The organism is Patescibacteria group bacterium, from assembly GCA_028692545.1.
Taxonomy (GTDB): domain Bacteria; phylum Patescibacteriota; class Patescibacteriia; order UBA1558; family S5-K13; genus STD2-204.
In genome coordinates this window covers 57,672-115,342 of sequence record JAQUXC010000002.1, presented here as the reverse complement: position 1 = coordinate 115,342, position 57,671 = coordinate 57,672, and the positions used below count along the sequence as shown (strand labels likewise).

The following is a 57,671-nucleotide window of genomic DNA, read 5'->3' as shown; positions in this document are numbered from 1 at the left end:
TGAAAACAACCCAAGATTGCCACAAATAGAGCAAAAAAAGCCTACAAAGGTCGTAAAAATGACTCTTACTGCTTATAATTCAGATTCTGCTCAAACTGATGATAGTCCTTGTATTACAGCTTCTGGACTTGATGTTTGCAAAAGAAATGTAGAAGATATAGTTGCTACAAATTACATGAATCTGCCATTTGGTACAATAATAAGAATTCCCGAACTTTTTGGTGATAGGCAGTTTATAATTGAAGATAGAATGAATGCTAGATATACAAATACTTTGGATATTTGGATGAAGGATTATGGTAATGCAAGAAAATTTGGGGTAAAACGTAATATAACCGTAGAAATATACTAGAATAATAATTTTTAAAAAAGCCCTATTTTAATTAGGGATTTTTTTACACTATAAAATTTTAATTTTATTGATATTACAGTAATTTCAACACCTGTAAGTTAAAAAATTAAGAATTATTTATTCATAAATAAAAAACCTCAATCCTATGGAGGCCACGGCCGGAATCGAACCGGCGATAAAGGTTTTGCAGACCTCTGCCTTACCACTTGGCTACGTGGCCCTGATAGGATTGGGGTTTTAAAAGACCATGTTTTATCTATTATCTTTTTCAACTTTATATCTTATAACATATTTACTAGCTGGACTTTGAGTTTGTTTATATTATCAAAAAATACTTATTAATTCAAGGTTTTAATTATTGATCTATTTGATCTTTATAACCTTTATTTGAAAGTTTATCTTCTAGTGCCTTTGCTATTTTTTTTGTTTTTTCTAGTATATATTTGTTTGCTATATATGTACCAAGTGCAACACCAATGCCAGTGAATATACCACTTATTGCCATTCCTATATATAAAGATAATGGGCTTATTCCAATATTTTGAGCAGGCATATTATTTTTTTGTTTATTATTTATATTAGTTGTATGTATTTTAACAAAAATATAGGGAAGTTAAAAGCATTTGTATCACAATTATAGTTCGACTAGAATCATAGATGTGGTAAAATATTATATATGGAAGAACATAAGGAAAAATTAGTCAAATTTAGTCCATTTTATTATATTTTTAAAGTTATAATAAGCATTTTTGGTGTATTTTCAGGAATAATTTTTGTTCTTACAATATTTTATCCACTTATATTGAGTTTTCCAAGTAATGTGATAATAATTTTTTTAGAAATATATTTACTTATAGTTTTTTCCATAGTTTTTAAGAAAATTTTTTTATCATGTTTCAATAATTATATAAATTACAAGCCCATATTTTTTAATGTAATTTTGAAAAATATATTTCCAAAAGGTATTTTTATGTTGAGTTTTTATATTTTTGGATTAATTATATTTTTCTTTTTTATCGCAGGAATGTTTTAAATTACTTATATGAAAAAATTTATAATAATAGATGGAAATGCATTGCTTCATAGAGCATGGCACGCGATTCCGCTACTTACTACAAAGAGTGGTATTTTAATAAATGCTGCATATGGCTTTACATCTATTTTTTTGAAAATTATAAGTGAACAGAAGCCAGATTATATTTGTGCTACCTTTGATATGAGAGCACCAACTTTTCGTCATGAAAAATATAAAGAATACAAAGCACAACGTGTAAAACAACCAGATGAACTTTATAGTCAAATTTCTATTATCAAAGAAATGTTAGAGGCTTTTGATGTGCCAATATATGAAAAATCTGGATTTGAAGCAGACGATGTAATTGGTACAATATCTCATAGTTTGAAAGACAAAAAAGATTTAGAAATTTTTATTCTCACTGGAGATTTAGATACCTTACAACTTGTAAACAAAAACACAAAAATTTTGACTTTCAGAAAAGGAATAAATGATATAGTAATTTATGATATAGAAGCTGTAAAAGAAAGATTTTCCTTATCTCCAGAGCAAATGATTGATTACAAAGCTTTAAGAGGGGATCCATCTGACAATATTCCGGGAGTTTCAGGAATTGGAGAAAAGACTGCAATACTTCTCATAACAAAATTTCGTGATATAGATAATATGTACAAAAATCTTGATAAATCTGATTTGAAAGACAACTTGAAAAACAAATTAAAAGATGAAAAAGAAAAAGCATATCTTAGCAAAGAACTTTCTATAATAGATAAAAATGTAAATATTGATTTTGATTTTGATAAAAATAGTTGGGATTATGACTCCAAAAATGACATAGAAAAAAAAGTTTTTGATGTTTTTCAAAAGTATGAATTTAGAAGTTTGCTTTCAAAAATTCCAAAAAAAAGCAAAGGAGTAGAAAATAATTTTTTAAATATTGAATTTGTAAAAGATAATAAAAATTTAAAAAATTATAAATTAATAAATAATATTCCAGATTTTAATATTTTTTATAAAGAATTAATAAAATATGACAAATTTTGTATTGATACCGAAACGACATCTATAAACGTATATGATGCAAAATTATTGGGAATAAGTTTTTGTTTTAAAGAAGGACATGCGTATTATGTAAATGCCAAAAAAGAATTTTTGGAAAAATTGAAACCTATTCTAAAAAAATCAAAATTAATAGGACATAATATTAAATATGATTACAAAATTTTGAAACTTCATGGATTTGAAATAGAAGATTTGTATTTTGATACACTTGTATCAGCATATTTACTTTCAACTACAGAGCGAAGTTTGAAATTGGATGATTTGGTTTTTTCAGAGCTTGGCTACAGGATGCAACCGATACAAGATTTGATTGGAAAAAAGGGAAAAGATCAGTTGAATATGGGTAGTGTTGATATAGAAAAAGTTTCATATTATTCATGTGAAGATGTTGACTATACATTTAGATTGTACAAAAAATATGAAAAAGAATTAGAAAAACAAAAATTTACAGATCTTTTTGAAAAATTGGAGATGCCACTTACAAAAATTCTCTCAGATATGGAACTAGAAGGAATAGAAATAGATGTAAAATTTTTGAGAGAATTTGGGGTTATTTTGAAAAAAAGAATCATTCAACTTACAAAAAAAATATATAAGTGTTGTGGCGAAGAATTCAATATCGCTTCACCACTTCAACTCAAAGAAATTCTTTTTGAAAAATTACAGATATCTTCAAAGGGTTTGAAAAAAGGAAAAACTGGAATATCTACCGCAGCATCTGAACTTGAAAAAATGCGTGGACTTCATCCTGTGATAGATCTTATTTTTGAATATAGAGAATTATCAAAATTACAATCTACTTATGTAGAGTCTCTCATAAAACAAGTGGACCTTAAAAATAGAATTCATACAAATTTCAATCAAGCAGTAACTGCTACTGGAAGGCTTTCCTCATCTGATCCAAATTTACAAAATATTCCAATAAGAACAGAACTTGGAAAAGAAATAAGACGAGCCTTTGTTGCAAAGAAGGGTTATAAATTGCTTTGTGCTGATTATTCTCAAATTGAGCTTCGTGTAATTGCGTCTCTATCAAATGATGAAAAAATGATAAAATCTTTTAATAATAATGAAGACATCCACGCTAGAACAGCGGCAGAAATTTTTGGAAAACCAATTGATAATGTAAGTAGTCAAGACAGAAGAAAAGCAAAAGAAGTAAACTTTGGAGTTATATACGGACTTGGAGCTCGTGGACTTGCACAGAGAACAGAAATGAATTTCCAGGAGGCAAAAGATTTTATAACAAAATATTTTGAACTTTATAAAAATGTAAAAAAATATTTGGATAAAACAAAGGAATACGCACATGACAAAGGTTATGTTCAAACGCTTTTTGGAAGACGAAGATATATTTCGGAGATAAATTCTAGTGTTCCTATGATTCGTGCCGCATCTGAGCGTGTGGCGATAAATATGCCTGTTCAGGGCACAGCAGCCGATCTTATGAAAATGGCATTAATTAGAATATATGCAGAATTGCCAAAAATATCCAAAAAATCTAAAATGCTTTTACAGGTTCATGATGAAGTTGTAATAGAAGTGCCAAATGATGATATAGAAAAAGTAGCAAAAAAGGTGGAATATATAATGGAAGACATTTTCAAATTAAAAGTTCCTATAAGGGTTGATGTTTCATTAGGAAAAAATTGGGGAGAATGTAAATAAAATTTATAAATAGAAATTTAAAATATATGTTGTTTTTTTTGTATGGAGATGATAGCTATCGCTCTAGTGAAAAATTGAATCAAATAAAAGATAAGTTTATAAGGGAAGTAGACTCTCATGGTTATAATATTGTAACACTTGATGATGGAATTACAGTAGAAAATTTTACAAAGGAATTTTCTCAGGCAGGTTTTTTTGTGAGCAAAAAACTTATTATAATAAAATATTTGTTAAAACAAAATATTACAAAACAATTATCAGAAGTCGTGCAGGAATATATTGATAAATCATATAATGATGAAGGTAATATAATAATTTTTTATGAAGATAATTTGCCACACTCTATAAAACAATCTTTAAGTGGGGAAAAATTAAAAATTTGGAAAAAACTTACGCAATCAGAATTTAGTATAGAATTTAAAAAATTGCCAGATCAAAAGGTAATAGAATGGATTAGAAATAAATTTTTGGAAAATGGAAAACATATTGACAAAAATCTGGCAAATAAAATTTTATCACTTGTTGGAAATGATTTATGGCTTATTAGCTCAGAGATAGAAAAAATTTCAAACCATAGTAAGTCAGACTCTGTGGTAGAAGATGATATAACAGATATAATTTGTGCTTCTATAGATGACAATATATTTCTTCTTTGTGAAAAGCTTGCAAACAAAAAAACAAAAGAAGCAATTGATCTTTTGGGAGGACAAATGGAACTCGGTATAAATCCATATTATTTACTTACGATGATTGTAAGACAATACAGAATTTTGATTCAAGTGAGATCGGCAATAGATGAAAAGGTTTCTATAAATAATTTGCCAAAATATTTGTCACTTCATCCATTTGTAATAAAAAAGAGTATTGATCTTGTGAATAAATACTCTTTTGAAGAATTAAAAAATATATATAATAAACTTTTAAATCTTGATAGGCAAATGAAGTCTTCTAAATTGAAACAGGAGACACTACTAAACTTATTTTTTATCAGTATCTGATTTTTCAATTTTGTTTATTCTTTTTGCTATACGAGATTTAATTCTATCGGCTTTTCCAGTTTTAAATGGATTATCTCTTTTTGAGGCTTTATCTACTATTTTTTGAATTTTGTCATACAATTTTGTAGCTTCTTCTTTTTGACTAGTATCTACTAATTTATCTACTTTTTTTATCAACTCTTTGAGTCTTCTTTTGATTTGTTGGTTTCTTGCTGTTTTTTTTGTTGCTTTTCGCAAATCTTTGATTGCGGATTTTTTATTTGGCATAAATATAATTGTTAATTGCTTAACGGTTTAGTTGATTAATAGTTTTTAATCTAATTTTTGTGTATTTTTTAGGTTATAAGTTTAGAGCGATTATAACCTTGTTTTTGCAAACGTGAACATAATATAACATAATAGTCTTATTATTTCAAGCGCTTATTTGCATTTATAGAGCTTTATTTATATTATCTAAAATTTCTAAAATATTAATTTTGACTTTATCTATATTATCTTTATGTAATATTTTTTGTTTTGTTGAATTTTTTAAATCAAAATTTCCAATTTTTGTTCTTTGTAATTTTACCAGTATTGCACCAGTTTTTAATATTTTTCCTAAATCATTTGCAATTGATCTAATATAAGTTCCTTTTGAACAATCTATAATGAGTTCCAAAAATGGATATTTATATTTTGATATTTTTATATTATTTATAGTTATTTTTTCTTTTTTTATGTCTAAATTTTTTCCAGCTCTTGCAAATTCGTACATTTTTTTGCCATTTACTTTTTTTGCACTAAATATCGGTGGAGCCTGAAGTATTTCTCCGCTAAATTTTTTATCTATAATATTTTTTATTTCATTTATAGTTGGAATTTTTTTTACATTTATTTTAGTAATAATTCCCTTTGCATCATATGAGTCAGAGATTTTTCCAAATTCTATTTTTGCTTTGTAAACTTTGTTTAATATATGAAAAGCATCTAAAAATTTTGTAGCATGACTAGAGGCTACAATCATAAGGCCACTAGCCATAGGATCAAGAGTTCCAGAAAATCCTACTTTTTTTAGGTTTAATATTTTTCTAAGTTGAGAAATTATAGAAAAAGAAGTTTTATCCTTGTCTTTGTCTATAAGGAAAAAATTTGCATTTTGATCACTCAAAATATTTCTTATTTTTTGAGATTTGAATAATTCTTCCCTGTAGCTAGGAGCTCTTTTGGTTGTGATTTTTATATTTTTTAGTAATTCTACATTTTTGTATTGATCGTAGCCCAAAATTATTAAGTCAGGATTTAGTTTTTTGTAAAATTCTAATGGATTGTCTAAACTTCCTAAATATGCACAGTCAACAACTTTGTATTTTGAAATATTTTTTAATCTTTGTTCTTCATTAAAAAATGTTTCTTTTTCTAAGTTTTTATCTCTTGCAATTATAACGAATAATTTTTCTGCTAAATTTTTTGCATAATTAAATAAATATATATGTCCAGGATGAACTATATCAAAAGTGCCAAATACTACAGCTTTTTTATATTTCTTTTGCATATAAATAGATTAGCAGATAGATAAAAAATAGCAAAGATGACTAATATTAGTTTTGTGTTTTATTTATGATTATTAATCATTTTTTGTCAATTGATACTAGCTCATTTTTCCTGTATTATTAAGTATATAAACAATTCCGCAAATCGAGTTAAGCTCGAAAAAACGGGACAAGAAAATTAATATGATAGCTTATTTAAAAGGAAAGGTTATAAAAAGAACCGAAAAATTTGTAATTTTGGAGGTAAATAATGTTGGTTATGAAATATTTTTGCCAGAAAAAATATTGACCAAAACAAGTCAAGACCAGGATTTGGAACTATATATTTATCATAAGCAAAGAGAGGATGCACAAGAACTTTATGGATTTGAAGCATTTATAGAAAGAGATTTTTTTATTTCTCTTATTTCTGTATCAGGTGTTGGTCCAAAATCTGCTCTTTCAGTAATGTCTATTGCAAATGTAGATGATTTGAAACATTCTATATCAAGAGGAGATGCTGAAATGTTTAAAAAAGTATCTGGCATTGGATCAAAAACCGCTGAGAGAATTGTAGTCGAATTAAAAAATAAATTAAGTATTTTGGATTTTGTAAACACAAGTCCTGACAATGGACAATTTGATGAAGTCTTTGAAGCATTAAATGCTTTGGGATTTACAGATTCTCAAATAAGAGATGTATACAAAAAGATACCAGAAAACTTGGAAAAAAGTTCTGATAGAATAAAATCAGCACTTCAATTGCTAAAAAAATGATTAGAGATATATCAAAATTAGAATTGGATAAATTTGTTTCTTCTTGTGAGTATTCACAGTTTTTACAAAGTTCATCCTGGGGAGATTTTCAAAAAGAAATAGGAAACAAAGTTTGGTACATAGGACTTGAAGAAAATGGAGAAATTTTGTCAGTCGCACTTATTGTAGAGAAAAAATTGTTTTTTGATTTTACTTATTTATATTCCCCAAGAGGTCCAATAGTTTCCAAAAAAGTACAAAATAGTGATGAATGTATAAAATTGATATTCAAAGGAGTACGAGACATATGTGTTTGTAGAAAAAAGAAAGGATCTGTGTTTTTTAGATTTGAACCAGAATATTTGAATATAAAAAGCTTTGAAAGAATAAAAAAAGTAAAAGATTATCAACCATCAAAGACTCAGATTATAGATTTGTCATGGCCAGAAGAAAAACTGTTATCACAAATGCATCAGAAGACAAGATATAACATAAGATTGGCAGAAAAAAAAGGCGTAGAAGTATTTCAACCAGTTGATTACAAAGAATATTTTGAAGATTTTTGGCGTCTTATGAGTGAGACATCTGGTAGAGATAAATTTTTGTCACATCCAAGGGAATATTATGAAAATATTTTGAAAACGAAGGCTGGTGGAGCAAATTTGTGGATTGCAAAACATGGAAATGATGTACTTGCTACAAATATAGTAATGTCATATGGTGACACTGTTACATATACTCATGGTGCATCTTCAAATTTACATAAAAATTTTATGGCTCCACATTTACTACAATGGAAACAAATAAAATGGGCAAAAGATAAAGAGTATAAATATTATGACTTTTGGGGAGTGTCTAAAACGGACAAAAAAAATGATAAGTGGGCTGGATTTACAAGATTCAAGAAAGGTTTTGGTGGATTTGAAAAAGAATATGATGGTACCTATGATTTAATTTTCAAGTCAAAATATTATAAAATATATAATATATTAAAGAGATTAAAAAAATGGTAAATATAAATAATAAAAGACAAGGCTTTACTCTCATAGAGCTATTAGTAGTGATAACTATTATTGGGCTACTTTCAACTCTTGCTATTTTTGCACTTAATTCTGCAAGAATGAAGGCAAGAGATGCAAAAAGAATGAGTGATTTGAAAATCGTATCGCAGGCATTAGAAATGTATCATATAGATAATAATGGATATCCTATTGGGTCAATAAATACATGGAGTTATTATCAAAGTGATTGTGGAAATGACGGAGTTTTAGATTATATAGATGAAGAGAGTTATAATGGTTATTTGTGTTCTGGATATTCTTTAAAAAAAGGAGATAATATATATATATGAATTCTATACCAGAAGATCCAGAATATCCTAACGATTGGTATACTTATGATGATACTTCTACTTATCAAGACATACCTAGACCGCCATGTATTTGGGGATATTTAGAAGATGTTGGTAGTGAGAATTGGGTTATGTTTTATTGCCAAAATGGAAATTGTAAAAAAACTAGTAATTGGAATGAATATTCTAATTCGTGTTATTATGGTTTATAATTTGTTGTTTTTATATAATGTTAAAAAAAATAATAAAAAAAGTTTTGCCAAAAAGTATATTAAATAGTTATCACAAAACTATGTCTCTTTTGGGTGCAAATTTATTTTTTTGTCCCTCAAATAAAATGATAGTAATAGGAGTAACAGGTACAAATGGAAAGTCCACGGTTACGGATATGATTTCTTATTTTTTGGAAAATTTGGGATATAAAGTTGGATCCACTTCTACAGTTGGATTTAAAATAGGAAACAAAACATGGCTCAATGACAAAAAAATGACTATGATTGGTAGGTTTGGTTTGCAAAAAATGTTGCATCAAATGGTAAAAACTGGATGTCAATATGCTGTAATAGAAACATCATCAGAAGGTATAAAACAATTTCGTCACTCGGGAATAAATTATGATGTAGTAGTTTTCACAAATCTTACTCCAGAACATTTGGAGTCTCACGGAGGTTTTGATAATTACAAGAATTGCAAATTGGAATTATTTAAACACCTCACAAAATACGGAAAGAAAATTATAAATGGAAAAACAATAGAAAAAGTTGTAATAGCAAATAGAGACGATAATTATTCTAGTGAATTTATGGCATTTGATGCTGATAAAAAAATAGATTTTTCTATAAATAAAGAAAGCGCTATTCAAGCCGAGGATATAGAATTAAAACCAATTACAAAGTTTAGTGTAAATGGAATTGAATTTGAAGACAAATTAATAGGAGAATTTAATATATATAATGTTCTTGCGGCAATGTCTGTAATATATTCACAGGAAATTGATATTTCAAAACTTGTAGAGCCTCTAAAAGATTTTATTGGTACACCAGGAAGGATGGAGTTTATAAATGAAGGACAAAATTTCAAAGTGATGATAGACTATGCTCCTGAAATAGAGAGTTTGAAGCAGTTATATAAAACAATAGATTTATTTTATTATCAAAGATTAATTCATATTCTTGGATCGTGCGGAGGTGGTAGAGACAAAGACAGACAGCCAATAATGGGTGCCATGGCTGGAGAAAAGGCTGATATTGTAATTGTGACAAATGAAGATCCATATGATGATGATCCAATAGGTATTATAGATAATGTGGCAAGTGGGGCAATAGAAAAGGGAAAAATATTGAATGAAAATTTGTTTAAAATAGAGGACAGAAAAAAAGCTATTGAATATGCAATAAATATTGCTGGCGAAGATGATCTAATTCTTATCACAGGAAAAGGAGCAGAGCAATTTATATGCATAAAAGATAATAAAAAAATAAGATGGGATGATAGAAAGGTTGTAAGAGAAATATTGACCAATTTAAAAAATGAGTAAAAAAATAAAAATTTTGTTAATAATTTTTGTCCTAATATTTTTAGGATTTATTTTTTATAGTAATAGAATAAAGATAAAAGAACTATTTTTTGAAAAAAAAGTAGAATTGCCAAATGAAATGTCACTGAATGAAATAAATTCTTCGGGCGCAGATTTGGGAGAAAATAGTAAAAATATTTTAAATGAAAACGTAGAGATGATTCATGAATCATCTCTACGTGATGATATAAATACCACAAATAATAATAATGAAATTGTCCCAAATCCGCGCCCACAAACAAAGTTAGAAATAAATTTAAAAATTCCTTTTACAATTCAATCACCAGATCAAAAATGGGATGAAGATTACAAAGAGGGTTGTGAAGAGGCAAGTATTTTAATGGTTTATTCGTTTTTGGAAAATAAGGATATTACAGTTGAATCAGCTATGAAAGATATTGGAGATATGATAAGTTGGCAAAAAGAAAGTTTTGGTAGTCAATTTGATTTGTCAGCAACTACTACAATAGAGCTTGCAGAGAATTTTTTTAATGTGAGTGGAGAGATAATAGAATTTAATTCTATAGAAGATATGAAAGATATTTTAAGTAGTGGCGTCCCACTTATACTTCCAACTGCAGGGAGAGAACTAAAAAATCCAAACTTCAAGGGAGTTGGACCACTCTACCACATGCTTGTTGTAAAGGGTTTTACAAAGGAAGGTATGATGATTACAAATGATCCAGGTACAAGAAAGGGGAAAGATTATATTTATGATGAAAATATTTTATGGAATGCAATTGCTGATTGGGATAGTGGATTAAAAAATTTAAATGTAAATAAAAAAATTGGAATTATATTAAAATAAATTTTAGAAGCATATAATAAAAAATACGATAATATTTCCGTATTTTTTATTTTTGAATCTTTATAATAATATTGCCAAAGTTTGAATTTATTTTTTTAAGGCATCTTTGAACGATTTTCCTGCACGGAATTTTGGTACAGTTGTAGTAGGAATAACAATTTTTGCGCCAGTTTGTGGGTTTACACCAGTTCTTGATTTCATTATTCTAGCTTCAAATCCACCAAAACCGGTAAGTGTTACTTTGTCGCCTTTTTGTAAAACATTTATTACTATTTCTTCAAAAGAGTTTATTACATTTTCAATGTCTTTTTTTGTTAGATTAATTTTTGAAGCTATAGTATTTATTAATTCTACTTTGTTCATATATTTATTTTATTTCTATAAATTCATTTATAAGTTGTATGGAATTATTTTTTTTATTTTTATTTAATTCTAGATAGACACCATTTACTATCGCTTCACCATTTTTTGGTAAGTCAAATATAATTTTAGAATTTTTTATGAATTTTTCTATTATTATTTCTTTTTCTATTCCTATTACAGATTCTTTTGCTCCAGCCATACCAATATCTGTAACATATAATGTTCCATTTGGTAACACCCTAGCATCATTTGTTTGAATATGTGTGTGTGTTCCAATTTGTACATCAATTTTTCCATCTACATAATGTCCCATTGCAACTTTTTCACTAGTTGCTTCAGCATGAAAATCTAGAATTGTGAAATCAGGTTTGAGTTCCTTGATTTTTTTATATATTTTATCAAAAGTTTTGAATGGACATTCAATATTTTTTTCATTTATAAATGTTCTACCCAATAAATTGAATATGAATATTTTTTTCCCACTTACATCTATAATTTTATATCCATTGTTTTTTGGAGTTCTTGGATCGTTGGCTGGTGCTATAATATTATATTCATTTGAATCAACTATTTTTTTGTAGTTTCCTTTTGAATATACATGATTTCCAGATGTAAAAAAATCTACTCCAATATTTTTTAACTGGTCTAGTGTTTTTGTAGTTACTCCTTTGCCATGAGCAAGATTTTCAGCATTTGTTATCACAAAATCTATCTTGTATTTGTTTTTTAGTATTGGCAAAGTAGAAGTTATAGCTTTTCTACCAATAGAGCCCATTACGTCTCCAAAGAATAATACTTTTAGCATAGATTTTATATTAATTATCTAGCGTATTCAGTAATTCTAGTTTCTCTTATAACAGTTACTCTTATTTCTCCAGGATATTTTAATTCTTCCTCTATTTTTCCAGCTATACTTTGAGCTAGTTTTATAGCTTTTAGATCATCTATTTCTTCAGGGCGAACAAATATTCTAATTTCACGGCCAGCTTGAATAGCGTATGATTTATCTACACCTTCAAATGAATTTGTAATTTTTTCAAGTTCATCTAATCTTTGTAAGAAGTTTTCATAATTGTCTTTTCTTGCTCCTGGTCTTGCGCCAGATATTGCATCAGCGACTTTTACTATTGTTGCTTCAAGTGTTGCTGGTTTGTCATCATGATGAGTTTTTGCACAGAGTGCCACATCTTCGCTTATTTCAAATTTTTTAAGTATATCATAACCTATTTCTGGATGAGTTCCTTTTATTTCGTGATCAAGTGCCTTGCCTATATCATGAAATAGACCACCCTTTTTTGCTATTGCTACATCTGCACCTAAATCTTCTGCGATAAGTCCAGATAAAAGAGATACTTCTACAGAATGTTTTAATTGGTTTTGACCATAAGAAGTTCTATATTTAAGTCTTCCAAGTATTTGAACGAGTTTTGGGTCAACAGAAGGGATTCCAGCTTCATATATTGATTCTTCTCCGGCTTTTTTTATGTCTAATGCTATTTCTTTTTTTGCTTCTTCTATTGTTTGTTCAATTCTCCCTGGGTGTATTCTTCCATCTAATACAAGTTTGTCTATAACTTTTTTTGCCAAATGACGTCTAATTGGATTAAAACCAGATATTACTATTACATCAGGTGTATCATCTATTATAATTTCCACTCCTGTAAGTTTTTCTATTGTTCTTATATTTCTACCTTCTCTTCCAATGATTCTGCCCTTCATTTCATCTGAACTAATATTTACAGTTGTTGTAGTAGTTTCTGTGGCATGATTTATAGCACATCTTTGTATTGCATTTGATAATAAATCCTTTGCTCTTTTGTCTATTTCTTCTGTTGATTCTTGTTCTATTTTTTTTATTTTTGCAACAAGCTCATCTTTCATTATATTTTCCGTTTTTTCTAAGAGCAAAGTCTTTGCATCATCTTGAGACATTTTAGAAATATTTTCTAATCTTTCAAGTTGCATGAGTTGAATTTGTTTTATTTCTTCCTTGAGTTTTTCTGTTTTTTCTTCTTTGTCTTTTATTTCTTGATTTCTATTTTCTAAATCAAGTAATTTTTTGTCGAAAAGAGATTCTCTTTGTTCTAATCTTTGTTGAGTGTGATGTATTTCTTTTCTTCTTTCTTGCTCATCTTTTTTTGCTTCATCAATTATAGTTATTGATTTTTCTTTTGCTTGAATTAATATGTCTTGTTGTTTTTCTTTTGCTTTTTCAAGTATTTCTTCTGCTTTTTTTTCAGCACTATTTACGGCATTTTTTGCTACTGTTTGTCTTAATTTGTAACCTAGAAATATTCCCAAACCTAAAAGCAACATAGACGCTAGCGCATAGGATAGTGTTTCTATCATTTTGATTTATCTTTCGAATTTTGAACAAAGAATTTGTATAACAAAAATTAGAACTTTTCTAAAATTCGTATTTTCAGTAATTTTAGTTCTATATTATTTAATAGAGTTAATTTGAGCATTTCTATATTTCGTAATTTTTGGCTTGTTTACTGATATTTTTGACTTTAATATCCTAGAATTCTTTATCCAAAACTTAGTTATTAATTAACAATAAACTCATATTATCACATTAGTCTATTTTTTTCAAGTATTAGATGTAAATGCTTACCTGCCGGTAGGCAGGCGCCTCTGGCGGAAATAATACTAATTTTAAGGTAATTATTTTAATATAATTTTGTTGAAGTTCTTTGGTTTTTGTGTGTTGACAAGAAGTTTCCAAAGTGTAAGATAAAGAAAAAATATATAAGTGGAGGATATTGTAATGGAACAAAAAAGATCCAGACTTTTCCTGTTAGTTGCGCAACTTAGTATTGCTCTTGATGAAGCTAATACCATGCTTCGTTTAAATAATTTGGATAAGGTTGTAAGATCCAACATGGACTTAATTTGTCCAGCAGACGTTTTTGGGTACTTATCTGAATTACTCAGAGAGGCTAATGCTAGGTTAAAGGATTCTAAATTTGAAGTTGTTTATATTCCCGCCAGCATCTATTATGAAAGTCTTATAAAAGAAGATACTCCGGAAGGAAAATTTTGGAAGACATGGTATTTAACTAAGACAGAAAAGATAAATGGTAGATCGGATATTTATGAAATTCTTTGTGCATATCTTCTACCAAGAAATATTCACTTCGATGACGACGAACTTGAGAAATTTAGGCCAACATGTATTGAGGATATACATACCTATATTACTAAAGACGATAGTGATATAAAAGTGATTGTTTGGTCTGATGTTGAGTATTCTTGGTCTTCAGTTATTACTACTATTTATGATATTGAGTGGAGTAAAATGTTATGTCAATGTCCTCACTTTGAAGGGTGTGGACTTCTTCAAGGTCAGGACAGTAGCATTGCTGAATTTTGGAAATGAATTTAAATTATATCAATAAGGAGGTAAAAAATGAAATATTTTATTTCAGGATTTGTAACAGGCATTATATTTATTTTCATCGCCTTTATACTTATAGTTAAAGAAGATTAGAGGTGTCGAAAAATAAAGATGTCATACCAAAAAAAGGAGAATGGAATGAAGAATTTTATTTTTGGATTTATCGGTGGTAGTATTGTCACCATGGCTGCATCATTTATGGTATTAATTATACTTGTTTTCATGGATAAGTAGTGTGGAAGATGAAAAACATAATTATCTTCATTCTACTATCAATACTTGCTTGGTTGTTGTTTGATAAGCTTTTACTCCATTGCCCATGTGACAATTGTAAAAGTGATTATTGCCCCTGCGAGCGCTGCTTTCGTGAGTGGTAATTAAAAAAGGAGAGAATATGAAGAAGATAATCATGTTGGTTATCGTTGCATTCTGTTTTGGATGTGTCTTTGGTTGGTTTGATGACCTACCATCATATGGATAAAAATAAAACTAAACATTTTAATCAAAAAAATCGCCCCGCTAAGCGTGGTGATTTTTGTTTTTGTGTAATTTTATTTTAATTTTTTAAAATCCATTTTTATTTTTTGTTTATCATTGAGTTTTTTTGTTTGTCGTTTCGAGCGAAGTCCCGCTAAGCGGGGCGAGTCGAGAAACCTCGCATTCAGCATTTTTTATATAATATAAAAATTTCGAGACTTCTCCGCTCCGTCAACTTTCGCTAAAGCTTCAGTTTGACTTCAGTCGAAGTGACTAAGTATTATTTTATAATTTTATCAATAAGTCCATATTTCATTGCGTCTTGTGTGTTTAAATAATAATCTCTGTCAGAATCTCTTTCTATTTTTTTGATATCTTGTCCTGTATGCTTTGCTAAAATTTTATTTAATTTTTCTTTTATTTTTAGAATTTGTTCGGCCTTTATTTTTATATCAGTTGCTTGTCCCTCAGCCCCACCCATTACTTGGTGGAGTAATATTTCTGCATTTGGAAGCGCAAGTCTTTTATTTGGAGCTCCAGCACAAAGCAAAACTGCAGCCATTGAAGCTGCCATGCCAACTGCTATTGTTGAGACATCACATTTTATATATTGCATTGTGTCATAAATTGCTAGACCATCTGTTACACTTCCGCCAGGAGAATTTATATATAGTTTGATATCTTTTTTTGGATTTTCTGATTCTAGAAATAATAACTGAGCTATTATTGTATTTGCTACTGCGTCATTTATAGGAGAGCCAAGAAATATTATTCTTTCTTTTAGAAGGCGAGAATAAATATCATAAGCTCTTTCACCCTGATTTGATTTTTCTATAACCGTTGGTATTAAAAACATATTATTATTGTTCCTTCTATCCTACCAAATTTGTGGTGGATTTTTAGTTTATATTATTAACTTTATTTATATATAATACTAATATACGAATTTTACTAATTATACAAATGAAATTAGTATGATTGGTATTACTTTACTATTTGCCAAATATTATTTTTGAGTTCTACATGGCCACTAGTTTCAAAACCAGCTGCTTTTTTATGTCCACCACCACCAAATGTTTTTGCTATTTTTGATACATCAATATCGTCTCTTGTTGTTCTAAAACTTCCTCTTACAGTGCCACGATTATCATCTTTTAGTAATAAACTAAATTTTATATCTTTTGATAAATTGTTTAAATAATTTGATACACCCTCTGCTGCATCTTTTTCTAAATTTAGATTTTCTAAATCTGTATCAAATAGTACCGTATTTACCATTGATAGTTTTTCTGAAAATATCATTCTCTTTAATATTATACCCCATAATTTTAGAATATTTATAGTTTTATTGTAAACATGGGCTTTCAAAACGTCTCCTATATTTGCGCCTATGCTAAGCAATCTAGAAGATATTTCTATTGATTGTTTTGTCGTTCCTCCATTTGTAAAATTATTAGTATCTGTAATTATTCCGGTTATAAGATTTGTTGCTATTTTAGGGTCTATATTTATCTTCCATGAGTTTAGTAATAAATATATAATTTCTGAAGTAGAGGACGCATTTTTTATTACTATATTTATTTTCCCATATTCTGGATTTGTTTCGTGATGATCTATATTTGCTATACCAAATTCAAAATTTTTATTTTCTAAAATATCATTTATTTTGGTCATGCTCAAATCTCCACAATCCACAATTAAACAAAGTTCATATTTTTCGTTTAGTATTGAAATATCACTTTGTATTTGTTCTATATTTTCTAGATAATTAAAATTTTCTGTTGAAGTATCTTTACAAAAACATTTCACGTTTTTATTTATAGATTTTAAGAAATTATAAAAAGCGAGACTGCTTCCTATTGCGTCTCCATCTGGATTCCTGTGTGTAACTATAAGTATACTTTGTGATTGCGAAATTGCTGTATACAATTCTTTCGCTTCCTGGACCAACATTTTATTTATTTATTGAATCTAATGCATCATTTATTTCTCTTCTTTTTTTATCGCCCTCGTCTATATTAAAAGTTATTTTTGGTATTGTATAAAATCTTATTTTGGATTTTAAGTGTTTCTGTATAAGTCCATAACTTTTTTTTAATTGATTTAGCGCGCTACCACTTTTATTTTCAGGAATTATAGTAATAAATGCTTTTGCATATTTTAAATCAGGACTTATTTCTACATTTGTAATGGTTATGAGGTAATCAACTGTTTCAACATATTTTATTATTATTTCTGATAATAAATGTTTAATTTCATTTGATACCTGCTCACATCTTATACTCATTTAATTTATTATTCTTTCATTATATATTTCTAAAATATCACCTTCTTTTATTGTTGTTTCTCCTGAAAATTCTAATCCACATTCTTGTCCTTCTACCACTTCATTTACATTTTGTTTACCACTTTGGAGACTTTTTATTTTACCAGTAGTTATAAAGTTATTATTTCTTATAACTTTTGCAATTGAGTCTTTTGTTATTTTTCCTTTTTGTATTTTTCCACCTATAATTATTCCATTTGGCATTACTCTAAATATTGCTAGGATTAATAGTTCACCAATTTGTTCTCTTATTGTTTCTTCTGATTTCATTGATTTTATTTTTTCTTCCAAGTCTTCTAACATTTTATATATTATTTTGTAATTTTTTATTTCTACGCATTTTTCTTTTGCAATAAGTTCGGCATTTTGATCTATTTTTATATGAAATCCTAGTATGATAGATTTTGTAGCATCAGCATCAAAAATATCTTTATCATTTATATTTCCAAGACCAGTTTTTACAATTTTTACTTTTGTTTCAATATTTCCAAGTTTATTTATTGCCTCCATTATAGCTTCTTGAGATCCTATAAAATCTGATTTTAATATTATATTTAAAGAACTTTTATTTTCTGATTCTTCACCACACTTACCTTTTTCAGAAGACATTTGTGTTTTGTTGATTTGATATGTATTTTGTTTTCTTATATCTTTTAATTCATTTTGAGACATATCTGCATTAAAAACATCTCCTACTTCAGGTGCATTTTTAAATCCTAAAATTTGAACAGGTGTTGATGGGGTAGCATGTTCAATTTTTTGTCCTAAATGATCAACCATTGCCCTTACTTTTCCATGTGTATTTCCAGCTACGAATTCATCACCAAGATTTAGCGTGCCTGTTTGTACTAATACAGAAGCTATCGGTCCCTGATTTCTATCTATATGAGATTCTATTATTGTTCCAATTGCTTTTCTAGACGAGTCTGCTTGTAAATTTTCCATATCAGCTACAAGATTAATCATTTCTAATAATTCTTTTATATTTTTGCCTTCTTTTGCAGATATTGGAACACATATTGTCTTTCCACCCCAATCTTCAGGTATGACATTTATTTCAGATAGTTCTTTTTTCACTCTATCTAAATCTGCTTCAGGTTTATCTATTTTGTTTATTGCTATTATAAATGGTACACCTTCTTTTTGAACTAATTCTATTGATTCTATTGTTTGTGGTTTTAATCCTTCATCTGCGGCAATTACTATTATTGCTACATCTGCTATTTTTGTACCACGAGATCTCATTGCACGAAAAGCCTCATGTCCAGGAGTATCTAAAAATGTTATTTCACGATCATCTAATTTTACTTTGTATGCACCTATGTGTTGAGTAATATTTCCAGATTCATTGTCTATAACATTTGTTTTTCTAATTGTATCCAATAGTTTAGTTTTTCCATGATCTACATGCCCCATAACCACTACAACTGGTGGTTTTTTAGTTTGAGATTTATCTTTTGATAATAGAGCTTCTAGTTCTTTTATATTTTTTTCTTCCATTTCTCTATCTTTTTGTTCTTCTTCTCCTTTTTCTACAGAGAATCCTAAATCTTCAGCTATTATACTTGCAGTTTCAAAATCAATTGTGGAGTTTAATGATACCATGACCCCATTTTTTATAAGTTCAGTCATTACCTTATTTATAGGGAGTTCCATTTTATCAGCCAAATCTCTTACTATTATATTATTTGAAACTATAATATTTTTATTACGTTTAACCTCTACTTTATCATCTTTATTTTCTATTTTTATTTCAGTTATTTTTGCTTCTTCCTCTATAAGTTTTAGTTTTCTTTGATAAGCTTTATATGCATATTTTATTTTATCTACCAAAGAATCGTCCACTTTTATAGCTTTTGCCCCAATATCAAAGCCAATTTTAGGTAGTATTTCTAAAAGTTCAGAGGTTGTTGTTTTTAATTGTCTTGCTAATTCTGTTATATTCATTGAATTTTTTAGGGTTAGTTTCTAATATTAGTTGTTTTATAGTTTTTAGTCAAGGTAGATATTATTATATATCTATTGACTAATTATGAAATATTTCATATATTGCTATAATACCTATTTTTTAAATGATTAAAATAAAATAATGAGTTTAGATATTGATCAGCAAATTTTTGAGTCAATAAGAAATGCTAAAAGTATTTTGTTAACGGTTCCAGATAATTATTCTGGAGATTGTTTGTCAGGAATGCTTGGTTTTTATAATTATTTGATAAGCAAAAAAAATGAAAGTAATATTGATTTTATTTTACCCCAAAAACCTAAAAAAATACATAACTTTTTGCCAAATATAGAAAATGCAAAGTTTGAAGATAGACATTTAAGAAGATTAGTTTTTTCTGTAGATACCACAAAGACAAAAATAAAAGAAATTAATTATACTGAAGAAGGTAATAAATTAAAGATTTTTTTGGATTCTAATCCATTTGAGATTGATCCAAAAGATGTACTTGTGTATTTTGCAAATTACTATGATTTGATTTTGGTTTTTAATTCTCCAGACTTAAAGTCTATTGGTAAAACATTTTTAAATCACGTAGACTTTTTTCAGCAAGTACCAGTTATAAATATAGATAATGAGGCTTCTAATGAAAGATATGGTCAAATAAATTTTATAGATATTGGTTCAAGCTGTATTTCAGAACAAATATTTAATTTATTGTATTTGAATAAAAAACAAATTAGTAAAGAGATTGCAGAATGTTTATTTACTGGGTTGGTTTTAGCCACAAAGGGTTTTAGTAATCAAAAAGTTACTCCAAGAATATTAGACATAGCAGGGAAGTTGATAGAACAAGGCGCCGATAGAGAAAAAATTATTTCAAATATTTATAGAACAAAATCGATATCTCTTTTGAAAGTTTGGGGTCAAATTTTATCTGAATTGAATTATGACCAGAATTATAAAATAGCTTGGTCTACTTTAGAGCTAGAAGATACAGAAGAAAACAAAATTGAGATTGATGATCTTGTAGAAGAAATAGTATCAAAAGCATCTCAAGCAGAAGTAGTCGCTCTTTTTCAAGTTTTAAAAGAAGATTTATCAAGAATTTATATTTATTCAAATTATAAACATGATTCTATAGGTCTTGTTAGTGGTCTTGTTGGTAATAATGATTTTCTTGGAAATTGTGATTTATTAAGCTTTGAAGTAAGAGGTGATGTAAGTGAAGTAAGGCAAAAGGTATTAGATATTTTGAAAGTAAATATATCAAAAAATATTTAACAAAACTTTACTTATTAGATATACTAAATATTGCTTAATAAGATAAATAAAATTTTTTGTGGGTTCGTAGCTCAGCTGGTTAGAGCGCTACGTTGACATCGTAGAGGTCAGAGGTTCGAGTCCCCTCGGACCCACCATAATATGTTTATATTAGAGTGTGGAGTTTGTCCCGCTTAATAGATTGTTTTTTATATTTTAAATTACAACTTTGCGAATTATACTTTACAATTTGTGATTTATAATTTAAAATTTAGAATTATATTATGGGTGTATAGCTTCCGCCTTTATTGCATTTCGGCGGACAGGCAGCTGAATTGTTATTTCAGTAAATGTAAATTAAAATAAAAATACTATGGGTGTATAGCTCAGCTGGTTAGAGCGCGACTCTTATAAAGTCGAGGTCGATGGTTCAAGTCCATCTACACCCACCAAAATAATTTTGTTTTAAATTAATCTAACTTATTTACTGTGACTATTATTATATCAGCTATTATAGCTGTTTTTTTTATGCTATAATCAATGTAAATAATAATTTAAAATCAAAAATATGGAAAATAATTATTACGGAGAACAGAATAATCAAGAAAATGAAAATCAATCTATAGATTTGAGTGATTCTTTTGACGAAGTAGTGCAGAGAAGACAACAGAATGCGTATATCAAATCTTCAATTATAGATGTTAAAAAAGCCAAGAAAAAAAAGATATATATGGCGATAATTATTGTAGGATGGATTATAATAATATCTTTTGCATTATCAGCATGGAATAGTAGTCAAAAGAGAAAACAACAGATAGAAAAAACAAGACAAGAAATGCAAAGTAAGATAAAGGCAAATGCAAATATACAAAAAAGATAAAAAACAAGGTTTTACTCTTATTGAGTTATTGGTAGTAATAACTATTATTGGGCTACTATCAACTCTTGCTATTTTTGCACTTAATTCTGCAAGAAAAAAGCAAGAGATGCAAAAAGAATTAATGATATAAAAATAATATCTGATACATTGGAAATATATAATATTGATCATAATGAATATCCAATGGATGAAGAAGTCTATGCTTGGAACTGTGGTTCTGATAACGGTATTATATCTAGTAATTTTGGGGCCACTATTTGTAAAGGTAATGTACCTTTAAAGTATGAAGATGAGTTATATTTAAATCCAATCCCAATACCACCAACAGATGATGAAAGTTATATAATATATTATGAAAATCCTATTTGTATATGTTCTTATAGTCTTGAAGCTGTAAATGTACTTTCTGATGATATATATTTTTGTTGTACACGTGAAAAATGTAAACAAGGAGATCCAACTTGGTGTATACATTAATTAGAATATTTGTTAAGAATTATTTTATGAATAAGGATTATATAGATGATATAAAAAATAGTATTGAATCCAAAAAGTATAGGAATTATTTTATTACGAGAGATAATGATAAAATTGATGTTTTAAAAGATGGGCGATTATCATGTGCTTTTTTTCTTTCTTCAGTATTATTTAAATTTAGAATGATAAAAAATATTCATGCAACTGTTAGAAATACTATAAAAGATATGGATGATTTTGGTTGGAAAAAAATAGATCTAGAAGATATTAGGAGAGGTGATGTGATAGTATGGGAGAAAAAAAGACAAGATGATGAAAAGTCCCGTTTTCATATAGGTTTTTATATTGGAAATAAAAAAGCAATAAGCAATTCTTGGTATAAAAAATCTCCATGGAAACATTCATATAATTACAATGGGAAAAGGAAGATATTAGATGTATTTACTTTTTTTAACTAAAGTATTAAGGTTATTTTAAGAAATGTATTTTTTAAAAAAAGGAGGAAATAATGCAAGGAATATATTATTTTTTTGAAGGTAATTTGTGTATTTTGAAATTTGATTTTTTGTCAAATTTTGATAATACATCTTCACAAATTGAAGTTAGAAGAGAAAATTTGAGTCGTGTTTTTTCTCTCTGCTTGGAAAAATCTAAATTTTTTGACCTTTGTCAGATATATCTTCTATCTGTGCCGTGTCAAACGCTTATTTCGAGAATATTAGTGTTTTATAAGTATTTTTGCCAAGAGAATTGTGGCGAATTACAAATCTTTTGTAAAACAGAACAAATACTTAACAGTTTGTTAGAAAACAGGTTTGATTGTCTTTTAGGAGAAGACGCAATCAAGCTTATGTAACCAAGTTTCTATCTTTAGTGCAACTCTGGGCCGTTTTAATGCTCAGAGTTGATTTTTTTTGTGCTTTGTGATTAAATGCAATATTCACAAAAATATTAATCATGGAGGAAGTCATGATAAATCATGTAAGAATCGCTTTTATATTCATTTGGACCTTTATTATGTCACTTGTTGCGGGACTTTGTCTTGTATTTGGTGGCAAAAATAGAGGACCGAGATGGTATAATTTCTGTGGCAAAGTTTGGTCCTGGGTTATAATACATTTTTGTTGTATAAAACTCAGAGTTTATGGGATTGAAAAGATAAAAGATTTGAAAAATGTGATTTTTACTCCGAATCATATGTCGCATTTTGATATTCTTTTTTTGTATCTTGCGATCTCAGGGCAAATTAGATTTGTATTCAAACAAGAACTAGGAGAAATTCCAGTTTTTGGTTGGGTACTTCGAAGAAGTGGAAATATTACTGTAGATAGAGAGCATTTAAAATCATCTACCATAAAGAATGTGGTTGCTACATTGGAATTGGGAAATAACATTGTTATGTTCCCAGAAGGAACTAGATCGTTCGATGGTAATTTGCGTGAATTTAAAGAAGGCCCTTTTGTTTTGGGTTATATGTCTAAGGCACAAATAGTACCCGTTACTATCAATGGATCTTTTTGTATTCATAATAAGATAAATCCTAATATTGTGAATTCAGGATTTGTAAACGTAATAATTCATGATCCAATTTCATGTGCTTCAAGTAAACAAAACCCTAGCAAAGATGAGAGAAAGCTGGCCATAGAACTTCTTAGAAAAGATGCTTTTGGGGCAATAAAAAAGGACTATATAGTCCAAAAGGTATAGAATATTATTTTATAAGAAAGGGTTGTCATTTTTGGCAACCCTTGTTATTTTAATAAAATGATAATTATTGAAAATATGGTATATTAGGTCTGTTGGAATAAGGTCTTGATTTTTTTATATTTTTGTGTTTAAATAGTAAATTATAAAAAATGGAGGAATCAATGAGAAATTATCCAGAAGATTTTCTGAGCTATATTATTTCTGAAGTTGGTTCAGAGAAATATAGAAATTTCTTTGTATATGGAGTTGATGTATTAGTAGATGGAAAACGTTCCTGTGCAAAATTTATTTCAGAAGTTCTGAAGTACTTTGATTTGATATCTTTTCCGCATGCGACAATTAAGTCAACAATCAAGGATATGGAAAACTTTGGATGGGTGGAAGTTTCACTGGAAAATATTGAACCAGGTGATATAGTGATTTACGAAGAAAATGAAAATGGTCGTAATCATTTAGGGTTCTATATTGGCAATGGAATAGTGGTAAGTAATTCCACAAAAGAACGCGTAATAAAGAAACACCATTACGAGTTTGACGGTAATAGAAAAATTATAAAGGTATTGGCTTATAGCTAGTAACTTTATGTATAGGAATTGTAAGGGTTGTCATTTACTGATGACCTTTATTTTTTTTCGAATTATAGAATTTTTTTCAAATTTTTTGTCACAAGAAATTTTTATATAATATCCATTGTGAGCACTTTTTATAAATTCTTTTTTGTTTAAATCAAATACTTTGTTTGTTTTTATTTTTTCTATATTTCCTTGTCTCCAATTAAGTATTTCTATAGTACTATTTTCTTTTATTTCATTTCTACAATTTATATATAATTCTTTTTTATTTGTATCGTATTTTTCTACGATTCCTATCATCGTATAATTTTTTATATATCCAGAATTTTTAAAATTCATAGTATTATCATTATATCCATCAAAAAAGTTTATTGTATAGTCTCGGTGAGAAATATTTTTTAATTCTTTTTTGTAATATTTTAAATTTTTTAAAAATATTTTTGGAGATTTGAAATAATCATCAATTGCATTTTTATAAATCATAGAGACAATTGCTACATAATATGAACTTTTCATTCGACCCTCTACCTTTAGAGATGAAAAATTGAGTTTGAATATTTCTGGAAATTTTTCTATCAAGCATAAGTCTTTTGAATTTAGAATATAATTTGTATTATCAATTTGTTCGAAATTTAGGACTCTATCTGACTTTATTGTTTCATGTGCTTGCCACTGCCATCTACAAGGCTGAGTACATTCTCCACGGTTTGAATCTTTGTCTACTAAATATTTACTCAAATAGCATCTGCCGGAATATGATACACAGAGTGCACCATGAACAAATATTTCAAGCTCTATATTTGAAACATTTTTTTTAATTTGTATTAATTGTTTGTGTGATAATTCTCGAGCCAAAACTATTCTTTTTACCCCATTTTTTTTCCAGAACTTTATACTTTCAGAATTTAGCGTATTTACCTGAGTAGATAAGTGAATTGGAATTTTGTTTTTCAATCTTGTAGCAATATTTATTATTCCGGGATCTGCAATTATAAGTGCATCTGGTTTTATTATATTTAATTCTTTTATAATTTTTTCAATTTGTTTTATCTCATTATCATATATAAAAGAATTGAGAGCTAAAAAAATTTTCTTTTTGTAATGCCTTGCAATACTTATTGCTTGTTTTATTTCATCAAAATCTATTTCAGATTTTTTTGTTCTAAGTGAAAAACCTTTTACTCCCATATAGCAAATATCAGCACCATAAAGATAAGCTGTTTCTAATTTTTCCAAGTCTCCTGCTGGAATTAAAAGTTCTGGTTTTTTTAATTTTGTCATAGTTTTTTGATAATATTGCTATTATAGCAAATTATAACAAAAATGAAATTAGTTTACTTCTTTATAAAAAAATGGAATAATTTATATAAAGTATATGATTATTTTGAAATTAATTTGGTTATTTTTACCAGCATCAATTGCAAATATAACTGCTTCTATATTTAGATCAGTTAATTTTTTGAATTATCCTATTGATTTTGGGTTCAAATTTAGAGAAAAACCATTATTAGGTAAAAATAAAACATTTAGAGGTTTCTTGTTTGGAGTATTAATAGCAATATTTTGTGTTTTTCTGCAAAAGTTTTTTTATGCAAGTACAATTTCTATTTCAATGATAGATTATTCAAATATTAATATTGTTTTATTGGGTTTTCTGTTAGGATTTGGTGCACTTTTTGGAGATTCTTTTAAGAGTTTTTTTAAGAGACAAAAAAATATTGATTCAGGAAAGTCATGGATTCCATTTGATCAAATTGATTGGATAGTTGGTGCTGTAATTTTTGTAAGTTTTTATGTAAATTTATCTTTTAAAGACTGTGCTATTGCAATAATATTTTTTGGTGCAATTCATCCAATATTTAATTTAATAGGCTATGTTTTAGGTTTTCAAAAAAATAAATTTTGATATTTTAGTATACTTGAAAAAATGTTAAAATTATGTTATTATAAAAAATAAAATAATTTTTTATATGAATAGAGAAAAATTTAATTTTGATAAAAATGAAATAGTTTCAGAAGGAAATGTAGATACTATTTTTTATAATGAAGATGAAATAAATAATGATAGAATAATTGATTTAAGAAATCCAGTAGATTATAAAACAGAAATAGAAGATAAAGATAGAATAATGGAAAGACGTGATATTTATTTTGAACAAGTAAGGGCTATACATATTTTGCGAAAGACATTTAAAGATATTTATGAAAATGAAGAAAGTTTTGAAATGTTTTGTTCTGTGTATGAAGTAAATGATGGTTTAAAAGAAGATTTTAAAAGTGCTTTGTTGTCTATAATTTTAACATTAGAAAGATCTGCGGATGATATTTTGAAATCAAAAGCACCACTTGAAGATTATTCAAAATTTTTATTTAATATTTTAACAGAAGGAACTGGTACGGCTATTACAAAAAAAGATTATGGAGATTTTTTAAATGGACTTATGGAAAAAGAGATTGGTCTTGTAATGAAAACTTTGAAAGATAGTAGAGAAAATCCAGTATTATCTCATCGTGAAAGAGGTTTTGGCAAAGACGAGGCTTCTAAAGAAGGACTTCTAAATGCTATAAAGGAAAATATAAGTGAATTAGAATTTGATGTAAGACTTAGTAAGGATGGCAGAATTATTATTCATCATAATGTGACACTTGGTTCATCTGCAAATAGATTGGAAGCTATCAATGATTTAACTTGGGGGGAATTACAAAAAATTGAACTTATACATGGGGAGCATCTAACTACTTTAGATGATTTTTTTGAAATGGTAAAAAAGTTGGATAATCAGGTCACAAAAATAAATATTGATATAAAAGATTTTGATACAAAAATGGCTGATGATATTTTAAATTTAATTAGAAAAAATCATTTTGAACATAGAGTAAATATTGTTTCTTGGTTTCCACAAACACTTCAATATTTATATGAAAAAGAACCAAATTTGCATTATAGTATGAGCTACTTCCCTGGTTTGAGAGTAATTCCTAAATTAATTATGGGTGCTATTGAACATTGCCCAGGATTTTTAGATGCTATAGGATCATTTGTTTCACGACAACGTCAAAAAGCTTTAGCAAATGGCAATGCTAAGCCACAATCAGAGTTTGGTGAATTTACATCACATTCTATATTATTAGATCAAAATAAATATTGGTTAAAACTTTTAGAAGAATTTGAAAAAAATAAAAAAAAGACTGTTGGTGTCCATGAAACAGCAATTGGAGATTTGCCAGTTGATGATAAATTTATAAAAATAATGGCAAGAGTTTTACATGGTGGAAGTCTTAACATAAAAGTTTGGGGAACTGAAATGTCCAAGTTATTTGATGGAACATTTGGTAAAATATCAGCATTAAGAAAATTTAAATCAGAGGTATTATCATATTTGAGTGGAGAAGATGTTTTTAAAGAATTAATTTTAAAATGTTCAGAAAATAATATAAAAATTAATGTATATGATGTAGGAAAAGAAGACGATAGAACTCTTTACAAAAATGCATACGATAGACCTAAGGCAAGAGAACTTACAACACTTACAGAGCGTAAGAAATTTATGAAATCATACAAAACACTAGAGGCACGTAAAAAAAATAAAATAAGAGATAAAAAATTAGAAGAACTCAAAAAGAATCCAGGTGTTATGTATTCTAGTAATCCAGATATGGTAACAAAATTAGACACAAGAATTTCTAAACGTTCAAGAAAATAAATTCGAAATTATTTTTATTATAAAAACTATCCAGCTGAGTCGGATAGTTTTGTTTATGTGGAAATTATTTTGAAAATCAACATTTTTGGTGATTATTATTTTTTTTTATAAAAACAAAGAAGTGAAATGTAGCGTGAATAGTTGCAAGTATATTTGCAAAAAATAATATATAATTAAAATATAAAATCGGTAGTTTGAATAATAAATAACATAAAGCAGATATTTCTATGATTATTCTATGAAATGTTGCTTTTGCTTCAGGATGTATTATCCAATCTGTTTTTTTATTTTCATTCTTATTCAATATTATAAGTAAATATAATATAGGCATTATTATTATATTATAAGATAATAATTTTACATCTCCTGAATTTATAATTATCAAACCAAATACAAAACACGCATAAATTATATAGTCAGACAACATGTCTATAAATTTTCCACGATCACTTACTGTATTTGCATATCTTGCGAGTGGTCCATCAAAAAAATCTAGCACTACTCCAAAAAATATTATCAAAAAAGCAATTATTGGATTTGTTTGTATTAAAAATATATAAAATATTGCAGGAACGATTTTAAATATACTTATTGTATTGGCTTTTATCCCAATTTTTGATAAAAATGCAATAATAGGTAAAAATAGTTTTTGCCTGACTTTTTGTGATTTTAGATTTATTGTGTCTATTATTAAATCCAGTTTATTCATAGCTACATTTTATCATATATTTAAGAGCTTGCAATTATATAGATTTTATAGTAAAATTTCATATGACTTGGATTAATAAGACCGATTAATGCAAGGATATAATAATTAAAGGTCAGTTTTTTTATTTATCCATCTTTTGGGTAAATGAATAACTCGAAAGAGTGTAATAATTTTATGAGTACAAAAGAAACAAAAGAGAAAAATAATAGTGCTTTTGCGAATATATTAGAAGCACATGATGATATTAGATTGCCACAAGTAGGAGATCTTATTGATTGTAAGGTAGTTGCTGTTGGTAAAAATGAAGTAGTCTTAGATTACAATGGAATATTGTCTGGTGTTGTAAGAGGAAAAGAAGTGCAAGATGAGGGCGGTGTAAATGTAGATTATAAATTAGATGATTTAGTTTCAGCCACAGTTTTGGATTTGGATAATGAAAAGGGCTATATGGAGCTTTCTTTTAGATATGCAAGTCATCAAAAAGCATGGGAAGATCTTGAAAAAATAATGAAAGAAGAATCTATCGTTGAAGCAAAAGTTATTGATGCAAATAAAGGTGGTCTTATGGTAAAAGTTGGCAATATTGTAGGATTTTTACCAGTTTCACAACTTACTACAAAATATTATCCAAGAGTAGAAGGTGGTGATAAATCAAAAATATTAAGTCATTTGAAAAGTTTTATAGGAAAAGCTTTTAAGACAGTAGTAATAGATGTAGATGAAAAAGAATCAAAACTTATAGTATCTCAAAAATCTGCATGGGCAGAAGAACAAAAGAAGACATTAGAAGAATATGGAATGGGAAAAGTAATAGAAGGAAAAATTACTGGAGTTGCAGATTTTGGAGCTTTTGTAGAATTTGGAGATAATTTAGAAGGTCTCGTTCATATATCAGAATTGGCTTGGCAGAGAATAGATAATCCAAATGATGTAATAAAGGTAGGTGATAAAGTAAAAGCAGAAATAATATCAGTTGATGATGGTAGAATCTCCTTGAGTATGAAAAAACTTATAAGTGATCCATGGAAAGATATAGAGAAAAAATATAAAATTGGTGGAAAAGTAAAAGGCAAGGTTTTGAAAATAAATCCTTTTGGAGCATTTATAGAGCTTGATAAAGATATTCATGGTTTGGCTCATATTTCAGAACTTAGCGATCATATAATAAATAGCCCAGAAGATGTTGTTGTAATAGGTGAGACATATGATTTTACTATTATTAATCTAGAATCAAAAGATCATAGATTGGGATTATCACTCAAAGCTTCAAAAATAAAGAAAGAAAAGTCTGAAAAAGAAGTTGAAGCACATGAAGAATCTACAAAAGAAGACATCAAAGACTCTGCTTTGGAAGAAGTAGAAAATGATGATAAAAAAGAACAAAAAAAGAAGTCTTCAAAAAATAAAGAATAAAAGTCTACTTTGAAATTTGTATATAATTATATATACTTAAAGTACTAAATAATAAGCACTAAACAATGAAAAATGCTTTCAAAAATTTTTTTATATTTGTTGTTGCTATATTACTAATTGCTATTGTCTTTAGTTTCTACAATATAGAACAACCAAAAAAACCAGAAAATATATCTTTGGCTAATTTGAGTTCCAAAATTCAAAATGAAGAAGTGAAAAAAATAGAAATTGTAGGAGATTCATTGGATATAGAGTTAAATAATGGTGAACTTAATAAAGCACAAAAAGAAAAAGATGAAAGTTTGACTCAAACGCTTATAAATTTAGGATCTGATAAAGATAAATTAAATAAAGTAGATATATCTGTAAAGGATGAGTCTGGACTACTTTTTTGGGCTACAACAATTTTACCTTTTTTATTGCCATTTTTGTTTGTTGGAATTTTTATTTGGTTTATGTTTAGAAGAGTTCAGGGTGCAAATTCAAAGGCACTTAGTTTTGGAGAATCAGGAGCAAAATTAGCAGATAAAAAGAAAAAATTTACTTTCAAAGATGTTGCTGGGGCTATTGAGGCAAAAGAAGAACTTAGAGAGGTCGTAGAGTTTCTTAGAGATCCTCAAAAATTTATAAAACTTGGAGCAGAAATACCAAAGGGTGTATTACTTCTTGGTGCTCCTGGAATAGGAAAAACATTATTAGCAAGAGCTGTTGCTGGAGAGGCTGATGTTCCATTTTTTCATATTTCTGGTTCTGAATTTGTAGAGATGTTTGTAGGTGTTGGTGCATCTCGTGTTAGAGATTTATTTAAAAAAGCCAAGAAAGCTTCTCCATGTATAGTTTTCATAGATGAAATAGATGCTGTAGGAAGACATCGTGGTGCGGGACTTGGTGGAGGTCATGATGAAAGAGAACAGACTCTAAATCAAATATTAGTAGAAATGGATGGATTTGATAATGAAACAAATATTATAGTTCTCGCTGCTACGAATAGGCCAGATGTTTTAGATCCTGCACTTCTTCGTCCTGGTCGTTTTGATAGACAAGTTATAATAGATCTTCCAGATATGAATGATAGGTATTCAATTTTAAAACTTCATGCTGCAAACAAGCCACTTGAAGAAAATGTAGATTTAGAAATGATATCAAAAAGAACTCCTGGATTTTCTGGAGCGGATTTAAGAAATGTTTTAAATGAATCTGCAATATTAGCAGCAAAACAAAACAAAAAAAGAATTTCACAATTAGACATATTAAATAGTATAGAAAAAGTAATGCTTGGACCTGAGAGAAAAAGTCACATTTTATCTGAAAAAGAAAAAAGTATTACAGCATATCATGAAGCAGGGCATGCTTTGGTTGGCCACTTATTGTCAGGCTGTGATCCTATACATAAGATTTCTATCATATCTCGTGGAAGAGCGGCTGGATATACAATGAAATTGCCAGATATAGATAAGCATCTTCATACAAAAACAGAATTTATAGATGATATAGCTATGACCTTGGGAGGTTTGGTGTCAGAAAAGATTATTTTTGGAGAGATTACAAATGGTGCAAGTTCTGATTTACAACAGGTTTCAGACATAGCAAAAAAAATGATTACAAAGTATGCAATGAATGAAGACTTAGGTTATAGGTCTTTTGGTCAAAATACGGAGATGGTTTTCTTGGGTAGAGAAATTCATGAAAATAAAGATTATAGTGAAGATGTAGCAAAGAAGATTGATTTAGAGATAAAAGATTTGGTAGATATGTGCTATAAAAAAGCAGAAGATATTATTATAAAAAATAGAGAAAAATTAGATCAAATAGCAAATAAATTATTAGAAAAAGAAACAATTGAGAAAGAAGAATTTGAAAATATGTTTTAATATTTGTACTAAAAAAATGTCAGATTGTCTAATCTGGCATTTTTTATTTTGTTATATTTTCATTTTTTTACTATAATATATGAGAGGGATATTTCTTGCTATTTTATATTTTAAAATAAATAATTAAAAAAATAAAAACTAAAATTATGGAACCTTTATATCGATCTATTTTAAAAAAGGCATGGCAGATAACTTGGAAGTATAAATTTTTATGGTTCTTTGGTGTATTTGCTCTTTGGCTTGGAAATGGTGGAGAAATGCAAATATTTTTCAATACCATGTATAGTGTAGAAGATATGACATCTTCTATAATTCCACAAGGTGTGAGAGATTTCTTTTTACTAGATGCACTTCATAACGCTCAAGGATTTTTAGGTATTTTGAATTGGGCAACTATGGTACTTATAATGATTATTATTGCAATTATAGTGATATGGATTATTATAATTTCCCAGACGGCTATTATAAAAGCTACAAATGATATAGCAGAAAATAAACCCGTAAAATTCAAAGATATTTTCAATAAATCCAAAGATTATTTTATAGAAGTTTTAGGTTTGAATTTTGTATCAAAATTTTTGATAACTCTTATTGTACTTGTTATAGCAATACCACTACTTCTTTTTGTTATTCAGGCTGGTGGAGAAAAATTTAAATTTGTTATAGGTATAATAGTTTGGTTATTCTTTCTACCTGTTGCTACAATTATTTCTTTTGTTATTAAATATGCTATAAATTTTGTTATTATTAAAGGTGAAAAATTTGTCCCATCCATATCAAAAGCATGGAATTTATTCAAAACAAATTGGCTTATTAGTATAGAGATGATGGCGACTCTTTTGATTATAAATACTTTTATAGGTCTTATAGTGATATATTTAACATTAGTAATACTTGGTCCTTACAATATGGATTTGCTTGTAATATATGCATTTACAAATGGGGATATAACAATGGTTTTGTTTAAGATAATTCCACTTGTTGTATTATATTTATTTGTTGGAATGTTTATATCAGTATTTCAAACATCTGCATGGGCACTTCTTTTCAATGAACTTACATCTGGTAAAAAATATAGTAAGGTGATTAGAGTGGTAGCGTCTTTATCAAATTATATGAAAACGAAAAATCAAATTGTAAAAGTTTCTGATATAAATAAAATCCCAGCTGATGCTAAATTAAAAAGAAGAAGAGGTAGACCAAAGGCTAGGGATTAATAAATTTTAATACTTATGACACAAAATATTGGTGATTTACTCAAAGAAAATCAGGATAATGAGGATTCTATAAAATTAAAAGAGAAGCTTCATGATATAAAAATAGACAACCTTGAAGAAGAAGCAAAAGCTTCTGCTGTATCTTGTGATGTTCCATATATAAATTTAAAAGGTTTTCCTATAGCTCCAGATGCTTTGAGTTTTATACCAATTGAAAAGTCAAAGAATTTTCAAATTGTTTGTTTTGCAATTTTGGATGATAGTGTTAAAGTGGGGACTACAAACCCATCCAATCCACAAGTCAAAAAATTAATAGATGAAATTATAGCAAATCAAAAAAGTGTTGAATTATTTTTGATATCAGATAATAGTCTAGAGTATGCAATTAGTATTTATGAAAAATTACCAAAATTGATCATTACAAAAAAAGGGGTTGAAATTACAGAAGATGATATAAATAAATATAGGCAAGAAAATTTTACTTTTGATAAAATAGATTCTTTACTTAAAAGAGCTGGAGTGTCAGAAATAATGACTGCTATAGTGGCGGTGTCAGTACAGGTTGAAAGTTCGGATATTCATATAGAGGCACAGGAGGATGGAATAAAAGTAAGAATGAGAATAGATGGAGTACTCCATATTGTAGCATCACTTGATTCGGAAATATGGTCTAAAATTATTTCTAGAATAAAGCTTATTTCAGGGCTCAAAATAAATATTACAGAAAAACCACAAGATGGAAGATTTACGATACATTTAAGTAAAGAGGATATAGATGTTAGAGTTTCAACAATACCTACAAATTTTGGAGAGAGTGTTGTTATGAGATTACTCAGGTCTTCTACAAATAGCTTGGGATTTGAAAGTTTGGGTATTCGTGGTAAATCATTTGTAGACTTGGATCAACAAATAAAAAGACCAAACGGGATGATAATAACCACTGGCCCTACAGGATCTGGTAAAACTACTACATTATATGGAATACTCAAAAAATTAAATTCACCAGAGAATAAAATTATAACTTTAGAAGATCCAATTGAATATAGATTACAAGGTGTCAATCAATCACAAATTCAAAAAGACAAAGATTATAGCTTTGCGTCAGGACTCAAATCTATTTTAAGACAAGATCCTGATATTGTAATGGTAGGAGAAATAAGAGATTTAGAAACAGCTGATACTGCTATAAATGCAGCTCTAACTGGACATCTCGTAATATCTACACTTCATACAAACTCTAGTTCTGCTGCTATACCAAGATTACTTGCAATGGGAGTAAAACCATTTTTATTATCTCCCGCAATAAACTCTATTATAGGTCAGAGACTTGTAAGAAAAATATGTCCAGATTGTAAAGAGGAAGAAAAAATAGATAATGAAAAAATGACACAGATATTAAATATTTTATCTTCTATTCCAGTAAATTCTGGTTCTCAATTAGATCAAGAAGAACTTAATAATATAAAATTTTATAAAAGTCGTGGATGTGAAAAATGTCATGGTTTGGGGTATAAAGGCAGAGTAGGTATATATGAAGTTCTTACAATGTCTCCGGAAATAGAAAATGTAATACTTGAAAACAAAGTTTCAGAATATGTAATTCAAGAATTAGCTCAGAAAAATGGAATGATAACAATGGTTCAAGACGGACTTTTAAAAGCAAAAGATGGAATAACTTCTATCGAAGAAGTATTCAAAGTAGCGGATTAATTTTTATTTTAATTATATAACCAAAAAACCCTTTAAATAAAGGGTTTTTTGGTTTTGAAGAATATTATTACTATTTATTTTTTCTATAAATTATATAAGAACCAACAAGTGTTCCAAATAAGATAATAACAATTGCAAAAATAAACACAGGAAGTCTTAAAATTTCTGGCAAGAATCCATTAATTGCAATAAGAAATCCTGATAACATAAATATTTTTCCGCTCAATCTATGAGATTTATTCCAGGTTTCTTCAGAAGAAAGTGTCCATGGAGTTCTTATTCCTACGAACCAATTTGGTTTTATTTTTCCCATATAATTTCCAAGTATTATAAACAATATTCCAACAGCAATAGGAATATATAGTGCTACATTAATAGGATAACCAATTGCACTAAGATTTGTCATAAACAATATACCAGTCAAAAATATCATAAGTACATTTTTTATTATATGATATATTTTTTCAAATTGTTCATATCTTTCTTTTTTGGGATCAAGATATGGCATAAATATAAACATTAGGTAAATTCCTATTATCATTGCATTTATAGCAATTACATGCGAAAAGCTATTTCCCCAATTATCTATTTCACCTCTAAAATTCCAATGTATAGGAATTTTTTCAGGCATTTTTGGATACAGCATGATAGATGAGACTCCACTAAATATTACACATAATATTGGTAATATTTCTGTTTTTAAATTCATTTTTATTGGGTTCTTCATAATTTTTTCTTTAGTTTTGTTATTTATTGAAAAATTTTATAAGTAATTCTGCCACTTCATCAAATATGCTCAAATTAAGAGAATAAATTATTTGTTGGCCACTTCTCTGAAATGTTACAAGATTTGTTTGCTTTAAAATATTTAAGTGATGAGAAATAGAGGGTAGGGTTATATCAAAATATTTACTAATCTCTCCTGCCGACATATCTTTTTTTTTCAAAAGGTCTAGTATTTTTCTTCTTGAAGGATCTGATAATGCATTTAGTGTTTCGTTTAATCCCATATAATTATTTTTAAATTGTATTTAGATATTTAGATAACTATCTAAATATTATCATATCAAAAACGATATGTCAATATTGGTTTTTTAATATAATTTTTATGTTATAATTAAATTAAACAAATTAATATTTATAATAAAATGAAGGATAAAAAATCTTTAAAAAACAGCAAAATGTATGTAGTAGCTGTAGATATGGGATATGGTCATCAGCGCGCTGCTTATCCATTTGTTTCTGTTTCTGAAGGTGGAATAATAAATGCAAATAGTTATCAAGGGATTAGTAAAAAAGAAAAAAAATCTTGGCAAGGTGGAAGAAAATGGTATGAAATAATATCAATGTATAAGAATTTTCCAATTTTAGGAAATTTGGCTTTTGGCATAATGGATGATATGCAAAAAATAGATCCATATTACCCAAAAAGAGATTTGTCAAATAATTCTTATCAACAAAAATATTTTTTCAATCAAGTTAAACACGGTCTTGGCAAAAAATTAATAGATGAATTAAATAAAAATCCGCTTCCCTTTGTAACTACTTTTTTTGTACCAGCATATTTTGCAGAATATTATGGATATAAAGGTGAAATATATTGTATAGTTTGTGATGCAGATATTGCTCGTGCTTGGGCTCCGTATCACCCAAAAACAAGTAGAATAAAATATTTAGTCCCAAATAAAAGAGTAAAAGAAAGGCTGATGCTTTATGGAGTAAATTCAAAAAATATATTCTTGACAGGTTTTCCTTTGCCAAAAGAAAATATTGGTGGAGTGAATATGAATATATTAAAGAATAGTTTGAAATCAAGAATATATAATTTGGATCCAAAGGGAATATATAGAAAAAAGTATGCAAAATTTATAGAAGGATATCTGTGTCCAGTTTCTCAAATAAAGAAAAATGCACATCCACTTACAATAATGTTTGCTGTTGGTGGTGCTGGTGCTCAGCGTGATTTAGGAGTTACAATTTTGGAAAGCCTAAGAGATCATATCAAAAAAGGAAAGCTTAGACTTATATTAGTTGCTGGTAATAGAAATGATGTTTATTTGTACTATGAAAAATATTTGAAGAATAATAAGATAGATAATTCCAAAAATGTAAAAATTTTATATTCAGAGGACAAGATGACATATTTCAAAATGTTTAATGAACAATTGAAAACCACAGATATATTATGGACAAAACCATCTGAGCTTAGTTTTTATGCGGGACTTGGAATTCCAATTATAATGTCTGAACCACTTGGATCCCAAGAAAATTATAATAGAAGATGGTTACTTTCTATTGGTGCAGGGGTTGATAGTAAAAATCCAAAATATGTAAATGAGTGGCTTTTTGATTGGATTGATTCTGGTTGGATGGCTGAGGCAGCTATGGAGGGATTTATGAATGCACCAAAGCTGGGTACGTATCATATAGAAAATATTGTGTTAAACAATAAAATAGATGAGATTGATGATGTAAATTTGTTATAAATATGTTTTTAGATAAAATAAAAATTAATCTTTATAAAAGTATAAAAAATCCTATAGATTTGGATTTGAATTTGATGAATACTTTTATTGGACAAAATAACTCTGGTAAATCAAATATTTTAGATGCAATAGAGCTTTGTATTGACCCAACAAAAGATAATACATCTCTATTTTATGATAAATCAAATATTATTTTAAATATTGAATTTACAGAATTTGAGGTGAAAGAATTTTTATTTCCAAGTGATAGGGCAAATCTGATTTTAAAAAATCAAAAAAGAATATTGTCATTTAAAAAAAAAGACATTGAATATGATGAAAAAATATCTAATTATCTATCTTCAAAAATAAAAAGATTAAATGAAAATGTATTTTTGGATCTTGATTGTATAAATGAAGATTTTAAAAATATTTTTAAATACAAACAAAATTTTTATGAGTTTCAGTATAATTTAAAAAAGCACTTTCCAAAAATATCTACTACAAAAAATGCATTGGATATAAATTATGAACACAAAGGTATAAAAGAAGGGGATAGAGATGCTACCATTGATTGGCTTGGAAGTGGTTTTAGTAGGGTATTTACTATACTTTTATATATTTATCATCCAGAATATAATATTATAATGATAGATGAACCAGAAAATCATTTGCATCCTGCTATGATAAGAAAATTGTTGTGGGCAATGCAAAATAGCAATTCTGGTCAAATTTTATTTACTACACATTCTCCTTTATTTATAACTCCAGTTTCCTTACCTCAACTTATAAAAGTTGTGAAAAAAGAAAATATTACAAGTGTTCTTACAATAAAAAACAAAAATTATAATTTAGATAGACTAATAAAAGAATTAAATGCGGATAATTTAGAAATGTTTTTCTCTGATGAAGTTGTACTTGTAGAAGGTGTATCAGACAAGTTGTTGTTTACATCTTTGATAAATAATTTTTATATGGGTGAAAAAGATATAAAAGTAATTCAAACATATGGAAAAGGAAATGCTGTTGTGTATGCTGAAGTTTTGAATATTTTTGATATTCCTTATGTTATGATTTTTGATAGAGATATGTTACAAGGTAATTATTTGAGAGACTTACTAAATCGTATTGATTTGAAATTGAAAAATGTATCAGGTGATAATTTTATAAAAGAATTAAAAAAATATAGAATTTTTGTATTGCCAAATGGTGACTTGGAAGCAAATTATCCAAGAAAATATCAGAAATATGATAGTAAATCAGAAAATGCTTTGTATGCATCGTCTTCTATTACAGAAGAAGATTTTAATTCTCTAAAAATGAAAAATTTAAAAGAAATAATTAATAGTTTGTAATAATTTTAATAAATAATAAGAAAAAATATGTCTTGGTTTTTAATAGCAATTATAGCTTATTTGATAATGGCTTTTGTAAACATTGGAGATAAGTTTATTTTAGGAAATGTAGTTCCTAATAGTAAAGCTTATACGTTTTTTGTGGGATGTCTTGGAATGATTGTTTTTGTCCTTGCTCCTTTTTATCTTATTTGGCCTGGAATTGTGACATTTCTTTTAAATATTATTATTGGAGCCATGTTTCCTTTGGCATTACTTTTGATGTATAAGGCATTAAAAGATGGTGATACTTCAAAAGTTATTACTCTTATTGGTGGTTCTATTCCAATATTTACAATATTTTTTTCAATTTCATTTTTTAATGAAAAATTTAGTGTTCGCGAATGGATTGGTATAATATTACTTCTTATTGGTACTTTGATTATTTCTTGGATTCCAAATAAAAAAACTATATGGCATAAATTTGCAATGTGGTTTGGTGATACAGATGATGATGATACAAAAGGAATAATTGTTGCAATTCTGGCAGCATTATTTTTTTCTTTGTTTTTTATTGGTACAAAATATATGTACAATATTCAGCCATTTATGAGTGGTTTTATTTGGATAAGATTGGGAAGTTTTATTATGGTACTATTTTTACTTGTTGATAAAAAAGATAGAGAAGGAATATTTAAGAGCATAAAATTATTAAAGAAAACAAAAAATAAGTTTTTGTTTTTTGGAAATCAAGGTCTCGCAGCTGTAGGCTCTTTTTTACAAAATTATGCAATTGCACTCGGGTCTGTGGTTTTTGTAAATGCATTACAGGGTGTACAGTATGCATTTCTTTTAATTCTTGGAGCTGTAATTACAATGTTAAGGCCAAAAGCTATAAAAGAAGATATATCAAAATCAATAATTATTCAAAAAGCAATATCAATATTTATAATTGCTATTGGTTTATATCTTATATCATAATTTTTTATTATTAATATGAAATTAAACAAAAAAATGATTATATATATTCTATTAATATTTTTAATAATATTTCTTTTGTGGTATTTAAAATTTGCAAAGCATTATCCTGGCAAAATTAATCTTCATAATACAAAAGAAAATTATTGGGCAGTAACGTTTTCCAAAAAACTTTGTGGTGAAATAGGTCTTGATTGGAAAGAAGTTTATATTTCTATGCTTGATGATTTGAAAGTAAAATATGTGAGAATTCCTATCTATTGGGATGATATAGAATTTGAAAAGGGGAAATATGATTTTAGTGATTATGATTATATGTTTAATGAAGGTAAAAAAAGAGGAGTAAAATTTGTTGCAAATATTGGTTGGCGTCTTCCAAGATGGCCAGAGTGTCATGCACCAAGTTGGACTTTTTCTATGGGAGTTTCAAATATAAAAGATCAAACACTTATCATGATTGATCATGTAGTTTCTAAATATAGAGATAGAGATGAAATAATAATGTGGCAGGTAGAAAATGAACCACTTTTAAATACTTTTGGAATATGTCCAGATGGTGATGAAGCATTTCTAGGAAGAGAGGTAAAATTAGTAAAAGAATTAGACAAAAGACCAATTCTTATAACTGCATCAGGAGAACTTTCTTCATGGAGAAGAGAGTGGGATATTGGAGACAAATTTGGTACTACAATGTATCGTGTGGTATGGAATCCTATTTTTGGGTATTTTAGGTATCCAATTCCAGCTTGGTTTTATAAATTCAAGGCAAGTTTTTTGAAATTGCGTTCTGATAATATGATAATAAGTGAGCTTCAAGCAGAGCCATGGGTTCCAAAGGGAACGCTTAAAGATTTGAAACCAGATGAATCAAATAAATCTTTTGATCTAAAACAATTTGAAGCAAATCTTCAATATGCAATTGATTCAGACCTCAATCAGTGTTATTTGTGGGGTGTAGAGTGGTGGTATTTACAAAAATTGAATGGAAATCCAGAATATTGGGATTTGGCAAAAAGTTTGTTTAATAAATAGTAGAATATTATAAAAAAGGAGCTAATAAGCTCCTTTTTTGAATCTTTTAATATATTTTAGTTTGATTTATTTTTCAATATAACAAAAAAGCCTATTAAAAGGCTTTAAAAAAAACAAAAACAATTCAATTTAACTTCTATATCTTAATAATCCAAATGGTGCTATGGTTAATATAACTAATAAATAATAAATAAAAACGCTTATGTTAACAACAATTGCAATTATTTTCATTGTTCTTTGGCTTGTAGGTCTAGTAACATCTTATACTCTTGGTGGATTTATCCACGCTCTTTTAGTAATAGCGGTTATTATGATTTTGGTAAGATTAATAAAGGGAAAAAGGGTTTAATAAAGAACCTTTTAAACTCTTTTAAATTTGTACAAACAAGTTTAATTTTTTACTTTAGATAAACAAAAATTTTTTGAATAATTAACAATTTATATATCAAAACTAAATTATAACTAATAAATATATGGCAATGAATTCTTCGTCAGTAAGTTCTATACTAACTTTCATCGTTGGAATATTGATGATTTTGTATGCTATTGTCTATCGCGGTAATGGCGCCAATGATTGGTCTGGTGCAACAATAATGATGTTTATCGCGATCATGGGAATGTGCTTGCAACTTTCTATAAATACCAAGCATAGCGCTTAAGTATAAAACGAGTTCGCGAATAAATCACCATCAACATCATGTTAATAGTGGTTTTGGTTGTAAAGATGTTAAATCTCATACATTTTAATTTAGTGGTATAACAAAAATCCAGTTATACGACCGGATATGAAGCCTATAAAAATGGATTTTTTTGTTGGTCGAGTTAAGCTCGATTGAGCTCATTGGTTATGGACGTTAGGACTGTGATTGTAGGGAATTGCTAGAAAATTTTATCAAAAAGAGAAAAGGGGAAGACTTTAAAGTCACCTTTTATTGATAGTAAAATTACTACTTCACTATAACACTATCAAGCTTGTCCAGCATCAATGCAATACAAAACAAAGAATAAAATAAATGGCTATTCCCAAACTTATATATCCAAATATATGATAAAAAATTAGGAGAATTTTTTAGTGGTTTTTTCTTATCAAATTCATCTTTTGGTGCCATAATTTTAATAATATTTTTATTCCAAAATGATTTTTATAAAATATATTATTTTTATAGGTAAAATTTTTGATTTTTAACGTATAATTAAAAGGCTCTGTGCTATCGTTGCACAGAGCCTAATATATTCTATTAATAGAATAGTATTTTTATTACGCCGACAAATGTTACTATAACAAAAATCTTTTCTAGCCAAACATTACCAACTTTTATACCCAATGATGTTCCTATCCATGATCCGAAAAATGAAGCAACAAACATTATACCGGCAATGCGCCAATTTATTATGCCTGCGAGTACAAATATTATAAAAGAAACAATGTTACTTACGAAATTTGTGATTTTCTTTGTGGCGGTTGCTTCTATAAAAGTCATTCCACTTCCCATATAAAGATATTGTAGAAAAATTCCCATGAAACCTATACATCCGCTCACAAGCCCAGTAAAAAGTGACATTATATAAATCCAGAAATTATTTTTTATTTTAATTTCTCTTATTTTATTCTTTTTTCTAAACGAGAACATTAGTAAAGAAATAAGAACTGAAATAGATATTATTTTTTTAAATAATTCTGGATTCATATTTATAACAATTATACTTCCTATTGAACTGCCGATTGTTATAAATGGAATTAGATAAATTGCCATTTTCCATTTTATATAGTGATGTTTATGGAATTTTATCAATGACGCAAACGATCCCAATCCTCCTGTTTTAAATGTAGCCAAAGCCTCATTTGATGGTAAACCCATAAACATAAGCAGTGGAAGTAAAACATTTCTATTTCCGCCCACCATAACCCCAAGCATTTGAGTAATAAAGGTGACTATAAATATAATTATAAGCTCCATGTTGTCCTCCTAATATTTTATTTATTTTTTAACATATAATGGTATCAATATGGTAAAATTAAGTCAAATATAAAAATAAATTTTTATATTTGTCAATAGTAGTTCAATTCTATTTACGGGTATAACAAAAAACCCTTTAAATAAAGGACTTTTTTATGGAGCTCCTTGGTAGAGGATGTTAGAGCTGTGATTGTGAGTAATTTATAATTATCCTATAAAAATAATAAAGTATTTCATGTCCTAATTTAGTTCTATTTTAGGAAAACATTCTGTTGTGCCGACAAATTTGTTATCACCAAATAATTTTATTATGCCATTAAGGTCGACTAAAAAATCTGCTTTATAAATCTTATAATCGCCAGACTTATTACTATAATCACATTTGCGATTATCATAATAATGAAAACCAGGTATTAAATAACCATCCTCAGTTTTACTTATCAGTGCTTCCTCTATTGGGGGTATAGTAAAACCCGCGCTAAAAAGATAATATCGCGCTGATTTTTTAGAATCTATAATTGGTTTATAGTCTTTTATAAAATCATCCCAATCATAATAAACGATTACTCTTTTTTCACCAATTGATAAATATATAAATGAATAGCTACTATTTGTTAATCCGGTATGTTTACCCATTGGGTCCTCTACACTATTACACCTATAGATATCTAACATATCTATATTACTATGAAAATTAAGATAGTGAGGTCCTATTTTTGATATACAGCCAATTTTTTCATTCATGGTTGAATTACAGACCCAATTATACTTACCACCAGTATCTATTGCACGAGAACAACTATTATCAAAATCCTCTCTGCTAATAACTAATGGTGCTTGATATTGTTTATCAAAAAAAATATCAGATCCTAGGTCACTTTTTTTTACTGGGTTATTAAATTTATCATTTTTTGTTTCAGAAGTATTTTTAATAGAATTTTTCTTTGTAAATTTATTGGAAACAGTATCTATTATAGTGCATCCACTTAATAAAAATATTATTACTAATAAAATTATAATTTTTTTCATAAAAATATATTTTGAGCTCAGCTCGACATTAATTATCCTAATTTAATTATATCAACAATCCAAATAAAAATATATCTCAGTTTGCTTTTTTCTTTAATGGTATCAAAAAAACCCAATATAAATGGGCTCTTTCGAATGGAGCGAGTAACGGGAATCGGACCCGAGAAAGCAGTTTTTACAAACATTTGATAAACATTGAGTAAAGTGAATAAAAGCCCATTAATACTGAATAATATTGATTATCAAATGCCATCAATTCCTATTAACTTCATTACATATAATCATTTCTTGGACACAATATGGCCACAATATGGCCACAACAATATTGGTAGAAATGCAAAAAAATAGAGAAGCCTCGAGATATTATCCCAAGGCTTCTTTTATTGATTTTGAAATTGTTTATCACTCTTTTTTCAACAAGGCATTTAGTTGCCCAAGTTGAATATGAGGATTTCTTTGTGTTATGCTTCTTATTCGATTCCAATCATCTGTGACAGCAACAACTCTGTAGAACATACCGCTGGCATATTGAGTCACGCGATAATGTGTGTAGGTTATGGCTTCGGTGCATCCGAGATACCAAAAGTTTGTATCAGGAATTTCACTGAAGTATATTACGTAACCAGTAATAGTTATTGGGTTATTGAAGATTGTTGTAGTAACTGGTTCCCAATTCAAAATTGCATTGCGACCTGAAATTGTAATTGTTAAGTTCTCAGGTGGAGCAGGTGGCACTTCCAGGACTGTGATGTAATTGGTTTTGATAAGCGAATCAGCAACACCGCTCGAATCAATGATTTTTAATTTCACGGAATACTGCCCAGCTTGCGTATAGGTATGGATTGGATTTTGTTCTAATGAGGTTTGACCGTCACCAAATGTCCACTGCCAGGAAGTTACTAAATTTTGAATTATTGATTGATCAGAAAAAGTAACCGTTAGTGGAATATATCCAGATGTTGGGGTTCCATTAAATAATACGAGTCTACCTCTGAGACGAATTGCATATGCTTGTTCATCTGAATATCCGGCCATTACATATCCGTCATCCAATGTTTGTGCTATTGAATAACCTTGATTATCTCCAGTGGTGCCAATAGTTTTATTCCATTGTTCATTTCCATTAGCATCGGTTTTGATTACCCAAGTATCATAATTTCCTAAACCAAAAGAGTTTGTCGTTCCAAATATTACATATCCACCATCTGATGTTTGGGCTACAGAACGACCATAATCTTCTTGAGTACCACCAAAATTTCTACTCCATTGTAAATTTCCATCTGAGTCAGTTTTGAGTAAATAGAAATCCCAAGTGCCAGATATGTTAGTGGTAGCACCGCATAAGATATAACCACCATCAGAAATCTGTTGCATGGAATAGCAATCTGGATAACCAGGAAAATCTCTTGTCCACTGTAAAGAACCATTAGAATCAGTTTTAATCAAGCAGGCTTTATTGTTTTGTTTTCCGGCTATTGCATAGCCTCCGTCAGATGTTTGAGTAACAGATCTTCCGACATCCCAACAATCATCAAAAACAAAACGCCTGTGCCATTCTCTTTCACCAAACCAGTTCGTTTTAATAAGCCATATGTCGCCGGATGGATCACCTGATAATTCGTTATTTGAACGAATATAACCAGTAATAATATATCCGTTGTCTGTGGTATATTGCAAAGATACGCCGACATCATCTTGACTGCCACCGTAAGTTCTCATCCATTGATAACTTCCGGCTGTATCAACTTTAAAAAGCCAAAGATTGGTATTGTCTGGACTATCATAAGACCTTGTAAATCCAGTTATGCAATAACCAGTTGGTGTTTCATCAACACAATAAGCAATGTCTTGTTGACTACCGCCAAAAGTTCTACTCCATTGTAAATTTCCATAAATATCAATTTTGATTATGTATGCATCTTGACCACCACTCCTATAAGAATTGGTTGATCCAACCATTATGCAACCCCCATCACTGGTAGCTTTAATATTTTCCATACACTCATTGTTTGGACCGCCAAAGGTCCTTGTCCAAAGAGTATCAGGTGCTTGTGCTATTAAAACTAGGCAAAAAGCCATTAAAATGGCCACAATAAGAAGCTTTTTCATCATTTCCTCCTGATGATTAGAATGTTAAATTTGTTTACACATTACAATAATGTTTAGTTTATGTCAAATATAATAATAAACAAAAATAGTCATTTAAGACTATTATATACTCCTTAGTGGAGGACGTTAGAACTGTGATTGTAGGGAATTGCTAAAATAAATCAATAAAAAAGAAAAAGAATTTATATGTATCTAAAAAATTATGACTATTTATTAATTAAATCCTATTTCTTTTAAAAAAGCCTTAGGGCTTCTAGTTTTATTGATATTTAAAATATTACATATATCTGGAATTTTGTATAATTGATTAGAATTAATTCTAGAGCTTTCTCTTGAAAAAATACCTAAATTTTCGGCTTCTGCATAAGCTAACAAATAAGTGTCTACCGTTGATTTGCCAGTAATGTCATCAATTATTTTGTATTGATTATTGATTTCAACAGCACGATTTTTATTATTATCATTAATTTTTTTAACCAACCCTTTATTTTTTTGTTCAGAGAGCCATTTTTTTAAGTCTTTATCATAACGCACCTCCCAAACGACAACATCGAGAAGTACCCATTTATCATTCTTTAAAGCATCTGAGAGTCTATACCAAAAATCTTTGTTTAAATTTAGAGCAATAGGCTTCCAGAGAGAAAGCTCTATTAAAACATTTGTATCAACTAAGTATTTTATTTTTGTTAAATTATTTATCATAGACTTTCAACAGAGAATTTGAGTAAATTAGATGCCTCTACGTAATTTATTTTTTTATCAAAATAAAGTTCTAAAATAATGTTATTAAAAAGTTTTCCATTTGAATCTCTCATATTATTAACATAACTTCCGCCAGTATTTTTTTTATTATTTTTATGTATAACGTCTTCATCAGTTTCTTTACGTATTTTTTCTTCTAAATTATCTATATCATTTTTATCAATTTTATTTAGATCTTTAAGTCTATAAAAAATCATTAATCTACTAACTTTGTAAATTTCTGCCATATTATTAATGTCGGATATATCATAAAATGTTTTTTTAAGATCTTTTGTAGGCAATAACAATTCAGCGGCAACTTTATTACAAAATATTTCCTCGTAGTTTATGTTTTTATTTAAATGTCTAAACTCTAAGCTATTTGATATTGAGTCAGTTTTTCTAAACAAATGAGCTAACTCGTGTATAAGCGAAAATATCTGTGCAGAAAGAGCATCTCTTCTATTAAGAATAATATAAGGACAATAATCATCAGAAATATAAAGGCCTCTCATATCGTCTACTTTTATTCTATGGTAATGTATGGTTTTTCCAATAAATATTCCACAATCCTCTGCTTTTCTTATTAAATAATCCAATACTTTTTTGCGAGAGCTTACTCCAGAAATATTTTTTATTTCATAAGAATCAATATTTAGTTTTTCTTTTATTAATAAAGCTAATTGATCTGGATTTTGAATCTCTTTACCACTACCCTGTAAAACATTTTTTTTTAGGTTATATTTAATATTTTGTTTTAACCATCGTTGTCTTCTAATAACAATATTAATGAGTTTCTGTATTTTTTCATCATTATATGAATCTTGTCCAATCCTATAGTCTGGAATTGTTTTGTTCTTCTTAATAGACTCTCTAGAAAAAAAGAGTACCTCAGGAATATCATATATTTTTGCTAATCTAGTTATTTGATTCCACGTTGGCAGTGATGTTCCATTTTCCCATTCAAAAACTAAATCAATTTTTGATTTTGAAATTTTTCTTGTTGCCGACATAGTACTCAGACCGACATTATTTCTTGCAATTTCTAAATTTTCTTTATTTATTGATTTAACTTTATCCATATAAATATTATACAATAGTTTCCAAGCCAAAGAAACCTATTAGATTTCTTAATTCTATCTAAAATCTTGTCTCTCATATATTTTTATATTAGAATCTTTATTTTTTTAAATCACTTTTTAATGAGTTTATAAGATTGATTTAATTATATCAATCAAATTTAGCACTTGGGTTTATCTCCGCAGGAGTTTTCCAATCTATATTATATTTTTCTTTTAAGATTCTTTTCTTTTCTTCCCAAAAGATATGACAATCTCCTAAATGATGACCTTTTCCTATTTCTGGTCTAGCCCAACCCCAAAATTTCTTTTTATCTTTCTTCTTTTTGTTTTCAAGTATTTCTTCTGCTTCTTCTTCTGCCCTATCTATGCATTCTCTTACTTTAGGATCTTTCCTCATTAAGTCTGTACCCATTACTATATCGTCATAGATTGATTTTGCAATTTCTTCTTCGATTGAAAGTCCATCTCTAGAACTTAAAATTAAACCATTACTATAATCATCTCCATAGTCAAAGCCTTTTATTTCGTAATTTACATCATAAGATTGATCATCACCTTTTTTAAAACTAGTAACTTTAAACCTTATTTGGGATAAATATTCCTTATCAAAATTTAATGGATTCTCCTTTATTATTTTTTGAAATTCATTCTCTATATATTCTATAGAGTCTTTGTACTTATTTATTTCGTCCATATTTTTTAAAAATAATAATTATGTTTATATTATTACCAAATTATTTATAAAACTTCTCTTGGTCTGGGACCATTAGCTGGTCCGATTATTCCATTATCTTCTAACATATCTAATAATCTAGCAGATGCTGCATAACCAATTTTTAATTCTCTTTGTATAGCAGTAGCAGATATCTTATTAAAAGTTACAACAATTTTTTTAGCCTTTTCATATGATTCTTCTGCGATTTCATCTATAGTCTTAGGAAATAATCTTCTTCTAATTGATATGTAAAATCCTATTGTAAATAATATCACAGATATCAACTTGAGATAATTTGTATTATAATTATATATTTTTATTCTTCCAGCACCAGCTGGAAAGTTAGCAGGAAAATTTGGAAAATAGTAAGCTAAGGCAAAAATCCAAATGCTAAACAATGTTAAAATATAAGGAAATTCTTTTTTTGAAAATATTTTCATACTTTATTCTTCTATTTTTTTAATTGTTGTCTAATTAAATTAGTCTCTATTTTTATTTTTTTAATAAATATCATTAAAATTATGATAATTATTAAAAGAATTATATTTACTGCAAGAAGATTTCTGTTAAAATTATTTAATAATACAAGTAAAATTATTATAATAAAAAATATTATAATTAAACTATATACATATAATATTGCCAATAAATCTTCTTTTTCTAATAATTTTGTTTTTAGTTCTTTTATTTCTTTATCTTCTTTTGCTATTTCTTTCTTTATTTCATTATTTTTTGCTTTCAAAGATTTTGTTTGTGGAGATATAAAAAGTGATATTATATATAAAATAATAGCCCAAATAGTTATATTAATTACTCCATCTAATAAAGCAATTTGCTTTTGTGATATAGACGGGCTAATAAACGTTAAAATTAGAATTATTATAACAATTATTTTAAATATTTTTTGTCCAGAAATTTTTCCTCCTTTTTGTTGAGTAGAAGTTTGATTGTTATTTTTTGATTTGTCTATCTGATGAACCTCTGTTCCACAGGAAGAACAAAATTTAGCATTTTCTAATAACTCTTTTCCGCATCTATGACAAAACATATGGTTTATTTATTATTTATATTTTTGTATACAAATATTTTTACATTCTTTGTCTGTGACCGCTAATGAATATTCTTTAATTATTTCCCCGGTAGATGCATTATGAATCATATTAGTATAACAATCTCCATTTTCATAAACTTCGCTACCAGAACAACAAACACTTACACAATTTTCATATTTTCGCTCCTTTTGTTTTTCATAAAAGAAAAATCCAGCAACTCCTAGAATTAATAACACTATTATTAAAATTATTATTTTTTTCATATATTTTATATATTAATTATTAATACCATTTAGCCACCCCACCGTGATGAGAACAAGTTCCACTTCTATGTTGGCTGAAACTATAGCTCCCATCTCTACATTTTGCTGATGCACCAACTGGAATAGTGTCAGAATATGCTGGTGAATGAACCTTATTACCATCTACATTCGTGTAATGATTATCATTGGATAAATTATTATTAGTTTCTGTATTAACTTCTGGTATTACATTTTTTATTGGTTGTTCTTGTTTTACAATATTTTCTATAGCTGGTGGCTGTGAATAATTATTATGATAACTTGTATTATCCATAACCTCATCACATCCACTTAAAAATGGAATAATAAATATAAGTATTAACAATAGATGTATCCTTTTTTTAAATATTGGTTTCATATCTTTTATATCAATATGAGATTTACCAGCTATAATATTCACATTTCTCACACATCGATTCGGCATTTTGACAACTAGATTGAGCTTCATCACAATAATACATAGTATCTTCACAACCAGAACAACTAGATTGAGCTTCAACACAATAAGATTGAGCATTTCTACACTCACGATATGTTTTATTAGTGGACCATTGTAAATCTTCTATAGCCGAGTTTAATAACAAAAATCCTATTATTAAAAATATTACGACTATATAAAATCGTAAATTATTTTTTATATCTTTTTTAATGAATTTTAATATCCTCTTCATATTATTATAAATTTTAAAGTTTTTTTAGAAACACTCATCAAGACAATCAGAATATGGACAACTTGCTTGACCAGCACTGTTCATACAATTTTTAGCATCAAGTCCAGCACATTTCTTACTACACAATTCGAATCTGGAATCATCCCTTTCTCTTTCTTCTATGGTGGGGTGACTCACTGTATCATAATTACTAGCGCTATTTGTTGTGCAACCAGACAAAATTAAGATTGATGAGAATAAAATAAAAAATAATTTAATGTTCATATATTTAATATATTTATAAACTTCCAATTTCTATTTTATCAAGATTTTCATTTGTAATACCAAGAGATAGGCTTTTGAATAAATTCATTAAATTTGCAAATGTTACTTCGTGTTTTAATCCATTTGTATCTATATACCATATCCTCCCACCTTCTTCTACTTGTAAAAATAATTTTCCTTTATTTGAATTACCTAATGTCGTAGATTTTTTGTCTGATATTTTATCAAGATCTGCATTCGTTATTCCAATGGATAATTTTTCAAATAAAGCCAAGGCATTCGCAAAAATAACTTCATATCTTTTATTTTCTTTTGTATCCACATACCAAATTCTACCACCTTCCTCAACTTGTAAAAGTAACTTCCCACTCATTTTTTTGGATAATGTTTTGTCTATTTTAGTATTAGGCTCTATTTTTTGTGGAATTGTATATAATATACTATCATCACTACTATCTTGTTCTTTTAAACTATAGTTATAATTAACATTAGAAACATCTAAAATAGAACAAGTATCATTATCATTTTGTAAAACTATTTTATCCCATACATCAATATTAAAATCTGTTCCTAGATTTATAACTATTTTTTCGTCTACATAATTGTCTATTAAAAGACATCCAATTCCATACTCTACTAAATATCGTGAGCTTGTATATTCATTTTCTATAATTGCTTTATCATTATTTTCATCAAGTTCTTTTAATATAAAATAAACGTTGTTTTGTTTTTCAACACATTTATTATCTGAATCTAATGTATATCCGTCATTACACTTACATTTTTCAGTAATATAGTCATAAGAGGAATGAGAACCATATTTAGTAGAGCAACTAATACATTCTAATCCGCTACCAAAAGTTTTATAGGATAATTCATATCCACTTTTGCATTCACAACTTTTTGAGAGTGAATCATATTCTGACCCAAAACCGTATTTACTAGAACAAGATATGCATATTAAATCGTTAGATGCATTAGTGTCCCAAACATATCCACTTTTGCATTCACATTTTTGAGATATAGAATTATATTCTGAACCGTAACCATAAAGGCTAGAACATTTTGAATCCCCAGAAACACAATAATCTTCCCCGAGGAAATTTTTACCCCATACATATCCACTCATACATTTACAGCCACTACCTAGATAATCTGAAGTCGCACCAAAACCGTATTTACTAGAACAAGATACACAAGTTGAATTACCAAATAAACCATCATCCCATACATATCCATTTTTACATTCACAGCTTTTCGAGATTGAATCATATTGTGACCCATAACCATATTTATCATAACAATATGAACCACCAGAAATACAATAATCTTGACCCATAAATTTACCCCATACATACCCACTCATACACTTACAATAACCAGTAAAATCTTCATAAGCCCACATTCCATATTCCATACATCCAGATGCTTTTATTTTTTGTGGTAATATGATAAATACAAATGATAAGATTAATAAAGGAATATAAATTTTTTTCATATATTTAAAATTATTATTTATAAACTCCCAATTTCTATTTTATTTAGATTATCGTTTGTAATACCTAATGACAAACTTTCAAATAAAGTCATTAAATTAGCCCAAGTTACTTCCCATCTTTTGCCATCAAAATCTACATACCAAATTCTACCGCCATCTTCTACCTGTAAAAGTAATTTTCCTTTCAATCTATTCCCTGTAGCAGATGTCCAATTATTAGTGTGTAATGAAATTTTTTCTAAATCTTTATTAGATATTCCAAGAGCAAATTTTTCAAATAGAGGTAATGCATTAGCAAAGGTTACTTCAAATCTTTTACCATCATCTGGATTTACATACCAAACTCTACCTCCTTGGTTTACCTGAAGAAGTAACTTACCTTTTAAACGATTAGATAATCCCTGGTCTACAATAATTGGATAATCATTTGTCTCTGCAAAAACTAAGTTATCATTACATAATAAGTCTTGTTCAAGATTTTCATTATATATCAATTTTAAAAATCTATGTTTATGTTCTAATTCAACAATATTACTATTTGTTGGATTCATATAAAATTCATAATATATATTGTTATGAGGAGACAAACTTTTCTGGTAAATTTGTTCTTCGGGTGACAATCCGTTTTGATAGTGATTCTCTTTCCATTGAACTATTTTTCCATTAGATATATTTGTAATAGTATATTGGTTAGAGTTTTGTAAATTCCCAGTAAATTTAGTACCCCCAAAATCTGTAAAACTATTTATTTTCTTTGTTGAATACCCTTCATAAACAACTGGATATTTCCAATCTACAGTAATATTATCTAATCTAGTGTAGCACTCTAAAGGTTCCCACATCCATCCTTGGTCAATTTTATCAAAATCTACATTGTAAGCTTTTAATGGCTGTTTTTTATTAGAATCTTTGTAAAAATATAAATTTTTTATCGTTTTAAAAATTTCTGGTTGGTATTCGTATTCATAAATATACGGACTAGAAACGTTACCAAGATTATCTTCCCCAAAAAAGGTAAGGTAGTATTTACCAGGGCTATCTATATCAATAATTTCCGTTAGAGCAAGTGTAGTCTGTGCTGAATTCAAATACTTTGGCACATATTTAATAACATTATTATCAATTTTACTATGTGGAACTGTATCAAAATAATAATATGTCTTTGCTAACCCATTAGGATCAATTTTATATAGATCTTCAGTAAATAATATAAATTGTATATGATTATATGGTTCTAATTTTCCTAAATTTTTTGGAAAACATCTTCCTCCTATAAAATCATAATTATCTTCATAGACCCAATAACAGAGCTGACCTGACAAGTTAAAATTCGGTGGAGTGATATCATTTTGAATGCTAGTAGTCGGTCTTTCTATAATGGGTTCCTGTTCTACAATACCTTGTTGATATTGACTCCCTAAAATTTCAGATAACCAATTTTTAATACTATTTACAGATAACAAATAACTTAATGAATTCAATGTGCCAGCTACAACCATCGTTGGAATACCAATAAATTGTTCCGTAGAATTATATGCAGATCCTCCTGAATTTCCATGTTCTAGTGGAGTTGTTGTTTTTATATAATTTTGTGTTCCATCAGAGTTACTACCAAAACCACTAAAATCACCAGATGTGTATGTTATAGTGGATCCACCAATTCCAGGAAACCCAACAGCTTCAATCTTATCTCCAAATTTTAAATTATCAGAATTAGAATTCCAAATATCAACATATGTATATGTTTTATTAGTAGGATTGTCTAGGTATAGAAGTGCTACATCCATATCCTGAGAAGTGGTATGATATTTTACTTCAGCTAAATTAGGGTTTATTTCTGTTCCAAAATTTGGTTCTTTACTTATTGATTCAACAAATCCTATAAAACAAGTATCTATTATTCCACCATATTCATCTGTAACAACGTGCTTATTGGTTAAAATAATTCCTTTCTGGTCTATTATCGTTCCCGATCCACTGAACCAATTTCCATAATTATCTGGACATACAATTTGAACCGTAGAACTAATTTGACTTTGTGTAACAGCATTACTAAAATTATAAGGTATTGCTCCTAGACATAAAAACACTATAAGGAGTAAAAATGTTTTTTTCATATATTTATTTTTTAATTATAGATATTTCCATTATACCTCCTTTATTTATGAGGGTAAAGTTAATTTTGTTAACAAAAATCAACTTGAAATCTTGAAAAATAAATCAATTTCAGCTAAGTTTAATATAGATTAATATGAAGATTATATGAAAAAAAATAATAATTTAACTAATAGTTTAGGACAAAATAATAAACATACCCTCCAAGAATTGGGATTTAATCAATTTCTTCGCTCTAAAGACGTAGAAGAACAAGAGAATCGTGCATATCAACAACGAATGGAAGAGAATGATAAAAAACGAGAAAGTCGTGAAAGAATAAGAATAGAACGTATTAGTAAAAGTGACAAAGACGAACTTGTTTATATGATGGACAAAATTATTGAAAAATGTATAGCTCGTGAAGGGAGAGAAAGAATCGAAATGGAAGCATATGATTTAGGTATTGAAGAAAATTTGATGACTATTGTGGAACGTTATAGTCTTTTAATTAAACTTAAAGAAAAGAGGTGTTTTGAAAGTGTAGAACGTGTAGGAAATACGTGTTTTGTAGTTACAAAGCCAAATATAAAAAAATTAATAGAATATAAGGAAGAATTAGAAAATAAATTTATTACTGTAAAGTCAAGAAAGATTGAAAAAAATTGTAAAATATCAAAAAAATTTCCAGAGGGTACTGGATGGGAAGATATAAGGATTAATTTTTTAAATGGAGATGATATAAATATATATGTAAAAAATAAATTTTTAGAAAAAACGAATTCTGAAAAAATGTGTTTATGTCATCAAAAAAGTAAAAAACCAAATAAACAATGGCTTTTTTTAAAAATGCTTTCTATAAATAAAGGAAAGTTTAATTTAAATAAGGAGTGTTTTGGTATAAATTATAATGAAAAAACTAGACAAATTAAATCAAAATTATCTAAAGTTTTAAAAAATTATTTTTCCATAGATGATGATCCATTTTATCCAACTAAAGAGCGTGGGGGGTATGAAACTAAATTTGAAATATATCCTGAACAGAGTTTACGTGGAAATGGAGAAATATATGGTTTTAAAGATATAGAAAAACGGTATTTATCAAAAAATACAAAAAAACAATATTTACCAGGTGTAGATGATGTGTAATCTGTGAAAAAAACATATAGTTTTTAGACTTAGAATTGTAAAAAAATGGCTATTTCAAGCCATTTTTTTGTATTTTGTGAAATTTCACAATATACCTACATAAGAAGAATAGAAAATTAATATTAATAAAAATTATATGAAAGGAAAAAGACTAATATGAAAAACTTATTTTCAACAAGTGATTTGAGTCTTTGTGTAGTTCTTTGCTATTTTGGTTGCAAAATAGAGGGAATAGACAAAATAAATCCATTAAGAGTCCAATTCTATTTCAAGAGAGAAAATGATTTAGACAAATTAATAGAAGGATTTTGGAAAAAAGAGTTATTGGTTGAGCCAATAGCGTTTTTTAGTTTAATAAAAGAGATTAAAAATTTGATTTATATTAAAGAATAATTAATAACATTATGAAATCACTAGAAAGAAGACTTAATAAAATACAAAAAAGAAATCCATATTGGAACTCATATATTTGTTTTGTAGAAGCAATTAAAGATCAAGGATTTAGTAATCAAACAATTCATCGTTGGTTTTATAAATTAGTAGAAAAAGATGATTATGTAAAAAATGAGGTTAAGCAATTATTATTTTATCTCGAGTGTCTTTCAAAACCATCTGACGACAACAAATTTTAGGGGTATATAGACGTTTATAGATATTTAAATTAAAGAAATGAATATAGTTACATTTTTAAATAATTAATTCAAATAAAGCAAAAAAATATGGAAAATGAAAATGAAAAAAGTGATCAAAATTTAATTAATGTTAATGATGTAGAAGTCATTATTAAAATTAAAGATGAAGGTAAGTTAAAAGCCACGGCAATATTAAGATATAAGAATATCAACATTAAAGGATTTAGAATTATGGACTCTGAATATGATAATGTGTTTGGAGACAAAATATGGATACAGCCACCTTCTTATTTTGCAGGGCGTTATCAACCAATGTTTTTTTTAGAACCAAAGGAAGAATGGAAAAAAATGGAGGAAGCAATAATAATACAATTTAAAAAATCCCAACAGGAATATTATAAGAAGAAATTTAAGGTACAAGATAACAGTGAAGAAGAACTCGAAATTGAGAATATAAAGTTCAATAACTAGTATAGTAACAATGTAACTATATATTGTTACAGAATAGATACAGTTACTATATAGTTTTTCCCTATAAGATAAATAAATATATTATTACTGTATTGTGACTATATGTTATTTACTTGTTATATCAAATAGAAATCTTTACAAAATTGAATATTTATATTGTAATTATCTATTTTGATTAACAAAGGATAAATAAATGATAGTATAAATTATCTGCTTTATCAGATAAATATCAGGTAATCAATGCTGTTTTATCAGCAAGTTAACAGCAAAAATAAATTTATCTGCTTTTCCTGTAAATTAACAGGTAAAAAATACTATTAAAAATTAAATTAATTATCAATTAATAGTCAATTCCTCTAAAAATTCTAAATTATAAATATTTAAGAAAACTTAAAATTAACCTATAAAATAACTTTAAATTAAGGTTAATAAATGATAGGATGATATTGTCCAGAGATAGAGGTTTTTATCTCACCAATATTGTTCCTTAACAATAAAATGATTGAAGATTTGGACAAAATTATAAATAAACCATTCTTAACACCAATTGATCTTGCTAAATTTTTTAGTATTTCTACTCCAACTGTTTATAGGTTGGTAGATCAAAGAGTAATCAAGTTTTACAAAATTGGTGGTAGCTTAAGATTTAAGAAAGAAGATGTTCTGGCTTATTTAGACAATGTCCAAGTCAACGTAATCTCAAAATGAATATGAGTATTTTTAAGAGAGGAAAAAAATATTGGATAGGTTTTAGATTCAATAGAATAAGATATAGAATGCCTAGTCCTGAAAATAGCTTTGCTGGGGCCAAAGTTTACGAGTCTTTGATTAGACAGAAATTAGCTCGTGGTGAAGAGATAGTTGAAAAAGTAAAAGAGATTAAGATTCCATTATTTGAAGAGTTTTCATATAAATGGCATAAAACCTATGTAATGAATAATAATAAACCATCTGAGCAAGTAGGAAA

The 57,671-nt window shown here is 27.8% G+C and carries 63 protein-coding genes and 3 tRNA genes (2 of these 66 cut by a window edge); 36 read left to right on the top strand and 30 right to left on the bottom strand.

All coding sequences use genetic code 11. The annotated features are described in order from the left end of the window. Window positions 1-352 carry the 3' portion of a hypothetical protein gene (locus PHZ07_01615; protein ID MDD3284269.1) on the top strand. The gene continues 221 nt to the left of window position 1, outside the view, so the window shows 352 of its 573 coding nt (coding positions 222-573); the start codon falls outside the window, past its left edge; it ends in the stop codon at window positions 350-352. Window positions 353-498: 146 nt separating this feature from the next. Here the strand turns inward: PHZ07_01615 and PHZ07_01610 are convergent. Next, window positions 499-572 (bottom strand) — tRNA-Cys (locus PHZ07_01610). Between the two features lie 135 nt (window positions 573-707). Further along, complete coding sequence (locus PHZ07_01605; GenBank protein MDD3284268.1) at window positions 708-905, bottom strand: hypothetical protein; 198 nt, start codon at window positions 903-905, stop codon at window positions 708-710. 123 nt (window positions 906-1,028) lie between these two features. Here PHZ07_01605 and PHZ07_01600 point away from each other — a divergent pair, with 123 nt between their 5' ends. Genes PHZ07_01600 through holA form a run of 3 tightly spaced genes read left to right on the top strand, consistent with a single transcriptional unit; the run spans window position 1,029 to window position 5,095 of the window. Continuing rightward, window positions 1,029-1,385: a hypothetical protein gene (locus PHZ07_01600; protein ID MDD3284267.1), complete on the top strand. Its 357-nt coding sequence runs from the start codon at window positions 1,029-1,031 to the stop codon at window positions 1,383-1,385. Between the two features lie 9 nt (window positions 1,386-1,394). After that, window positions 1,395-4,097 carry a DNA polymerase I gene (polA, locus tag PHZ07_01595; protein ID MDD3284266.1) on the top strand — a complete coding sequence of 901 codons (2,703 nt, stop codon included), beginning with the start codon at window positions 1,395-1,397 and terminating at the stop codon, window positions 4,095-4,097. A 26-nt stretch (window positions 4,098-4,123) separates the two neighbouring features. Then, a complete protein-coding gene (gene holA, locus PHZ07_01590; GenBank protein MDD3284265.1) occupies window positions 4,124-5,095 on the top strand; it encodes a DNA polymerase III subunit delta in 972 nt (323 codons plus the stop codon). Here the strand turns inward: holA and rpsT are convergent. Beyond that, the gene (gene rpsT / locus PHZ07_01585) at window positions 5,075-5,362 is read right to left on the bottom strand and encodes a 30S ribosomal protein S20 (protein ID MDD3284264.1); all 288 of its coding nucleotides are present in this window, start codon (window positions 5,360-5,362) and stop codon (window positions 5,075-5,077) included. The two genes, holA and rpsT, sit on opposite strands and share 21 nt — an antisense overlap. 163 nt (window positions 5,363-5,525) lie before the next feature. Then, complete coding sequence (truB, locus tag PHZ07_01580) at window positions 5,526-6,626, bottom strand: tRNA pseudouridine(55) synthase TruB (protein MDD3284263.1); 1,101 nt, start codon at window positions 6,624-6,626, stop codon at window positions 5,526-5,528. Window positions 6,627-6,807: 181 nt separating this feature from the next. Here truB and ruvA point away from each other — a divergent pair, with 181 nt between their 5' ends. The 6 genes from ruvA to PHZ07_01550 are packed head-to-tail and all read left to right on the top strand — an operon-like array spanning window position 6,808 to window position 11,094. After that, the gene (gene ruvA, locus PHZ07_01575; GenBank protein MDD3284262.1) at window positions 6,808-7,380 is read left to right on the top strand and encodes a Holliday junction branch migration protein RuvA; all 573 of its coding nucleotides are present in this window, start codon (window positions 6,808-6,810) and stop codon (window positions 7,378-7,380) included. Beyond that, the gene (locus PHZ07_01570; GenBank protein ID MDD3284261.1) at window positions 7,377-8,372 is read left to right on the top strand and encodes a peptidoglycan bridge formation glycyltransferase FemA/FemB family protein; all 996 of its coding nucleotides are present in this window, start codon (window positions 7,377-7,379) and stop codon (window positions 8,370-8,372) included. The genes ruvA and PHZ07_01570 overlap by 4 nt, the downstream gene beginning before the upstream one ends. Beyond that, window positions 8,366-8,710, top strand: coding sequence for a prepilin-type N-terminal cleavage/methylation domain-containing protein (locus PHZ07_01565; GenBank protein MDD3284260.1), 345 nt, complete (start codon window positions 8,366-8,368; stop codon window positions 8,708-8,710). Before PHZ07_01570 ends, PHZ07_01565 begins: the two co-directional genes overlap by 7 nt. Beyond that, window positions 8,707-8,922: a hypothetical protein gene (locus tag PHZ07_01560; protein MDD3284259.1), complete on the top strand. Its 216-nt coding sequence runs from the start codon at window positions 8,707-8,709 to the stop codon at window positions 8,920-8,922. Before PHZ07_01565 ends, PHZ07_01560 begins: the two co-directional genes overlap by 4 nt. Before the next feature lie 17 nt (window positions 8,923-8,939). Continuing rightward, window positions 8,940-10,247 (top strand): UDP-N-acetylmuramoyl-L-alanyl-D-glutamate--2,6-diaminopimelate ligase, encoded by a 1,308-nt coding sequence (locus tag PHZ07_01555; GenBank protein ID MDD3284258.1) that lies wholly within the window; start codon window positions 8,940-8,942, stop codon window positions 10,245-10,247. Continuing rightward, entirely contained in the window at window positions 10,240-11,094 is an 855-nt protein-coding gene (locus PHZ07_01550) for a C39 family peptidase (protein MDD3284257.1), read from the top strand. Before PHZ07_01555 ends, PHZ07_01550 begins: the two co-directional genes overlap by 8 nt. A gap of 87 nt (window positions 11,095-11,181) precedes the next feature. Here the strand turns inward: PHZ07_01550 and PHZ07_01545 are convergent, their stop codons facing one another. Genes PHZ07_01545 through rny form a run of 3 tightly spaced genes read right to left on the bottom strand, consistent with a single transcriptional unit; the run spans window position 11,182 to window position 13,806 of the window. After that, window positions 11,182-11,457 (bottom strand): HU family DNA-binding protein, encoded by a 276-nt coding sequence (locus tag PHZ07_01545; GenBank protein MDD3284256.1) that lies wholly within the window; start codon window positions 11,455-11,457, stop codon window positions 11,182-11,184. Window positions 11,458-11,461: 4 nt separating this feature from the next. Then, window positions 11,462-12,262: a TIGR00282 family metallophosphoesterase gene (locus tag PHZ07_01540; protein MDD3284255.1), complete on the bottom strand. Its 801-nt coding sequence runs from the start codon at window positions 12,260-12,262 to the stop codon at window positions 11,462-11,464. A gap of 14 nt (window positions 12,263-12,276) precedes the next feature. Next, the gene (gene rny / locus PHZ07_01535) at window positions 12,277-13,806 is read right to left on the bottom strand and encodes a ribonuclease Y (protein MDD3284254.1); all 1,530 of its coding nucleotides are present in this window, start codon (window positions 13,804-13,806) and stop codon (window positions 12,277-12,279) included. A gap of 421 nt (window positions 13,807-14,227) precedes the next feature. Here rny and PHZ07_01530 point away from each other — a divergent pair, with 421 nt between their 5' ends. Beyond that, entirely contained in the window at window positions 14,228-14,839 is a 612-nt protein-coding gene (locus PHZ07_01530) for a hypothetical protein (GenBank protein ID MDD3284253.1), read from the top strand. 775 nt (window positions 14,840-15,614) lie between these two features. Here PHZ07_01530 and PHZ07_01525 read toward each other — a convergent pair. From PHZ07_01525 to infB, 4 genes are all read right to left on the bottom strand, one after another. After that, window positions 15,615-16,190 (bottom strand): ATP-dependent Clp protease proteolytic subunit, encoded by a 576-nt coding sequence (locus PHZ07_01525; protein MDD3284252.1) that lies wholly within the window; start codon window positions 16,188-16,190, stop codon window positions 15,615-15,617. Between the two features lie 128 nt (window positions 16,191-16,318). Continuing rightward, on the bottom strand, window positions 16,319-17,287 hold the full coding sequence (locus tag PHZ07_01520; protein ID MDD3284251.1) for a bifunctional oligoribonuclease/PAP phosphatase NrnA: 969 nt from the start codon (window positions 17,285-17,287) through the stop codon (window positions 16,319-16,321). A gap of 1 nt (window position 17,288) precedes the next feature. Further along, window positions 17,289-17,621: a 30S ribosome-binding factor RbfA gene (gene rbfA, locus PHZ07_01515; GenBank protein MDD3284250.1), complete on the bottom strand. Its 333-nt coding sequence runs from the start codon at window positions 17,619-17,621 to the stop codon at window positions 17,289-17,291. Further along, entirely contained in the window at window positions 17,622-19,607 is a 1,986-nt protein-coding gene (infB, locus tag PHZ07_01510) for a translation initiation factor IF-2 (GenBank protein MDD3284249.1), read from the bottom strand. A gap of 142 nt (window positions 19,608-19,749) precedes the next feature. Here infB and PHZ07_01505 point away from each other — a divergent pair, with 142 nt between their 5' ends. From PHZ07_01505 to PHZ07_01465, 9 genes are all read left to right on the top strand, one after another. Further along, window positions 19,750-20,889: a DHH family phosphoesterase gene (locus tag PHZ07_01505; protein MDD3284248.1), complete on the top strand. Its 1,140-nt coding sequence runs from the start codon at window positions 19,750-19,752 to the stop codon at window positions 20,887-20,889. A gap of 60 nt (window positions 20,890-20,949) precedes the next feature. Then, window positions 20,950-21,026 (top strand) — tRNA-Val (locus PHZ07_01500). A 217-nt stretch (window positions 21,027-21,243) separates the two neighbouring features. Beyond that, a tRNA-Ile gene (locus PHZ07_01495) sits at window positions 21,244-21,320 on the top strand. 116 nt (window positions 21,321-21,436) lie between these two features. Continuing rightward, window positions 21,437-21,748 carry a hypothetical protein gene (locus tag PHZ07_01490; protein MDD3284247.1) on the top strand — a complete coding sequence of 104 codons (312 nt, stop codon included), beginning with the start codon at window positions 21,437-21,439 and terminating at the stop codon, window positions 21,746-21,748. Next, on the top strand, window positions 21,726-21,878 hold the full coding sequence (locus tag PHZ07_01485) for a type II secretion system protein (protein MDD3284246.1): 153 nt from the start codon (window positions 21,726-21,728) through the stop codon (window positions 21,876-21,878). The genes PHZ07_01490 and PHZ07_01485 overlap by 23 nt, the downstream gene beginning before the upstream one ends. A gap of 17 nt (window positions 21,879-21,895) precedes the next feature. Then, the gene (locus PHZ07_01480; protein MDD3284245.1) at window positions 21,896-22,225 is read left to right on the top strand and encodes a hypothetical protein; all 330 of its coding nucleotides are present in this window, start codon (window positions 21,896-21,898) and stop codon (window positions 22,223-22,225) included. A 26-nt stretch (window positions 22,226-22,251) separates the two neighbouring features. Further along, the gene (locus PHZ07_01475; protein MDD3284244.1) at window positions 22,252-22,683 is read left to right on the top strand and encodes a peptidoglycan amidohydrolase family protein; all 432 of its coding nucleotides are present in this window, start codon (window positions 22,252-22,254) and stop codon (window positions 22,681-22,683) included. A gap of 511 nt (window positions 22,684-23,194) precedes the next feature. Beyond that, window positions 23,195-23,932 (top strand): lysophospholipid acyltransferase family protein, encoded by a 738-nt coding sequence (locus PHZ07_01470; protein MDD3284243.1) that lies wholly within the window; start codon window positions 23,195-23,197, stop codon window positions 23,930-23,932. Between the two features lie 149 nt (window positions 23,933-24,081). After that, a complete protein-coding gene (locus tag PHZ07_01465; protein ID MDD3284242.1) occupies window positions 24,082-24,507 on the top strand; it encodes an NlpC/P60 family protein in 426 nt (141 codons plus the stop codon). Window positions 24,508-24,537: 30 nt separating this feature from the next. Here PHZ07_01465 and PHZ07_01460 read toward each other — a convergent pair whose 3' ends face one another. Then, window positions 24,538-25,785 (bottom strand): U32 family peptidase, encoded by a 1,248-nt coding sequence (locus tag PHZ07_01460; GenBank protein ID MDD3284241.1) that lies wholly within the window; start codon window positions 25,783-25,785, stop codon window positions 24,538-24,540. Window positions 25,786-25,879: 94 nt separating this feature from the next. Between PHZ07_01460 and PHZ07_01455 the strand changes: the two genes are divergently transcribed. Together PHZ07_01455 and PHZ07_01450 are read left to right on the top strand one after the other, a co-directional pair. Further along, complete coding sequence (locus PHZ07_01455; protein MDD3284240.1) at window positions 25,880-26,410, top strand: CDP-archaeol synthase; 531 nt, start codon at window positions 25,880-25,882, stop codon at window positions 26,408-26,410. Window positions 26,411-26,474: 64 nt separating this feature from the next. Next, window positions 26,475-28,208, top strand: a complete 1,734-nt coding sequence (locus tag PHZ07_01450) for a glycerophosphodiester phosphodiesterase family protein (GenBank protein ID MDD3284239.1) — start codon at window positions 26,475-26,477, stop codon at window positions 28,206-28,208. Window positions 28,209-28,284: 76 nt separating this feature from the next. Here the strand turns inward: PHZ07_01450 and PHZ07_01445 are convergent, their stop codons facing one another. After that, window positions 28,285-28,917: a CDP-alcohol phosphatidyltransferase family protein gene (locus PHZ07_01445; GenBank protein ID MDD3284238.1), complete on the bottom strand. Its 633-nt coding sequence runs from the start codon at window positions 28,915-28,917 to the stop codon at window positions 28,285-28,287. Between the two features lie 174 nt (window positions 28,918-29,091). Here PHZ07_01445 and PHZ07_01440 point away from each other — a divergent pair, with 174 nt between their 5' ends. The 4 genes from PHZ07_01440 to PHZ07_01425 all read left to right on the top strand — a co-directional run bounded on the left by PHZ07_01440 (window position 29,092) and on the right by PHZ07_01425 (window position 35,128). After that, a complete protein-coding gene (locus PHZ07_01440; protein MDD3284237.1) occupies window positions 29,092-30,330 on the top strand; it encodes a S1 RNA-binding domain-containing protein in 1,239 nt (412 codons plus the stop codon). Between the two features lie 65 nt (window positions 30,331-30,395). After that, complete coding sequence (gene ftsH, locus PHZ07_01435; protein ID MDD3284236.1) at window positions 30,396-32,201, top strand: ATP-dependent zinc metalloprotease FtsH; 1,806 nt, start codon at window positions 30,396-30,398, stop codon at window positions 32,199-32,201. Between the two features lie 146 nt (window positions 32,202-32,347). After that, window positions 32,348-33,418 (top strand): hypothetical protein, encoded by a 1,071-nt coding sequence (locus PHZ07_01430; GenBank protein ID MDD3284235.1) that lies wholly within the window; start codon window positions 32,348-32,350, stop codon window positions 33,416-33,418. Window positions 33,419-33,433: 15 nt separating this feature from the next. After that, window positions 33,434-35,128 (top strand): GspE/PulE family protein, encoded by a 1,695-nt coding sequence (locus PHZ07_01425; protein MDD3284234.1) that lies wholly within the window; start codon window positions 33,434-33,436, stop codon window positions 35,126-35,128. A 70-nt stretch (window positions 35,129-35,198) separates the two neighbouring features. Here PHZ07_01425 and PHZ07_01420 read toward each other — a convergent pair whose 3' ends face one another. Together PHZ07_01420 and PHZ07_01415 are read right to left on the bottom strand one after the other, a co-directional pair. Next, on the bottom strand, window positions 35,199-35,855 hold the full coding sequence (locus PHZ07_01420; GenBank protein ID MDD3284233.1) for an SdpI family protein: 657 nt from the start codon (window positions 35,853-35,855) through the stop codon (window positions 35,199-35,201). Window positions 35,856-35,874: 19 nt separating this feature from the next. Then, window positions 35,875-36,138, bottom strand: a complete 264-nt coding sequence (locus tag PHZ07_01415) for an autorepressor SdpR family transcription factor (GenBank protein ID MDD3284232.1) — start codon at window positions 36,136-36,138, stop codon at window positions 35,875-35,877. A gap of 138 nt (window positions 36,139-36,276) precedes the next feature. Between PHZ07_01415 and PHZ07_01410 the strand changes: the two genes are divergently transcribed. The 5 genes from PHZ07_01410 to PHZ07_01390 all read left to right on the top strand — a co-directional run bounded on the left by PHZ07_01410 (window position 36,277) and on the right by PHZ07_01390 (window position 41,286). After that, window positions 36,277-37,614, top strand: a complete 1,338-nt coding sequence (locus PHZ07_01410; GenBank protein MDD3284231.1) for a hypothetical protein — start codon at window positions 36,277-36,279, stop codon at window positions 37,612-37,614. A gap of 2 nt (window positions 37,615-37,616) precedes the next feature. Next, window positions 37,617-38,948: an AAA family ATPase gene (locus tag PHZ07_01405; GenBank protein MDD3284230.1), complete on the top strand. Its 1,332-nt coding sequence runs from the start codon at window positions 37,617-37,619 to the stop codon at window positions 38,946-38,948. A 27-nt stretch (window positions 38,949-38,975) separates the two neighbouring features. Next, complete coding sequence (locus tag PHZ07_01400; protein ID MDD3284229.1) at window positions 38,976-39,908, top strand: EamA family transporter; 933 nt, start codon at window positions 38,976-38,978, stop codon at window positions 39,906-39,908. Between the two features lie 15 nt (window positions 39,909-39,923). After that, window positions 39,924-40,937 carry a hypothetical protein gene (locus tag PHZ07_01395; GenBank protein ID MDD3284228.1) on the top strand — a complete coding sequence of 338 codons (1,014 nt, stop codon included), beginning with the start codon at window positions 39,924-39,926 and terminating at the stop codon, window positions 40,935-40,937. A gap of 202 nt (window positions 40,938-41,139) precedes the next feature. After that, window positions 41,140-41,286 (top strand): lmo0937 family membrane protein, encoded by a 147-nt coding sequence (locus tag PHZ07_01390; protein MDD3284227.1) that lies wholly within the window; start codon window positions 41,140-41,142, stop codon window positions 41,284-41,286. Between the two features lie 598 nt (window positions 41,287-41,884). Here the strand turns inward: PHZ07_01390 and PHZ07_01385 are convergent. The 15 genes from PHZ07_01385 to PHZ07_01315 all read right to left on the bottom strand — a co-directional run bounded on the left by PHZ07_01385 (window position 41,885) and on the right by PHZ07_01315 (window position 54,475). Further along, window positions 41,885-42,046: a hypothetical protein gene (locus PHZ07_01385; protein MDD3284226.1), complete on the bottom strand. Its 162-nt coding sequence runs from the start codon at window positions 42,044-42,046 to the stop codon at window positions 41,885-41,887. A 129-nt stretch (window positions 42,047-42,175) separates the two neighbouring features. Continuing rightward, on the bottom strand, window positions 42,176-42,895 hold the full coding sequence (locus tag PHZ07_01380; GenBank protein ID MDD3284225.1) for a sulfite exporter TauE/SafE family protein: 720 nt from the start codon (window positions 42,893-42,895) through the stop codon (window positions 42,176-42,178). 240 nt (window positions 42,896-43,135) lie between these two features. After that, the gene (locus PHZ07_01375) at window positions 43,136-43,924 is read right to left on the bottom strand and encodes a lipoprotein (protein MDD3284224.1); all 789 of its coding nucleotides are present in this window, start codon (window positions 43,922-43,924) and stop codon (window positions 43,136-43,138) included. Between the two features lie 402 nt (window positions 43,925-44,326). Beyond that, the gene (locus tag PHZ07_01370; protein MDD3284223.1) at window positions 44,327-45,922 is read right to left on the bottom strand and encodes a PKD domain-containing protein; all 1,596 of its coding nucleotides are present in this window, start codon (window positions 45,920-45,922) and stop codon (window positions 44,327-44,329) included. 324 nt (window positions 45,923-46,246) lie between these two features. Next, on the bottom strand, window positions 46,247-46,735 hold the full coding sequence (locus PHZ07_01365; GenBank protein MDD3284222.1) for a DUF4411 family protein: 489 nt from the start codon (window positions 46,733-46,735) through the stop codon (window positions 46,247-46,249). Next, on the bottom strand, window positions 46,732-47,856 hold the full coding sequence (locus PHZ07_01360) for an ImmA/IrrE family metallo-endopeptidase (GenBank protein MDD3284221.1): 1,125 nt from the start codon (window positions 47,854-47,856) through the stop codon (window positions 46,732-46,734). Before PHZ07_01360 ends, PHZ07_01365 begins: the two co-directional genes overlap by 4 nt. A 148-nt stretch (window positions 47,857-48,004) precedes the next feature. After that, the gene (locus PHZ07_01355; protein MDD3284220.1) at window positions 48,005-48,550 is read right to left on the bottom strand and encodes a hypothetical protein; all 546 of its coding nucleotides are present in this window, start codon (window positions 48,548-48,550) and stop codon (window positions 48,005-48,007) included. 44 nt (window positions 48,551-48,594) lie between these two features. Next, entirely contained in the window at window positions 48,595-49,011 is a 417-nt protein-coding gene (locus PHZ07_01350) for a DNA translocase FtsK (protein MDD3284219.1), read from the bottom strand. A gap of 11 nt (window positions 49,012-49,022) precedes the next feature. Next, window positions 49,023-49,619, bottom strand: coding sequence for a zinc-ribbon domain-containing protein (locus tag PHZ07_01345; protein MDD3284218.1), 597 nt, complete (start codon window positions 49,617-49,619; stop codon window positions 49,023-49,025). 12 nt (window positions 49,620-49,631) lie between these two features. Beyond that, the gene (locus PHZ07_01340) at window positions 49,632-49,886 is read right to left on the bottom strand and encodes a hypothetical protein (GenBank protein MDD3284217.1); all 255 of its coding nucleotides are present in this window, start codon (window positions 49,884-49,886) and stop codon (window positions 49,632-49,634) included. Between the two features lie 19 nt (window positions 49,887-49,905). Beyond that, entirely contained in the window at window positions 49,906-50,283 is a 378-nt protein-coding gene (locus PHZ07_01335) for a DUF3761 domain-containing protein (protein MDD3284216.1), read from the bottom strand. A gap of 22 nt (window positions 50,284-50,305) precedes the next feature. Further along, complete coding sequence (locus PHZ07_01330) at window positions 50,306-50,596, bottom strand: hypothetical protein (protein ID MDD3284215.1); 291 nt, start codon at window positions 50,594-50,596, stop codon at window positions 50,306-50,308. A gap of 24 nt (window positions 50,597-50,620) precedes the next feature. Beyond that, window positions 50,621-50,860 (bottom strand): hypothetical protein, encoded by a 240-nt coding sequence (locus PHZ07_01325; protein MDD3284214.1) that lies wholly within the window; start codon window positions 50,858-50,860, stop codon window positions 50,621-50,623. Between the two features lie 13 nt (window positions 50,861-50,873). Next, window positions 50,874-52,358: a hypothetical protein gene (locus tag PHZ07_01320; protein MDD3284213.1), complete on the bottom strand. Its 1,485-nt coding sequence runs from the start codon at window positions 52,356-52,358 to the stop codon at window positions 50,874-50,876. Between the two features lie 17 nt (window positions 52,359-52,375). Continuing rightward, window positions 52,376-54,475, bottom strand: coding sequence for a trypsin-like peptidase domain-containing protein (locus PHZ07_01315; protein ID MDD3284212.1), 2,100 nt, complete (start codon window positions 54,473-54,475; stop codon window positions 52,376-52,378). 145 nt (window positions 54,476-54,620) lie between these two features. Between PHZ07_01315 and PHZ07_01310 the strand changes: the two genes are divergently transcribed. From PHZ07_01310 to PHZ07_01290, 5 genes are all read left to right on the top strand, one after another. Beyond that, window positions 54,621-55,601, top strand: coding sequence for a hypothetical protein (locus PHZ07_01310; protein MDD3284211.1), 981 nt, complete (start codon window positions 54,621-54,623; stop codon window positions 55,599-55,601). A 156-nt stretch (window positions 55,602-55,757) separates the two neighbouring features. Further along, window positions 55,758-55,994 (top strand): DUF5659 domain-containing protein, encoded by a 237-nt coding sequence (locus PHZ07_01305; GenBank protein MDD3284210.1) that lies wholly within the window; start codon window positions 55,758-55,760, stop codon window positions 55,992-55,994. Between the two features lie 11 nt (window positions 55,995-56,005). Continuing rightward, window positions 56,006-56,233 (top strand): hypothetical protein, encoded by a 228-nt coding sequence (locus PHZ07_01300; GenBank protein MDD3284209.1) that lies wholly within the window; start codon window positions 56,006-56,008, stop codon window positions 56,231-56,233. An 87-nt stretch (window positions 56,234-56,320) separates the two neighbouring features. Beyond that, the gene (locus PHZ07_01295) at window positions 56,321-56,704 is read left to right on the top strand and encodes a hypothetical protein (GenBank protein ID MDD3284208.1); all 384 of its coding nucleotides are present in this window, start codon (window positions 56,321-56,323) and stop codon (window positions 56,702-56,704) included. 710 nt (window positions 56,705-57,414) lie between these two features. Next, window positions 57,415-57,671, top strand: partial view of a site-specific integrase gene (locus PHZ07_01290; protein ID MDD3284207.1) — the 5' portion only. Its footprint extends 817 nt past the window's final position; the window shows 257 of its 1,074 coding nt (coding positions 1-257); its start codon is at window positions 57,415-57,417; its stop codon lies off the right edge, out of view.

Excerpts from the sequence above, each read along its gene's own strand:
- PHZ07_01605 (MDD3284268.1), bottom strand. The coding sequence starts at position 905 with ATGCCTGCTCAAAATATTGGAATAAGCCCATTATCTTTATATATAGGA.
- PHZ07_01600 (MDD3284267.1), top strand. The coding sequence starts at position 1,029 with ATGGAAGAACATAAGGAAAAATTAGTCAAATTTAGTCCATTTTATTAT.
- polA (MDD3284266.1), top strand. The coding sequence starts at position 1,395 with ATGAAAAAATTTATAATAATAGATGGAAATGCATTGCTTCATAGAGCA.
- holA (MDD3284265.1), top strand. The coding sequence starts at position 4,124 with ATGTTGTTTTTTTTGTATGGAGATGATAGCTATCGCTCTAGTGAAAAA.
- rpsT (MDD3284264.1), bottom strand. The coding sequence starts at position 5,362 with ATGCCAAATAAAAAATCCGCAATCAAAGATTTGCGAAAAGCAACAAAA.
- truB (MDD3284263.1), bottom strand. The coding sequence starts at position 6,626 with ATGCAAAAGAAATATAAAAAAGCTGTAGTATTTGGCACTTTTGATATA.
- ruvA (MDD3284262.1), top strand. The coding sequence starts at position 6,808 with ATGATAGCTTATTTAAAAGGAAAGGTTATAAAAAGAACCGAAAAATTT.
- PHZ07_01570 (MDD3284261.1), top strand. The coding sequence starts at position 7,377 with ATGATTAGAGATATATCAAAATTAGAATTGGATAAATTTGTTTCTTCT.
- PHZ07_01565 (MDD3284260.1), top strand. The coding sequence starts at position 8,366 with ATGGTAAATATAAATAATAAAAGACAAGGCTTTACTCTCATAGAGCTA.
- PHZ07_01560 (MDD3284259.1), top strand. The coding sequence starts at position 8,707 with ATGAATTCTATACCAGAAGATCCAGAATATCCTAACGATTGGTATACT.
- PHZ07_01555 (MDD3284258.1), top strand. The coding sequence starts at position 8,940 with ATGTTAAAAAAAATAATAAAAAAAGTTTTGCCAAAAAGTATATTAAAT.
- PHZ07_01550 (MDD3284257.1), top strand. The coding sequence starts at position 10,240 with ATGAGTAAAAAAATAAAAATTTTGTTAATAATTTTTGTCCTAATATTT.
- PHZ07_01545 (MDD3284256.1), bottom strand. The coding sequence starts at position 11,457 with ATGAACAAAGTAGAATTAATAAATACTATAGCTTCAAAAATTAATCTA.
- PHZ07_01540 (MDD3284255.1), bottom strand. The coding sequence starts at position 12,262 with ATGCTAAAAGTATTATTCTTTGGAGACGTAATGGGCTCTATTGGTAGA.
- rny (MDD3284254.1), bottom strand. The coding sequence starts at position 13,806 with ATGATAGAAACACTATCCTATGCGCTAGCGTCTATGTTGCTTTTAGGT.
- PHZ07_01530 (MDD3284253.1), top strand. The coding sequence starts at position 14,228 with ATGGAACAAAAAAGATCCAGACTTTTCCTGTTAGTTGCGCAACTTAGT.
- PHZ07_01525 (MDD3284252.1), bottom strand. The coding sequence starts at position 16,190 with ATGTTTTTAATACCAACGGTTATAGAAAAATCAAATCAGGGTGAAAGA.
- PHZ07_01520 (MDD3284251.1), bottom strand. The coding sequence starts at position 17,287 with ATGTTGGTCCAGGAAGCGAAAGAATTGTATACAGCAATTTCGCAATCA.
- rbfA (MDD3284250.1), bottom strand. The coding sequence starts at position 17,621 with ATGAGTATAAGATGTGAGCAGGTATCAAATGAAATTAAACATTTATTA.
- infB (MDD3284249.1), bottom strand. The coding sequence starts at position 19,607 with ATGAATATAACAGAATTAGCAAGACAATTAAAAACAACAACCTCTGAA.
- PHZ07_01505 (MDD3284248.1), top strand. The coding sequence starts at position 19,750 with ATGAGTTTAGATATTGATCAGCAAATTTTTGAGTCAATAAGAAATGCT.
- PHZ07_01490 (MDD3284247.1), top strand. The coding sequence starts at position 21,437 with ATGGAAAATAATTATTACGGAGAACAGAATAATCAAGAAAATGAAAAT.
- PHZ07_01485 (MDD3284246.1), top strand. The coding sequence starts at position 21,726 with ATGCAAATATACAAAAAAGATAAAAAACAAGGTTTTACTCTTATTGAG.
- PHZ07_01475 (MDD3284244.1), top strand. The coding sequence starts at position 22,252 with ATGAATAAGGATTATATAGATGATATAAAAAATAGTATTGAATCCAAA.
- PHZ07_01470 (MDD3284243.1), top strand. The coding sequence starts at position 23,195 with ATGATAAATCATGTAAGAATCGCTTTTATATTCATTTGGACCTTTATT.
- PHZ07_01465 (MDD3284242.1), top strand. The coding sequence starts at position 24,082 with ATGGAGGAATCAATGAGAAATTATCCAGAAGATTTTCTGAGCTATATT.
- PHZ07_01460 (MDD3284241.1), bottom strand. The coding sequence starts at position 25,785 with ATGACAAAATTAAAAAAACCAGAACTTTTAATTCCAGCAGGAGACTTG.
- PHZ07_01455 (MDD3284240.1), top strand. The coding sequence starts at position 25,880 with ATGATTATTTTGAAATTAATTTGGTTATTTTTACCAGCATCAATTGCA.
- PHZ07_01450 (MDD3284239.1), top strand. The coding sequence starts at position 26,475 with ATGAATAGAGAAAAATTTAATTTTGATAAAAATGAAATAGTTTCAGAA.
- PHZ07_01445 (MDD3284238.1), bottom strand. The coding sequence starts at position 28,917 with ATGAATAAACTGGATTTAATAATAGACACAATAAATCTAAAATCACAA.
- PHZ07_01440 (MDD3284237.1), top strand. The coding sequence starts at position 29,092 with ATGAGTACAAAAGAAACAAAAGAGAAAAATAATAGTGCTTTTGCGAAT.
- ftsH (MDD3284236.1), top strand. The coding sequence starts at position 30,396 with ATGAAAAATGCTTTCAAAAATTTTTTTATATTTGTTGTTGCTATATTA.
- PHZ07_01430 (MDD3284235.1), top strand. The coding sequence starts at position 32,348 with ATGGAACCTTTATATCGATCTATTTTAAAAAAGGCATGGCAGATAACT.
- PHZ07_01425 (MDD3284234.1), top strand. The coding sequence starts at position 33,434 with ATGACACAAAATATTGGTGATTTACTCAAAGAAAATCAGGATAATGAG.
- PHZ07_01420 (MDD3284233.1), bottom strand. The coding sequence starts at position 35,855 with ATGAAGAACCCAATAAAAATGAATTTAAAAACAGAAATATTACCAATA.
- PHZ07_01415 (MDD3284232.1), bottom strand. The coding sequence starts at position 36,138 with ATGGGATTAAACGAAACACTAAATGCATTATCAGATCCTTCAAGAAGA.
- PHZ07_01410 (MDD3284231.1), top strand. The coding sequence starts at position 36,277 with ATGAAGGATAAAAAATCTTTAAAAAACAGCAAAATGTATGTAGTAGCT.
- PHZ07_01405 (MDD3284230.1), top strand. The coding sequence starts at position 37,617 with ATGTTTTTAGATAAAATAAAAATTAATCTTTATAAAAGTATAAAAAAT.
- PHZ07_01400 (MDD3284229.1), top strand. The coding sequence starts at position 38,976 with ATGTCTTGGTTTTTAATAGCAATTATAGCTTATTTGATAATGGCTTTT.
- PHZ07_01395 (MDD3284228.1), top strand. The coding sequence starts at position 39,924 with ATGAAATTAAACAAAAAAATGATTATATATATTCTATTAATATTTTTA.
- PHZ07_01390 (MDD3284227.1), top strand. The coding sequence starts at position 41,140 with ATGTTAACAACAATTGCAATTATTTTCATTGTTCTTTGGCTTGTAGGT.
- PHZ07_01385 (MDD3284226.1), bottom strand. The coding sequence starts at position 42,046 with ATGGCACCAAAAGATGAATTTGATAAGAAAAAACCACTAAAAAATTCT.
- PHZ07_01380 (MDD3284225.1), bottom strand. The coding sequence starts at position 42,895 with ATGGAGCTTATAATTATATTTATAGTCACCTTTATTACTCAAATGCTT.
- PHZ07_01375 (MDD3284224.1), bottom strand. The coding sequence starts at position 43,924 with ATGAAAAAAATTATAATTTTATTAGTAATAATATTTTTATTAAGTGGA.
- PHZ07_01370 (MDD3284223.1), bottom strand. The coding sequence starts at position 45,922 with ATGGAAAATATTAAAGCTACCAGTGATGGGGGTTGCATAATGGTTGGA.
- PHZ07_01365 (MDD3284222.1), bottom strand. The coding sequence starts at position 46,735 with ATGATAAATAATTTAACAAAAATAAAATACTTAGTTGATACAAATGTT.
- PHZ07_01360 (MDD3284221.1), bottom strand. The coding sequence starts at position 47,856 with ATGGATAAAGTTAAATCAATAAATAAAGAAAATTTAGAAATTGCAAGA.
- PHZ07_01355 (MDD3284220.1), bottom strand. The coding sequence starts at position 48,550 with ATGGACGAAATAAATAAGTACAAAGACTCTATAGAATATATAGAGAAT.
- PHZ07_01350 (MDD3284219.1), bottom strand. The coding sequence starts at position 49,011 with ATGAAAATATTTTCAAAAAAAGAATTTCCTTATATTTTAACATTGTTT.
- PHZ07_01345 (MDD3284218.1), bottom strand. The coding sequence starts at position 49,619 with ATGTTTTGTCATAGATGCGGAAAAGAGTTATTAGAAAATGCTAAATTT.
- PHZ07_01340 (MDD3284217.1), bottom strand. The coding sequence starts at position 49,886 with ATGAAAAAAATAATAATTTTAATAATAGTGTTATTAATTCTAGGAGTT.
- PHZ07_01335 (MDD3284216.1), bottom strand. The coding sequence starts at position 50,283 with ATGAAACCAATATTTAAAAAAAGGATACATCTATTGTTAATACTTATA.
- PHZ07_01330 (MDD3284215.1), bottom strand. The coding sequence starts at position 50,596 with ATGAAGAGGATATTAAAATTCATTAAAAAAGATATAAAAAATAATTTA.
- PHZ07_01325 (MDD3284214.1), bottom strand. The coding sequence starts at position 50,860 with ATGAACATTAAATTATTTTTTATTTTATTCTCATCAATCTTAATTTTG.
- PHZ07_01320 (MDD3284213.1), bottom strand. The coding sequence starts at position 52,358 with ATGAAAAAAATTTATATTCCTTTATTAATCTTATCATTTGTATTTATC.
- PHZ07_01315 (MDD3284212.1), bottom strand. The coding sequence starts at position 54,475 with ATGAAAAAAACATTTTTACTCCTTATAGTGTTTTTATGTCTAGGAGCA.
- PHZ07_01310 (MDD3284211.1), top strand. The coding sequence starts at position 54,621 with ATGAAAAAAAATAATAATTTAACTAATAGTTTAGGACAAAATAATAAA.
- PHZ07_01305 (MDD3284210.1), top strand. The coding sequence starts at position 55,758 with ATGAAAAACTTATTTTCAACAAGTGATTTGAGTCTTTGTGTAGTTCTT.
- PHZ07_01300 (MDD3284209.1), top strand. The coding sequence starts at position 56,006 with ATGAAATCACTAGAAAGAAGACTTAATAAAATACAAAAAAGAAATCCA.
- PHZ07_01295 (MDD3284208.1), top strand. The coding sequence starts at position 56,321 with ATGGAAAATGAAAATGAAAAAAGTGATCAAAATTTAATTAATGTTAAT.